Genomic DNA, 56,430 nt, shown 5'->3' with positions numbered 1-56,430 from the left:
TCTCAAGGCGATGCCGTTCGATGCCTGGGTGGTGGTCGCCATCCTCGGCCTGATGATGCTGATGTCATGGGCGATCATGATTGCCAAGAGCCGCCACTTCGGCCGCACCAGCAAGGCCAATGCGGTGTTCACCGAGAGTTTCGGCAAGCTGTCCGGCGTGCCGCTGCGCACCCTGTCGGACATGGATCGCCAGGGCAAGGCACCGACTGCGATGCACGATGGCTCGTTGTGGCGCATCTACCAGGTGGCCATCGATGAAATGCAGCAGCGCCACCAGCGCGACGGCAACAGTGGCTACCTGAGTGGCGCCACCATCGCCGCGATCCGTGCCTCGATGGATGCGGTGATGGTGCGCGAGCAGGAGGCGATGGCGCGGCGCATGAACTGGCTGTCGACCACCATCGAAGGTGCGCCCTACGTGGGCCTGTTCGGCACCGTGATCGGCATCATGCTGGTGTTCGTGGTGGCGGCGATGGCCGGCGCAGTGGACATCAACTCGGTGGCGCCCGGCATGGCCGCGGCGCTGCTGTGCACCGCTGCCGGCCTCGGCGTCGCCATCCCGGCACTGTTCGGCTACAACTACCTGGGGGCGCGTGCCGAAGCGATCGGCGCGGACATGGCGGTGTTCATCGACGAGTTCGCCGCGCGCCTGGCCGAAGAGCAGGACGGGCGCGGCCCGGCCGCGGTCCAGGGCTGAGGGGCGCGCCATGGGCCAGAAGGCGAAGTTCGGCATCAAGAAGCGCGAGAAGGGCATCAACGTAACGCCCTTCGTCGACGTGCTGCTGGTGGTGCTGGTGATCTTCATCCTGACCAGCAACGCCTCCATCCCCGGCATCGAGGTCAATCTGCCGAAGGCCAGCAACAGCGTGGCCCTGGAAAAGCCGAAGACCAAGGCGATCACCATCGACCCCAGTGGCCAGGTGTTCCTGGATGCCTACCCGGTGACGATGGCCGAGCTGGAAGACCGGCTGCGCACCGAACGCGCGACCACGCCGGATTTCCCGGTGATCGTGCGCGGTGACGCGCAGGTGCAGTACGCCCGCGTGGTCGAGGTGCTGGACCTGCTGCGGCGCCTGGAGCTGGCCCAGGTGGGCCTGGTCACCGGCAAGGCGCAGGGCTGAGGCATGACGGCCCATCAACCCCCTCGACCGGAGCCCGGCATGCGCGGTCGCGCATTGCTGGTGACCGTCGCGCTGGTGCTGGTCGCGTTGCTGGTGCTCGGCGTCGCACTGTGGTGGCTGCTGTTCAAGGACACCGCCAGCACCCGCCGGCCGGTGGTGCAACCGCCGATGCTGGCGCTGCCACCTCCTCCGCCGCCGCCCCCGCCGCCCCCGGAAAAACCACCGGAGCCGGAGACGCCGCCGGAAGAGACGATGCCCGAGCCGGAGCCGCTGGATCAGCCGACGCCGGCCGAAGAGCCGACGCCGACGCCGGATAACAGCGATCCGGTGACGATGAATGCCGACGCGCAGGCCGGTGGTGACAACTTCGGTATCCAGTCCGGCAGTGGTGGCGGTTCGTCCGGCGTTGGCCGTGGTGGCGCCGGCAACGCTACCTACGGCCGCTACCTGGGCTACCTGATGCAGCAGGCGATCTCGCGCGACGACAAGGTCAAGCGCCTGGCGTTCCAGCTGCAGGTGAATGTGTGGCTGGCCAACGACGGCCGCCTGGAAAAGGTCGAACTGGTACGCGGCAGTGGCAACGAGGAGGCCGACGCGGCCGTGCTCGATGCCCTGCGTCGCATCGGCAAGGTTGACCAGGCACCGCCGCCGTCACTCGATTTCCCCGCCCGCGTCCTGATCCAGGGCCGCCGGCCTGGGGCCTGACTCCGACTTCCGTGATTTCCCTTCTTTCGATGAGAACCGTGATGAACGACCACGTCCGCGCACGAACCGACTCCCGCCGCCCGCGGCCGGCCCGACGGGCGCTGCTGTGCTGCGCCGTGCTGCTCAGCCTGGCCGCCCCGGCCGGTGCGATGGCGGCCGAAACCACCATGGTCAAGCTGATCAAGGGCCTGATCGCCAGCGGTGCATTGAAACCCGAAGACGGCCAGGCACTGCTGGTACAGGCCGAAGCCGAAGCGGCGGCCGCACAGCGCACTGCAGCCACGGGCAGCACCGCGGCGAGCGGTGGCGTGGCCCTGGAGGCCGGTGACGTGCGCGTGCCGTACGTACCGCAGAGCGTGCGCGACGGTATCCGTGACGAAGTGCGCCAGGACGTGATGGCGCAGGCGAAGTCGGAAGGCTGGGCGGCACCCAACGAAGTGGCCGAGTGGACCAAGCGCATCAAGGTCACCGGTGACATGCGTGTGCGCAGCGAGTCGCGCTTCTACTCCGAGCGCAACAGCGACATCGTGAGCAACTGGTCGTCGATCAACGCCGGCAACGGCTTCGACACCAACACCAATACCAACCTGCAGCTGCCGCCGCTGCTGAACACCCGCCAGGACCGCCGCAACCTGTGGCGCATCCGTGCCCGCCTGGGCATCGAGGCAACCATTGGCCAGCACACCACGGCCGGCGTGCGCCTGGCCAGCGGCAGCAGCAATGGCCCGGTGTCGACCACCGAGCAGCTGGGCGGCGGCCTGAGCAAGAAGGACGTGTGGCTGGACCAGGCCTGGCTGGCCTACAGCCCGGCGGACTGGGTGACGGTGCGTGGCGGCCGCTTCGGCAACCCGTTCTGGACCAGCGACACGCTGTTCTCCAACGATCTCAACTTCGATGGCCTGGCCGCGAACATGAAGTATGACTTCGATGGTGGCGACCTCGACCTGTTCGGCAACCTCGCGGTGGTACCGCTGGAGTACACCTCCGACAGCTCGCCGAGCCAGAGCAAGGTCAAGACTCCGAACGAGAACAAGTGGCTGTCCGGTGCCCAGGTGGGCGTGAACTGGCGCTTCAACGATGACAACGCGCTGCGTGCTGCGCTGGGCTACTACGACTTCAAGAACATCAGCGGTCGCCTGTCCTCAACGTGCTCGCTGTATTCGGGTGCGGTGGGCTGCGACACCGACTGGTCGCGCCCGGCGTTCATGCAGAAGGGCAACACCCTGATGCTGATCCGCAACATCGCGCGCAATCCGGTGGATCCGGCCGGTACGCCGACCCCGCAGTATGTCGGCCTGGCCTCGGCCTTCCGCCTGGCCACGCTGAACCTGCGCTGGGATACACAGCTGGCGCAGGGCATCGGTCTGCGCCTGGATGGCGACTACATCCGCAACCTGGCCTACGACAAGCAGGCCATGTTCAGTCGTGCCCAGAACGGCATCGTCAACAACTACGGCGCAGGCGATACTGTCGGCATCGATACCTTCCGCAGCGGCGACACCGCCTGGATGCTGCAGGCCACCTTCGGTGCTACCGAGCTGAAGGAGAAGGGCCAGTGGCAGGCACTGTTGGGCTACAAGCACATTGAGGCCGACGCGCTGCCCGACGCCTACAACGATCCGAACTTCCACCTGGGCGGCACCAACGCCCGCGGTTACTACGTGGGCGGTGCCTACGCGCTGGACGCGCGCAGCTGGATCAGCGGCAAGTGGATGGCGGCCAAGGAAGTGTCCGGCGCGCCGCTGTCGATCGACGTGTTCCAGCTGGAGTTCAACACCGGGTTCTGAGTGGCGGGCGTGATGCGGATCACGTAGTGCGTGGCGGGGGCGCAGCGATGCGCCCGTCTAAGGAAAGGAGACCACGCGTTGTTCAAAAGGAGGAGTGGATGAGCCGTCGCAAGCTGTTCGAGAGTCCCGAACCGTCCAGCCAGATGCTGGGTGTTGGACCGGCCTATGTTTCAGTGGAGGGCCTGCGCCAGCACCTGGCCGAGTTCCTGCTGTATGCGGGCCGGCCGGTGGTGATCATGCGCGGGCGCAGCGAAGTGGGCTATTTCCTGCCGGCGCGCTGCTGGCGCCAGCGTGACGATGATCCGCTGGCGGCGGCTGCCGCCGACCAGCTGCTGGATGCGGCCGGTTTCCAGGCCGAGGACATCCAGCAGGTGGAGCAGGAGTTCAACGCCATGCGCCAGCGCACCGTGCTGCATTCGCGGCGCTGAGCCTTCCGTAGAGCCGAGCCCATGCTCGGCTTTTCGCGCGGTTGCACGCGACGTTGGCAACAGCCCCTGTCGTTGTCTTCGCCTCTACAGTAGATCCACGCCATGCGTGGATGGCACACACTCGGCCGCAGCTACAACGCCAGCACCTGTCCCGGTTCCAGCGCCTGCAGAAACGCGTCGTCATGCGACACCACCACCAAAGTGCCCGGGAACATCCGCAGCACCTGCAGCAGGTGCATCCGCAGCGTCATGTCCAGGTTGTTGGTTGGTTCGTCCAGAACCAGCAGCGCGGGGGGCTTGGCCGCCATCAATGCCAATGAAAGCCGCGCCCGTTCGCCACCGGACAATGCGGACACGTGCGTCTGCGCCGTGGCGTCGCCGCGGAACAGGAAGTCGGCCAGGTGCAGCCGGCACTGGGTCTGGCTCCAGTCCGGCATCTGGGCAGACAGCGCCTGGAGAGGCGTGGCCTGCATCGGCAGGTCCCGGTAGTGCTGGTCAAGCAGGGCGATCTGAGCAGCTGGCGGCAGCAACCAGTCACCATCACGGTGGATGCTTGGGTCGCCGCACAGCGCGCGGGCCAGCGTGGACTTGCCGCTGCCGTTGTCACCGGTGATCGCCAGGCGATCGCCGACATCCAGGCGCAGATGCAGTCCACCCAGCACCGTTTCCGTGGCATGCGCCACGCTGGCGTCGGTCAGCTGCACCACCACTCCCTCACGTCGCCAGCCGGCCGGCAACGCGAAGGCAGGCTCGATGATGGTCTCCCGCTGCAGGTCATTGCGACGAGCCACGATGTCTTCCTGCTGCTCACGGATCAGCAGTTGCTTGCTGCCGGCGGTGGTATTGCCACGGCCGAGCTTGGTGGCTGAACGCACGCCGCCCCACTTGCGCTGTTCCACCTTGCGCACACCGCGTTCCCGCGAGCTGGCAGCGCGCTGCTGTTCGCGCATCAACGCCTCATGGGCCTGGCCGCGCTCCTGATCCAGCTGGCGCAGCTGCCGGTCGCTGGCCTCGCGTCGCTGCTGCAGGTCCGCCTGATAGTCGCGGTAGCGACCGCCGAAGTGGCTCACGCGCCCGCCACGTATGTGCCAGAGCTCATTACAGAGCGCATCGATCAGGGCTTCATCGTGGGTGGCCACCAACAGTGCGCCGTGGAACTGGCGCAGGCGCGCGATCAGCGAGCGGCGTGCACTGCGGTCCAGGTGATTGCTGGGTTCATCGAGCAGCAGTACATCGGGGGCGGCATCGAGCGCGCGGGCGAGCGCATGGCGCATCTGCTCGCCGCCGCTGCGAGAGGAGTCATCCAGTACGTGCTGCGGCACGTAGGCGATGCGTGCGCCATCGCGGCGGATGATGGTCCCGCCACTGGGCACCAGAGTACCGGCCAACATCTGCAGCAGGCAGCTCTTGCCGCTGCCGTTGTCGCCGATCAGGGCGATGCGGGCACCTGAGGGCAGGTGCAGGTTGACGTCGGCCAGCAGGGCGCGGCCGTTGAAATCCAGATCCAAAGCATGGGCACGTAACATCGCGTGCGGTCCTCCTGTTGCTGCGCGCTCACTGCATCCGAACGCGGACGCGCAGCTTGGAACAGGGGCGAGGCCGGAACAAGCGAGGAACCGGCCAAGATCCGCCGCAGGTGGGCCAGACCTCCTTCAGCCGCGCTCGCTGGTGATCCGTGCACCTTCACGCATCACCAGCGTCACCGGGGTCTTCTCCACCACCTCCAGCAGGCGCTGCCATTGCGCATCGCTAAGCTCAGCGCTGGCGTGCAGCACGCGGTGCACATGGAGGCGTCCATCCGCATCGCGTTCCGAACGCAGCTCGGCATGGAACTCGCCCAGCTCCCAGCCCTTGCGTTGCGCATACATGCGCAGGGTGATGGCGGTGCAGGCGGCCAGCGAGGCCAGGTACAGATCGAAGGGCGCGAAGCCCTTGCCCTGGCCGCCCAGCGAGGCGGGCTCGTCAGCGTCTACATCAAAGCTTCCATTGCTGATGTGGTGCAGGTAGTTGTCGCCGGTCGAAACAATGCGCGCGTAGGCCATCACATTCTCCATCTGTCTCTAGCGTCGAGCCACGCTCGACCAAACCCACTGTAGCGTCGAGCCATGCTTGTATGTTCCTCCCGGCTCCTACGCGGTATGTAGGAGCCAGGGTGGAGGGACCGTCAAGCATGCATCTGCGGATACTAGCCGACAGACGAGTCGAGCGATCCCCATCCCGCACACGAACGTCGATAAAGGATCGTACGGCCCCCAAAGGGGATCGTCGATGTAGGCAAGCTAACGTCGGTGCGGTACCACCCCAGCCCCTTAAAGATAGCTGGGAGCCGTACAAATGTCTGATTCTCTCGATATTGGCGTGGACGTGGACTCCAAGGAGTTCGTACCGGCAGTGGCCGACCGCAAGGCCGGCGACAGGATCGCCAACACCCGGGCCGGCATAGCCCAGTGGCTCAACACCTTGCCCCAGCGATGCCGGATTGGCATGGAGGCGACGGGGCGGTACTACGAGTTGTTGGCTCGGATGGCTGGCCAGGCAGGCCACGTTGTCTATGTGATCAATCCACGTCTGATCAAGCACTACGGCCGGGCGACGGGCTCGCGTGGCAAGACGGACGCCATGGACGCCGAAGCGATCGCCCGGTACGTGAAGAAGGAGAACGATCGCCTGCGTGAATACGTACCGCGTACCGACGAGCAGCAGCAGATGCACGATTTGCTGCGCAAGCGGCAGACGCTGGTAAAGACACGCGCGCGCCTGGAGCAATCCTTCGGGGTAAGCAAAAGTGCCCCCGGGGAGCTGTCAGATCTGTTCTGCGCTCTGGCTGGGACGCTGTCCGAGCTGGAAAGCGAACTGCAGCGCTTGGGTCGCGATGGAGAGCATGGCACGCTCTACAAGCGCCTGTTGACCATCCCTGGTATCGGCCCCGCCGTCGCCGCTCACCTGATTTACTACATGACGCGCTGGCCGTTGGCCAACGCCAACGCGTGGATCGCCTGCACAGGCCTGGATCCCCGGCCTAACGAGTCTGGCGGAAGAACGGGACGGCGTCGGCTGTCCAAACAGGGCGCGCCAGTGCTGCGCCAGATGCTCTACATGGCCGCCATGGGGCTCAAGCGGTGTCGTCGGGGGCAACCGCTCTACGACGAGCTGTCAAAACGCGGTCACCCCAGCACCGCCGTCTTCAACATTCTGGCAAGGAAACTAGCCAAGATCGCCTGGGGCGTGTTCAAGAGCGGCCGGGACTTCGATCCGGCCATGCTGAAGGTGGGTCAAGCCTGCTTCCAGCAGGCTTGACCACGAACATAGGATCTCGACTGCTCCCAAAGGCGGCGCCAGCCAAGGCCAGCGCCGCCACCCATTCACTCGGTACGATCGTACGAGAACTGGATGCCTGCCGTACCACCGGTTTCAATGAAGAGGTTCATGAACGCCGGCACCGTTTCCGAGCGGGCCCAGTCGCGCTGCAGCTCGCAGAACAGCTGCGGCACGCTGATCAGCTGGCCACCGGCCTGTTCGATGCGGCGTAGTGCTGCGTCATGCGCCGCCAGCGAGGTACCGCCGACGGCGTCGACCACCACATACACTTCATAGCCTTCCTTCAACGCGTCCAGGGCCGGGAAAGTCAGGCAGGCCTCAGTCCACAGCGCAGTCATGATCAGCTTGCGACGGCCGGTCGCCTCCACCGCCTTGCGGAACTCGACGTCTTCCCAGGAATTGATGGTGGTGCGGTCGTAGGTGGGGTAGTCGCCCAGCACCTTGCGCAGCTGCGGAATCGGCGGCTTGTTCAGGCCGGTCTTGACGTTCACCGTCGAATGCACGATCGGCAGCCCGTAGGCCACTGCGGCCTTGGCGGTGCCGACGATGTTGTTGACCAGCAGCTGGCGGTCCATCGAGGCGATGGAGTTCACCTGCACCGGCTGGTAGTCGATGATGATGAAGGCGGAATTCTGCGGGGTCAGCAGGTGGTCGCTGGCCGGGTCGCGGATCGGTTCACTGGACATGGTGGGTCTCCGGTTGGGAGGGGCCGGCGGCTGGCCGGCACCCCGGGGGCAGCTCAGCTGCGCTGCGAATCCAGCTGCTCCTGGTTCTTCTGCACGTCCTGCGCCTTCAGGTAGCTTTCGATCAGCAGCTGGTAGTTCGGGAAGATCTTCGTGTAGACCTCGGCCCACTGCTGGGCATCGTCGCGGTTCCAGCTGCGCTGGATTTCCGAGGCCACCGCGGCGGTGTCCATCGGCACCACGCCGGCCTGCACCACGCGGGCCAGGGTGATCTCTTCGGCCATCTTCGAATAGGTGCCCGAGGCATCGATCACCGCGAACACCTGGTAGCCATCGGCCACGGCGGCGATCGACGGGAAGGCCATGCACACGCTGGTGATGGTGCCGGCGATGATCAGCTGCTTGCGGCCGGTGGCCTTCACTGCAGCAACGAATTCCGGGTTGTCCCAGGCGTTGATCTCACCCTTGCGCGCCACGTACTGGGCATGCGGGGCCGCGTCGTGGATCTCCGGGATCAGCGGGCCGTTCGGGCCCTGCGGGACCGAGGCGGTGGTGATCACCGGCATCTTTGCCAGCGTGGCCATCTTCGCCAGCGCAGTGGCGTGGGCGCGCACGCTGGTGAACGGCATGTCACCGATGGTCTGGAACAGGCCGCTCTGGTGGTCGATCAGCAGCATCGCGGCGTTGTCCGGGTCGATCACCGGGCGGGCACCGTTGAAGTTGGCGGGGGTACTCATGGTCGGTCTCCTGGGGAAAGTGGGCGATGGCCCATTGGCGCGGCGGGTCATCGCCCGCCGCGCGGAAGCGCTCAGTGCGCGATCTGGCCGAAACGGCCGCTGTTGAAGTCGTTGACCGCCTGTGCGATCTCGGCCTGGCTGTTCATCACGAACGGGCCATAGCCCACCACCGGCTCGTCGATCGGCTCACCGCTGAGCAGCAGCACAGTGGCGTCGCTGTCGGCGTCGACGAACACGTCCTCGCCGCTGCGGTCGAAGGTGACCAGCTGTGCTTCGCCGACCGGCTGGCCGCCGTTGATCCGGACCGTGCCCTTCAGCACCACCAGCGCCAGCGTGCGGCCATCGGCCACCGGCAGTTCGGCGTGGTGGCCCTGCTGCAGGCGGATGTCCCAGACATCCATCGGCGTGTGGGTACGTGCCGGACCGGCGTGGCCGTCGAAGCGGCCCGCGATGACACGCACGCGGCCGGCGCCCTCAGGCAGATCCACCGAGGGAATCTCTGCGTCAAGCAGGGTCTGGTAGCCCGGTGCGCCCATCTTGTCCCGCGCCGGCAGGTTGACCCACAGCTGCACCATGTCCAGCGTGCCGCCGCGCTTGCTGAATTCCGGTGTGTGGAATTCCTCGTGGAGGATGCCGGAGGCAGCCGTCATCCACTGCACGTCACCCGGGCCGATGGTGCCGCCGGCCCCGGTCGAATCGCGGTGGGCGACCTCGCCCTCATAGACGATGGTGACCGTCTCGAAACCGCGATGCGGATGCTGGCCGACGCCGCGCGGCGTTTCGCTGGGCGCGAAGCTGTAGGGGCCGGCGTAGTCCAGCAGCAGGAACGGGCTCAGGTGCTGGCCGTGGGTGTTGTAGGAAAACATCGAGCGGGCGGGGAATCCGTCGCCCACCCAGTGCGGGCGGGGGGCGCTGTAGGTACCGGTGACACGCTTCATGGCGATCTCCTGGCCGGGGCTGCCGGCCGCTGTTCTTCGTTGCAGGAGACGATATCGCCGCGACAATTGGGCCGGTAGACGCCAACATTTGCCGTCATAGTCCTATCTGGTGAACAATGGCGGCAGGCCGTGGGCCGCAGGAGATCGCCCCGTGTTCATCGCAGATATCCGCCGTTGTGACCTCAACGACCTGTTCTATTTCGCCATGGTGGTCGAGCACGGCGGCTTCTCGCAGGCCGGGCGGGCGCTGGCCATGCCGAAGTCGAAACTGAGCCGGCGCATCGCGCTGCTGGAGGAACGGTTGGGCGTGCGCCTGATCCAGCGCTCGACCCGGCGTTTCTCGGTCACCGAGGTCGGCCAGGACTACTACCGCCATTGCAAGGCAATGCTGGTCGAGGCCGAGGCGGCCGAAGAAGCCATAGCGATGTCACGCGCCGAGCCGCGCGGCACCATCCGCCTGGCGTGCCCGATCGCGATCCTGCACGCGCGCATCGGCCCGATGCTGGCCGACTTCCTGGCCCTGCACCCCCAGGTGACGGTGCAGTTGGACGCCACCAACCGCCGCGTGGACGTGGTGGGCGAGGGTGTGGACGTGGCGATCCGGGTACGGCCGCCGCCATTGGAAGACAGCGACCTGGTGGTGCGCGTGCTGGCACGCCGGGTCTGGTGCACCAGTGCCAGCCCGGCGCTGCTGCAACGGTTGGGCACGCCGCAGGTGCCGGCCGACCTGGCGATGATGCCGACCGTCGACCTGGCCTCGCCCAGCCAGCAGCATGTGTGGGAATACACCGGGCCGGACGACGTGCAGGCCAGCGTGCACCATCGCCCGCGGCTGGTCAGCGATGACATGATCGCGTTGCGCGCAGCCGCGGTGGCCGGGGTCGGGCTGTTGATGCTGCCGCGGATGATGATCACCGATGAGCTGGAGAGCGGGGCGCTGCTGCCGGTGCTCCCCGAGTGGGTGCCGAAGCACGGCATCGTGCATGCGGTGTTCCCTTCGCGGCGTGGGCTGCTGCCGGCGGTACGCGCGTTGATCGATTACCTCGCCGAGCGTTTCGAGGCGTTGGACGAACCGTAGGCTCCGCATCCACGCCATGTGTGGATGATCCTGGTGCCGCGCGACTGGCCTTCGCTTGCCGCCTGCGGCCGCGCAGCCCACAATCCATGTCCGGACCGTCGCCATCACGCCCATCATTCCCCGGTCCGGCCTTGGCACCTATGTCTCCCAATGCCCTGGCGCTGGTCGAGCTGCTGATCCGCGAGCGCCGTGCGTTGTCTCGCTTCATCGCGCGCTATCTCGACCCGGCCAGTACCGAGGACACCCTGCAGAACCTGTACCTGAAGGCCAGCAGCGTGCCCGGTGATCCACCGATCCTGGAGCCGCGCGGCTATCTGTACCGGATGGCCTATCACCATGCGCTCAACCGCAGCCAGGCCGACGCCCGCGAGCGGCGCGCGATGGCCGAGTACGCCGCCGACATGGCCGAGGCGGGCCACGACGGCGAGGCGCAGGCACTGGACCAGGCACAGCTGCGCGAGATCACCCAGACCATCCTCGCGCTGCCAGCGCAGGTGCGCGAGTGCTTCGTGCTCAACCGCTACCTGGGCCTGAGCGAGCGCGAGATCGCCACACGGCTGGGTATTTCCAAGAGCCTGGTCGGCAAGCATGTGCTGCGCGCGGCACTGTTGATCCAGCAGCACCAGCAGGGAATGCATCGATGAGCGGCGATTGCCGTGGGCAGATCGCGCCCGCCGTTGTCACAACAGGAAAGCGCACCCGTTCGTGGTGCGGCAGGCCACAACCATGACCACGTCCGAACCCTCGCCGCGTCAGGCCAGGCAGGCGTTGCGCTGGGTGATCCGGTGCAGTGCAGGCCCGCTGCCGGAACGCCAGCAACGAACCCTGCAGCGCTGGCTGCAGGCCGATCCACGCCATGCGCTGGCCTGGCGCCAGCAGCAGGCCTTCTGGCAGGGGTTGGATGCCGCCGGGCCCGACGTGCTGGCGGCGCTGCCGGAACTGACTGCCGACCGCCAGGGATTGCGACCGATCGCACCGCGTCGCCGCCTGTCTTGGCTGCTGGCCAGTGCAGCCGCAGTGGTGCTGATGGTTGCCGCTGCGCCGCACGCGCTGCTGCTGGCACGTAGTGACCTGCGCAGCAGCGATGCACCGCGCGTGGTGCAGTTGGAGGACGGCAGCACTGCCGTACTCGATGCGGGCACCGCATTGGCGGTCGAGTTCGATGGCCAGCAGCGGCACCTGCGCCTGCTGCGCGGCCAGGCCTGGTTCCAGGTGGCGCACGAAGCTCGCCCGTTCCAGGTCGAGGCCGCGGGCGGCCGGGTCCGTGATATCGGCACCGCCTTCAGTGTGTCGATGCAGGACGCCACGGTCACCACCCAGGTCAGCGAGGGTGTGGTCGACGTGCGTCCGGGCGATGGCAGAGTACAGCGCCTGCATGCGGGGCAGTCACGCGTGTTCCGTGACGGTCGCTGGCTGCAGCCGGTGCAGCTGGAAGATCCCGAGACCATGGCGCCGTGGCGGCGTGGTGAGGTCGCGATCGACAATCTGCCGGCCGCGCAGGCCATCGCCGATCTGGCCCGCTATCGGCGTGCACCGGTCTGGGTACTGGGTGGGCAGGGTGCAGGCGTACGGGTCAGTGGCCTGTTCCACCTGCAGCAGCCGGAGACGGCCATCGATGCGGTGGCCGCGCAGGCAGGACTGCGCGTGCAGCGCTTGCCCGGCGGCGCGCTGGTGGTGTGGTGAGGCCCGCGCAGCACCTGGATGAACGGGCCGCATGAAAAAAACATGAAAAAACCGTGGGCACCTGCAGTGTCCCGCTGTCTATAGAGGTATAGCCAGAGCGAAACACCGTTTTTCCTCAAGCCAGACACACCACCGGCACCGGATGTGCCCGTGGTCCAGCCACGCTTGAGGAGTTCCTGCCCATGCCGTCCACGGCATCCGCCTGTCATCGTCGCGCCACCGTTCTGGCCCTGGCCGTTTCCACCGCATTGCTGCCGCTGGCCTGGGTGCCGACCGTGCAGGCGCAACCGGCGGTCGTCGCGCCGCTGCGCCCGTACACCATTCCGGAACAACCCTTGGCCGACGCCGTGCGCGCCTTTGGCCGCCAGGCCGATGTGCAGGTGGTGTTCCGCAGCGACCTGGTGGAAGGCCGCCGCTCCAGTGCAGTGAAAGGTGAGTACAGCCAGATGCAGGCCCTGCAGCAGCTGCTGCGCGGCAGCGGCGTGCGCGCACAGCGTGGCATGGACGGTACCTGGAGCCTGCGGGCCGCAGCGGAGGCGGGTGAAGGGGAAGGGGTGCGGGTGACCGAAACACTGGACGTGGCCGGTCGCCTTCAGTCGGAAGGGGGTGAGGCGCGCGATCGGCGCGGCTACGATGATGTGTTCGCGCTGGACCTGACCACGGCGTATTCGGGGCGCGACCGGGTGGAGCGCTATCGCGGTTCCAATCCGGCCGACGTGGTCAAGGATCTGGTCGGCGTGTTCAGCGGCGATGCGCGCAACAGCGGCGCGCTGGACGTCAACATCCGTGGCATCCAGGGGCCCGGGCGGGTGCCGGTCAGCATCGACGGTGGCGAACAGGCGCTCACGGTCTGGCGCGGCTACAACGGCGTCAGCAACCGCAACTACATCGATCCCAACCTGATTGGTGGCATCCAGGTCATCAAGGGGCCAGGGCTGGTGCGCGATGTGCACAGCGGGATCGGCGGTGCGCTGGTGATCAAGACCATCGACGTTGACGACATTGTTGCTGCCGGCGAGCGCTTCGGCGGGGAGCTGAAGATCGAAGGCAGCAGCAATGCGGTGGCACCGCGCCTGCCGCGCCTGCACACCGGCGAGGATTACCGCACCGTGCCGGGGTTCCCGCAGGGCTCGCCGAACTCACCCTATGACGACCGCACCCTGGTGGTGCCGGTGAAGTCGCGCAGCGGCAACAACCCCTTCGATGGCGAAGACCAGGCCTGGCGGTTGGCACTGGGCGTACGCGGCGACAACGTCGACCTGATGGCCGCCTACGCCTGGCGCAAGCGCGGCAACTACTTCTCCGGCAGCAAGGGAAGCGCGTACTACGACCAGGACCGGCGCGAGCAGTACGAGTACCAGGGCATCGACTACATCACCACGCTGGCGCGCTATTTCAAGCCCGGCGATGAGGTGCCCAACACCTCCAGCGAACAGGAGTCCTGGCTGGTCAAGGGAACCTGGCAGATCAACGACGACCAGCAGCTGAAGGCCACCTGGCGGCGCACCTTGTCCCACTATGGCGAAATCATGCCGTCGCGCATTCTGTCCGCGCCCGACTACGGGCGCATCCAGTGGCCGCTCAGCCGGGTTGCGTCCGATGCCTGGAACCTGGAATACCGCTTCCAGCCGGCCGGCAGCCGCTGGCTGGATCTCTACGCCAACCTGTGGCGCACGGAGACGGACAGCGATACCTACAGTGCTGGCGGCTTCCCGAACTTCGCAGTGGGTAATCCGGCATGGAACCCGGACGCCAGCCCGATCCTGCGCAACACCGCGCTGGCCAACGCGCGCAACGACCGCACCGGCCTGATCCTGAGCAACCGCTTCGCCCTGCATTCGACCCTGGACCTGACCGTGGGCGGCAACTGGCAGTACGAGAAGCTTGGGTCGAGCGATCCGTACTTCGGTACCACCGATGGCTGGCGCATGTTCCCGCGTGCCGGGCGCCGACAGGAGGGCGAGGGCTACCTGACCCTGGAGTGGCGGCCGGTCGACTTCCTTACCCTCAATGCAGGCGTGCGCTACAGCCGCTACTGGGCCTTCGACGATTTCCTCGAGGCGCACCCCGAGCTGCTGACCAAGGGCGTAGGTGGCAAGGAAGCGCAGTACACCGTGAACGAGTTGCCGCCCCGTCCCGCCAATCTGCAGGCCCGCATCGACGCGTTGGAAGCACGCCGCGCCGTATGGGAAAAGCGTGGCATGGGCTGGTTCATCGATGACAGCATCCGTGCGTTGCTGGCGCCGTACGAGACGCCGCGTCCGGTCAGGTACACGCGGCCCTGGCTGCCCGATGCCGATGGCAACTACACCCGCGCCGGCAATCCCTGCCTCAATGGCGAAGTGGCGGCCATTCCCGGCGTGCAGCCGGTGTTCGCCGGCAGCGACCAGGTCTGCAACATCGGCAACAGCGTACAGTCGCAGCCGGTCGATGCACGCAACAGCCGCCGCCGCGACCATGCCTGGCTGCCGACCTTCTCGGCCACTGCACACCTGTCCCCGGCCGCCCGTGCCTACGTGCGTTACAGCGAAGCGGTGCGCTTCCCGAGCATGTTCGAAAGCACGATCGCCTTCTCCGGCAGCCTCAATCCGCTGCATGCGCTCAAGCCCGAGCACGCCTACAACTACGAAGTGGGCTACGTGCACAACCTGTCCGCCCTGTTCGGCAACACCGCCGATGCCGACGTCAAGCTGGCGTACTACGTGCACAAGACCCGTGACGTGATCGAGCGCGATGGCAACTTCCTGTTCGACAACATCGACAAGCAGACCATCCGTGGCATCGAACTGCAGGCCCGCTTCGACAACCGGCGCTTCTTCACCGATCTGGGCATCACCCGCACGTTGGAAAACGAGGTGTGTGACGAGAGCACGGCGGTGCTCCTGGATGCGAACCGCGGCCTGGTCCCGAACTGCGTGCAGGATGGTTTCGTCGGTGGCTACCTGCTGACCCAGGCCATTCCCAAGCTGTCGATCAACTGGTCGCTGGGCACGCGCCTGTTCGATGAGCGCCTGGAGCTTGGCAGCCGCATCGTGCACTACCAGCGCCACGAGAACCCTGATCTGCAGGCCTACCGTGACCGCCTGCTGAGCGGTGGCAGCGGCCTGCTCTGGCAGAACGTGCCGTTCACCTGGGGAAACATCACCACCGTCGATGCCTATGCGCGCTGGCGCTTCAACGAGCATGCCAGCGTCGAACTGGTCGGCAGCAACCTCGGCAACCGCTACTACGTCGATCCAGCCACGCGGTCCACGCTGCCGGCCCCGGGTCGCACCCTGAAGCTCGGCGTCACCGCACGCTTCTGATCTCCCACCTTCAAGCGTTGTACCCGTAGTTCCCTCAACCAAGGAGCAATACCATGAAAATGATCTCCCGTTCGGTTCTCGCCGTTGCCGCCTCGCTGGCTCTGGTCGGTGCCGCGCATGCTGCCGATATCGTTGGTGCCGCCAGTGCCAAGACCGATGCCGAGCTGTATGTGGCGGTTGGCGAATCGCAGGTCAATGGCGGCCCGCACCGCGCTGGCAAGGCCGGTATCGGTGTCGGCACCGTGTCCCAGGCCAAGCCGGTGGACTTCCAGGGCCTGAGCGCCTACTCGGCACCGACCACCGTCAATGGCGTGACGGTACGTACCCTGGCCATGCCGATCACCGGCGCACCGGGCAGCCACGCCGGCATGGGCCACTTCAACTTCGTCAAGGTCGGCAGTGGCGATGTCTGGTTCGGTGAGTGGTCCAAGGATGGCGCCGCCGGTGGCTTCAACAACCGCCAGGTCTACTTCGTTGGTGACCGCGCCGGCACCACGTTGCCCGCTGGCGTGGCGTCCTACACCGTTGCTGGCCTGAACAAGTTCAACGGCAGCAACCTGCTGAGCGGCACCTTCGACGCCGACTTCGGCGCCGGCACCCTGGATGGTGCGCTCTCGGGCAACGGCCTAAACCTGGCCATCGTTGCCAACATCAACAGTGCCGACGCATCGTTCGCGGGTTCGGCCACCGCCAACGGCAGCGTTGCCGGCACCACCCAGGGGCAGTTCTTCGGCGCCAACGCGGCCGCCCTGGCCGGTATCGCCACCTTCAGCGGCAACAGCCAGTACGACACCGCCTTCGGCGGCAGCAAGAACTGATTGCCACGCCCCTGACGGGGCAGGGCAGGGACAAGCCGCGATCCGCCAGTCCCTGCTTCGGCCCGCTGCATGCACCACCACGGATCGACCATGCGCCATCCCATCTTCCTTGTCGTACTGCTGCTGGCGGCCGCCGACGTGCGCGCCCAGCAGGACGATCTTCGCCGCGTGCTCGAACAGGGCACCGACCTGCGCCACCATCAGCAGGACCAGCAGCGCCTGCAGCAGGCCGAGTCGGAGCGACCGACCATCACCATCGACGGCCAGACCCTGCGCGTGGAGCGCACGGTCGATGATCTGGGCCAGGCGCTGTACCTGTCGCTGCAGCATCAGCAATGGGGCGCCGCGCAACGCTTCCTGGATGAATACATCGAACTGCCTGGCCACGACCCGTTGCTGCGCCACTATGCGCAGGGCGGCCTGGCGCGGGTGGCCGGCAATCACCATCGCGCGGCCAACGAGTACGAGGCGCTGCTGGAGGCACAGCCGGATTTCCTGCCGGCCCGCCTTGAACTTGCGCGCGTCTACGCCGAAGACCAGCGCGATCGCGATGCGGTGGCGTTGTTCACGGCGATCGCGGATGGCATCAGTGCCGATGACCCCGCCACCGCAGGTGTACGCGGACGGGTGGACGCCTATCTGGCTGCGCTGCAGGCGCGCCAGCGCTGGAAAGGCGCGCTGTCCGCCGGCCCGGCATGGAGCGACAACATCAACCGCAGTTCGGCCAGCCGCACCTGCCTGTTCGGGGTAGGCGACACCTGCATCATCCAGCGCAATCTTCCCGATGCCCAGCGCGCCATGGGCCTGGACTACGACGGTAACCTCGAACGTCGCTGGGCCTTGAAGGGCCACCATGGCGTGTACGTGCGTGGCCTCGCATTCGGCCAGGCATGGCGTGGGCACAGCGCCTACAACGAGCTCAATGCCAACGTGCAGGCGGGTTACAGCTGGCGTAGCGCACGGCATACCCTGCAGATCGCCCCCAGCTATGACTATCAGGGCCTCGGCAACCGGGCCCTGCAGGGCGGCAGCGGGCTGCATGGCGAATGGCAATATGCGCTGGACGCGCGCAGCCTGCTCAAGCTGGAGGCCGACTGGAAGCGCCAGCGCTATCGCCAGCGTGGCCTGGCCAGCAATTACGACGGTGAGCTGGCCGCGGTGTATGCCACATGGTTCCGTGCGCTCAACCCGCGCTGGACCCTCTTTGCCGGGCTGGACCTGAGTGACAGCAGCGCCGCCAACCCAGCCAACGGCTACCGCCAGCGCGGCGTGCGGCTGGGTGCAGCGCGGCAATGGAGTGGCACCACCGCCACCGTATTCGTCTCGTTGCGCGAGCGCGACTACGACGCGTGGAGTCCGCTGCTGGAGGCGCGGCGTGAGGACAGCGAACAGAACCTGATCGCCATCGTGCGTAGCGAGCGCCTTGCCGTGGCCGGGCTGGTACCCAGCCTGAGCCTGCGCTACGCGCGCATCGACAGCAACGTTGGCTGGCTGTACAGCCACGACCGCAGCCTGCTCAGCCTGAAGTGGGAGCGGGCCTTCTGAACACGCCGCTGCAATGCCGCGGTGAACGCGCCGTGGCCGCGATCTTCATCCATCATCACGCGCTCTTGTAGCCCGGTTCGCGCATCCTGCGGGCGTTGCGGCAGAGCTGGGCCGCGTGTATCGAGGAGCGCCGGTCGTGCTGGAAGCGGGCAACAAACCAGAGGGCCTGAAAGGGCTGCGTGTACTGGTGGCGGAGGATGAATTCGCCATCGCAATGTTCCTGGTCGACTATCTGGAGCTGAAAGGCGCACAGGTAGTGGGGCCGGCCGGTGACCTGCAGGCGCTGGGGCAGCTGGTCGATACCCATCCCATCGATGTGGCGCTGCTGGACATCAACCTGGGCGGTGAGCAGGTCTATCCGCTGGCTGATCGGCTGGCCGAGGCGGGTACGCCCTTTCTGCTGACCTCCGGTTACGACGACAACCTGCCCAGCCGCTTCGCCAGCGCGCCGCGCTGTACCAAGCCTTATCACATCGAAACCCTGGTCCAGCAGCTGGCCGGGCTGGTGGCGGCGCCGCAGGTCTCTGCGGGCATCGCCTGATTGCGCGGCATGTCGCGCCGTCCTGAAGGCATCCACGCCGCCAAGCTGCGTGGCTCGATGCCACCTGCGCCGCGCCTGCATGCGCGCCACGATGGCATGGCCGCGCGCATCGCTCGTCACGACTGGTCGTCCACGCCATTGGGTGCCTGTGAGCAGTGGCCGCCCCACCTGCGCGCCACTGTCGACCTGATGCTGGCCCATGGCTTCCCGATGATCGTGCTGTGGGGCGAGCAGCTGGTGCAGCTCTACAACGATGGTTATGCGGAGATCCTGGCCGACAAGCATCCCGGCGGGCTCGGCCAGCCGACCCGCGAGTGCTGGCCCGAGGTGTGGCACATCAACGGGCCGCTCTATACCCGGGTTTGGCAGGGCGAGACGCTCACCTTCGAAGACAAGCTGTACCCGCTGGTCCGGCGCGGCCGGCTGGAAGACATCTGGTTCACGATCACCTACAGCCCGATCCGCGGCGAGGAAGGGCGGATCAACGGCGTGCTGGTGACGATGTTGGAGACCACCGCCGCGCATCTTGCGCTGGCCGCGCGCGAGCGCGAGGAACTACGGCGGCGCGAGAGCGAGCGGCGCCTGGAGCTGGCCTTCAGGATGCTGCCGGTCGGCCTGTGCATTGTTGATCTGCAGGGCCGCATGCTGCTGTCCAACGATCAGATGCGCGCCTATCTGCCCACCGGCAAGGTGCCTTCCAGAGACGCCGACAACCAGCATCGCTGGCACGGCTGCCATCCCGATGGCACCCCCATTGCACCGGACGACTTCGCCATCGCCCGCGCAATGCGCGGCGAGACCGTGGTGCCGGGGCTGGAGTTCCAGTACCTGCATGATGATGGCCGCGCGCGCTGGACCCGGGTCGCTGCCGCGCCCCTGCGCGATGGCGACGGTGAGGTCAGCGGGGTATTTGCCATCGCGGTGGACATCGACGACCTCAAGCGTGCCACTGAGCGTCAATCGGTATTGCTGGCCGAACTGCAGCACCGGGTGCGCAACATCATGTCGACCATCCATGCCATTGCCTGGCGGACCCGCGAGTCGGTCAGCAGTGTGGATGAATACGCTGAACGGTTGTGCGGGCGACTGATGTCGCTGGCGCGCACGCAGAGCCTGCTGACCCGTGGTGCCAATGCCGGCGTCTGCCTGCGTGGCATGCTCGAAGAGGAGATCGCTGCGCAGACGCCGGCAGCGGCCGCCTACCGCCTGCAGGGCGAGGACGTGCTGCTGCCGCCGAAAGCAGCCGAAGTACTGTCCCTGGCGATCCACGAATTAGCGACCAACGCGCTGAGGCATGGCGCGCTCACCCATGAGGATGGCCGGATCGAGGTCACCTGGGATCTGCAGGTTCATGCCGGCCAGCCATGGCTGGGCCTGCACTGGTGCGAGCGTCATGCCGAGGTGGAGGACTGGGAGCTGCCACGCCAGCGCGGCCTGGGCCGGGCGCTGATCGAGCAGCGCGTGCCGTACGAGCTGGCTGGCAGCGGGGAGCTGCGCTTTGGCCCACAAGGCCTGGATGCCTGGATCCGCTTCCCGCTGCGGGAGCGCGACAGCCTGCTGCAGACCGATGCGCCGGGCGCGGCGGCGGAGGGTTCCGTCAGGTAATGGTCCATTTATCCCCAATTGGGCCAAATTGGGCATAATGGCCTCAACTATCCCCGTCTGGAGCCGTGCCATGACCCTGCCGCTGGATCTGCCTGGCCTCGAAAAGGCCCCGGCCTCGTCGGTGAAGACCCGTGGCTGGCCGAGCCTGATGCGCACCGTGCGCGAGAAGCAGGCGCTGGTCATCACCAACCATAATCATCCCGAAGCGGTGATCGTGGATATCCGCACGTATCAGGAGCTGCTGGCCAAGGCCGCCGGCGGTGACGCCGGTGAGCGCAGTGAAGAACTGCTGCGCCTGCGCGGTGAGTTCGACCAGACCCTGGCCAGCCTGCAGCGCGGTGAGGGGCTGGGCAAGGTGCTGGGCCAGCCGATCCGCCGTGGCCGCAAGGTCACCCTCGGCCGTCCGCTCTGAACGATGGGGCGGATCCTGGTGCTGGCCGGCGTCAATGGCGCCGGCAAAAGCTCGCTGCTGGGTACCTGGCTGGAAGCCGAAGGACTGAGCTGGTTCAACCCCGATTCGTTCACCCGCCGCCTGGTCGAGGCTGGCTGGCCGCTGCCCGAAGCCAATGCCGAGGCCTGGCAGGAAGGCACCCGCCGCCTGCGCCAGGCCATGGCTGATGGCACGGACTTCGCCTTCGAAACAACACTGGGTGGCAACACCATTCCGCGCCTGCTGCGCGAGGCCTGCGAGCACCATCACGTCGCGATCTGGTTCTGTGGCCTGGCCACGGTCGAGCTGCACATCGCCCGCGTGGCGGCGCGGGTAGAGGCCGGTGGCCACGATATTCCGGTGGAAAAGATCCACGCCCGCTTCGATTCGGCGCGCGAGAACCTGTTGGACCTGCTGCCGCACCTGGCTGAGCTGCATGTCTACGACAACAGCGCGCCGGCCGACGCAGAAGGCTGCGCCGCGCCCCTCCCGGTGCTGGCGATGGAGCGCGGCCAGCTGCAGTACCCGGTCTCGGTGGCCGAACTGCTGCACACGCCGGACTGGGCCAAACCGATCGTGATGCGTGCGATGGAGTTGGACACCCCGCAGTAGATCCACACCATGTGTGGATGTCTTTCACATCGCGCGAAGGCGCGTCGTGCACGACTGGGCGCCACCGGAGCTGCGGCTAGACTGACCGCACACTCATGGAGGACGACATGCACGGACCTGCGACGTTCCGCTCCACTTCGATCTGTCTGGTGCTTGCTGCGCTGGCGCTGTCCAGCCTGACGGCGACGGCCGCGCCTGCCGCGTCCAAGCGGGTGGCGCCGCCGCCCAGTCTGGTACAGGCCTACCGCGCCGCCGAAGCCAACCTGCGGCTGATTCCCGGCGACGACATTGAATCCGATTTCCGTCCGGTGTGGACCGCTGTTGCCGACCTCGATGGCGATGGCCGTGCCGAGGTCGTGTACTTCTATACGTCCACCTACACCGGCGGCAGCTTCGCGCAACGCAATGTGGTGGCGGTGATGACGGCGCTGACGGCAAACGATCCGCGCGGCCAGGAGAACCCGAACAGCCTGTCGCCGGTGGAAGCAGAGGACTATGCCGCCATCCGCCAGTATGGCTATGGTGACGACGCGGTTGAACAGATTCCAGGCGCCATCCGCGCGATCCGCATCCAGGGTGATCGCATCATTGTCGATTTCACCGTCAGTGCCGGGGCGACGGTCTGCGAATGGAAGAGCCCGAACCGCCACGTCTGTCCGCCGGACGGAAACTACACATGGACGCTGCGTTGGACGCCGGGGAAGCTGACCCGCATCAAGAAATAGCGCCAGGTAGCGCCGGGCGTATCCGCCCGGCGCCACAGGCCCCATGTAGATCCAGGCCATGCGTGTGGCATTTCGTGGCGAGCCTCAGGCCGGCTTCACCTGCTCGGGCTCAGCAACGTCCGGCAGCGGCGGCAGGCTCGGGTCCACCGTGACCGGCACATCGCTCTTCAACAGCGCCGCAGCTTCCCTGTCGCTGCCGACGGCCGGCGGTGAACCACGCAGCGGCAGGCCGGCGGTTTCCTTCACGAACAGCATCGTGATCAGGCCGACCACCGCCGCGCCCATCAGGTAGTAGGCCGGCACCAGCGGGTCGCCGGTACGTTCCACCAGCCACGCGGTCACCAGCGGCGTGGTGCCACCGAACAACGATACCGAGACGTTGAAGGCGATCGACAGCGCGCTGTAGCGCACCGGGGTATAGAACAGCGCCGGCAGCGTGGACGGCATCGAACTGGTGAAGCACACCAGCGCCAGGCCCAGCAGCATCAGGCCAAGGAAGATCATCCAGTCGTTGCCGCTGCCGACCAGCAGCAGGCATGGAATCGCCAGTACCAGCAGCGCGATGCAGGCACCGATGATCATCGGGCGGCGGCCCAGCCTGTCACTGAACAACCCGCCGACAATGTTCAGCGGCATCATCACCAGCATCACGATGATGATCAGCAGCAGGCCCTTGCTCTCGGCGTAGCCCATGGTGACGCTGAGGTAGCTGGGCATGTAGGTCAACAGCATGTAGTCGGTGACGTTGAACACCAGCACCAGGCCCATGCACACCAGCAGCTGGCGGCCGTGCACCTGGAACAGCGCGCCAAGCCCGGGCCGATCATGTTCGCGCTTCTCGGCTTCCTCGGCGAAGGCGCGGAATGCCGGGGTCTCTTCCAGCTTCATGCGCATGTACAGGCCGAGAAGGCCCAGCGGGCCGGCCACCAGGAATGGAATGCGCCAGCCCCAGTCCAGCATCTGTTCGCTGCTCAACAGCATGTGCAGCGCGGTCACGGTACCGGCGCCGGCTATATAGCCGCCCAGCGTACCGAACTCCAGCCAGCTGCCCATCAGGCCGCGGTTGCGGTCGGTGGAATACTCGGCGATGAAGGTGGCCGCACCGCCATACTCGCCGCCGGTGGAAAAGCCCTGCACCACACGCGCCAGCAGCAACAGCACCGGTGCCCAGATGCCGATCCGCTCGTAGGAAGGAATCAGGCCGATCGCAAAGGTACCCAGCGCCATCAGGATCATGGTGAACGCCAGCACCTTCTGGCGCCCATAGCGGTCGCCGAGCGGGCCGAACACCAGGCCGCCGAGTGGGCGCACCAGGAATGCCACGGTGAAGGTGGCGAACGCCGCGATCACCTGTGCGGTGGGATTGCTCGACGGGAAGAACACCTGGCCGATGGTGACGGCCAGATAGCCGTAGACACCGAAGTCGAACCACTCCATCGCGTTGCCAAGTGCAGCGGCACCGACGGCGCGCTTGAGCATGGGCTTGTCGACGACGGTGATCTCATCGACCTTCAGGTGGCGGCGGCGTTTGAACCAGCCGAAGTGGGCATGGGAATCGGGCGTGTCCTGCATGGGGGCTCCCTTGTAGCTATGGAATAGGGGAATGGGTGCTGTGGTGTGTCCCGGAAATCGGAAACGGCGATGCAGGCGCAAGTGGCGCAGGGGCATCGGAAGGCGGCGTGGGGGCCGGGGAATGTGTGCAGGCGCAACGCCACGCGCACGGCAAAGCACCGCCGCAAGGGCGGAAACGCGGCAACGGGATCACAACGGCCGCGCAGTTGGCAGCCGCGTGTCACATCAGCGTGTGGGGAAGGCAGGCCGTGGGCCTGCGGGCGTCATCCGCCGGGATCCAGCGCGAGGCGATGGAAATGCAGGGCGGGAGCAATCGTGGCAAGCGAAGCGCCGGTCGGCAGTGCTTCCCACGTAACAGGTGCGCCCGTCACGTAGTGGGTCGTGTCGATCATGTGTTCATCATAACGGCACCGGCGTGAGCGTGCAGCGAAGCGGGCTGATCTGCACGCTGTGTTCCACGTCGCCTGTTCAGAAGGCTCAGGCCGACTTCGCCAGCAAACCGAACACCGTGCAGGCCATCGCCAAGGCGCCCGGCAGTGCCAGTTTCCGCGTGACCAGTGCGGCGCCGATCATGGTAAGCACCGAGAGCATGATGGCCAGGGCGAAAAACGGTTGGCCCTGCAGGAACTGGTGGATGCATCCGGCGCAGCCGGCAATGGCCAGGCTGGTGGCGAAGCAGATGTGGAACAGTGAGCCAGCGTGCACAGAGGTTCCTCGCGATGATGGAGGCCATAGCGGCAGGCCTCCGGGTAAATTTAGGGCGGATTTCAGATTGCGATGACGGAATCACATCCTGTACGCGCTCTGGTGACATCGGCGTGCATAAGGTGGAGCGCACACCCACTTTTCAAGTTGATGGAGGATGCAATGGCGCGGACGATTCCCGAAGGAACGCTGATCGTGGTAGCCGACGGTGGTTCGGCACGGGTGTTCACCAACGTGGGCAGCAACCATCAGTTGACCCTGAAGCAGGAGGGCGAGCTGCGCCTGCAGGACATCAGTGAGCAGGGCGTGTCCGGGCAGGGGCCTGCGGGTGCAGTGCCGAAGGACATGTCGGTCTCGCAGCTCAACGAGGCTACGTTCGCCAAGCAGGTGGCCGAACAGCTCAACGAGGATGCCTTGAAGAACCGCTATGCGCACCTGGTGTTGATCGCCGACCCGACCACGCTGGGTCGCATTCGACCGCTGCTGCATAAAGAGGTCCAGGCGCGATTGCTCGGGGATATTGCCAAGGACCTGACCAACGCGCCGCTGGAAGATATCCAGAAGGCACTGGCGGCGTAGCGCTCATGCCGTTCATGCGTGATCACCTTCCGAACGAGCCCACCTCTGCGGGGGTGGCGGCGCAGGCTGGGTGGCAGGTGCTGGAGTTCGGTGCGCCCTGGTGCGGTCATTGCCAGGCCGCGCAGCCCGCGTTGCAGGCCTTCGTCGAAGCGAACGATCTGGCGCATTGGAAGATCGAGGATGGCAAGGGAAGGCCATTGGGGCGAGCGTTCAAGGTGAAGCTGTGGCCGACAGTGGTGCTGCTGCGCGATGGAGAAGAGGTCGCGCGGGTGGTGAGGCCGCTGGACAGTGCGGACCTCATGTCGTTGCAGAGCGCGCTTCCCGGTTGATGATTGAACCCGGCGCGGGACACCGGGCAGTCGCACTGCAGCATGCGGCGTGACAGGCCCAGTGCTAGCATCCGGCTACCACCTGAATCGATCCAAACGCCGATGCCCACGCTGGACCGTCGTCTCCTGATCGCTGTCGCCGCCACGGCAATGCTCGCTTCCGGCCTGGCGTCGGCCGCTCCCGCCAAAACCGCCGCCGACAAGGCCTACGCCTCGGTCGACCCGTTCATTGGTACTGGAGGTGAAGGCCACACCTACCCGGGTGCCACAGTGCCGTTCGGCATGGTCCAGCTCAGCCCGGACACACGCATCCAACCACGCGAAAAGGCCTATGGCTGGGCAGCCGGCTATCGCTACGACGACAGCAGCATCGTCGGCTTCTCGCACACGCATTTTTCCGGCACCGGTCATTCGGACCTCGGCGACATCCTGCTGATGCCGTTCACCGGCAATCCCGGCCTGGAGCGCGGTGATCCGGAAAAGCCACGCAGCGGCTACGCCTCGCGTTTCCGCCACGACGACGAGAAGGCCGAGCCGGGCTACTACGCAGTCACCCTGGATGACTACAAGGTGCGCGCGGAGCTGACCACCAGTGCGCGCGTGGGCGTGCACCGCTATGCCTTCCCCAAGGGCACCGATGCCAAGGTGCTGCTGGACATGCGCACCAGCATGTACGACTACCCGGGCAAGGTGCTGTGGTCGCGGGTGCGGGTGCGCGCAGATGGCACGGTGACCGGCTTCCGCGAAACCCGTGGTTGGGCGCCGGGCCGCCAGCTGTATTTCGCGATGCGTTTCTCGCGGCCGCTTTCCGGGCATGAGCTGCACAACACCGAGCAGGACATTGTCTACAAGGGCTTCCCGCCGCCGGGCGAGAAGGATCCGGCGCAGCGCGCACAGATCGAGGGGCGCCAGCTGGTCGGCACCTTCGCCTTCGGCAAGCTGGATGCACCGCTGGTGGTCAAGGTGGCGATCTCGCCTGTCAGCGAAGCCGGTGCCATCGCAAACCTCGACGCGGAAGTGGCCGGCTTCGATTTCGACCGCGTTCGCGCTCAGGCAAAGCAGGAATGGACGCAGGCGCTGTCGGTGCTCGATATCGATGCGCCGGAACATGCGCGACGCAGCGCCTATACCGCGCTGTACCACACGATGCTGGGGCCGACGTTGTTCATGGATGCCGATGGCCAGTACCGCGGTTCGGACAACGCGGTGCACCAGGCCAAGGGCTACACCAACTACTCCACGTTCTCGCTGTGGGATACCTACCGCGCGCTGCATCCGCTGCTGACGCTGGTGCAGCCGGAGAAGCGCAACAGCGACTTCGTCAATTCGATGCTGGCCCACCATGAGCACAGCCCGTACGGCATGCTGCCGGTGTGGTCATTCCATGGCCTGGAAGACTGGTGCATGATCGGCTACCACGCCGTGCCGGTGATCGCCGACGCCTACGTGAAGGGCATCCGCGGCTTCGACGCCGACAAGGCACTGAAGGCGATGGTCGAGACCGCCAACTACGGGCCCTACGACGGCATCGCGCAGTACCGCGAGCTGGGCTATGTGCCGATCGACGAGGAAGGCGAAGCGGCCAGCAAGACACTGGAGTACGCCTTCGACGACTGGACCATCGCGCGCATGGCACAGGCGATGGGCAAGACCGATGTTGCGGCCACCTTCGACAAGCGCGCCGGCAACTGGCGCAACGCCTTCGACAAAGACACCGGCTTCATGCGCGCACGCAAGCGCGATGGCAGCTTCCGCACGCCATTCGACCCCAGCGCCAGTGGATACGGCACCGACTACACCGAGGGCAATGCCTGGCAGTACTCCTGGTACGTGCCGCAGGATGTGGCCGGTCTGGCGGCAGCGCACGGTGGCAGTGACAAGCTGCTCGCGCGCCTGGACGAGGTGTTCAACGCCAAGGTCGATCCGTCCATCTTCGAGCACATGGAAGACATCACCGGGCTGATCGGCTGGTATGCGCACGGCAACGAGCCCAGCCACCACGTCGCCTACCTGTATTCGTATGCAGGCCAGCCGTGGCGCACGCAGGCGCGCCTGAAGCAGATCATGGACACCCAGTACGCCGACCGCCCCGATGGCCTGGCCGGCAATGATGACGTCGGCCAGATGTCGGCGTGGTACGTGTTCACCGCCTTGGGCTTCTACCCGGTGGCCCCGGGCTCGGGCGAGTACATCCTGGGTCGCCCGTTCCTGCCGAAGACCGCAATGCGCCTGCCGAACGGCAAGACGTTCACCATCGTGGCCGATGGGCTGGATGACAAGCACACCTATGTGGGCAATGTGAGCCTCAACGGCAAGCCATTGCAGCGCACCTTCCTGCGCCACGACGAGATCCTGGCAGGTGGCGAACTGCGCTTCAGCATGCAGGCCGAGCCGAACAGGGACTGGCCGGGGCAGGGCGCGCAGGCGCCGTATTCGATGAGCCGATGATGATGGGTAGGTGCCAACCAAGGTTGGCATCTACCGGGGTCCGCCGGCTGGGGTGCTTTTGGTAGGTGCCAACCTCGGTTGGCCCACGGGACGTCAACAGCGCCAACCAAGGTGGGCGTCTACCGGGATCCGCCGGAGGGGTGCCTTTGGTAGGTGCAAACTTGGTTGGCATGCGGAGCATCAACAGCGCCAACCAAGGTTGGCATCTACCGGGATCCGCCGGAGGGGTGCCTTTGGTAGGTGCCAACCTCGGTTGGCACGCGGGAGGTCAACGGCGCCCACCAAGGTGGGCGTCTACCGGAATCCGCCGGCTGGGGTGCTTTTGGTAGGTGCCAACCTTGGTCGGCATGCAGGACATCAACGGCGCCAACCAAGGTTGGCATCTACCGGGATCCGCCGGCTGGGGTGCTTTTGGTAGGTGCCAACCTTGGTTGGCATGCAGGACATCAACGGCGCCAACCAAGGTGGGCGTCTACCGGAATCCGCCGGCCGAGGTGCCTTTGGCAGGTGCCAACCTCGGTTGGCCCACGGGACGTCAACAGCGCCCACCAAGGCGGGCGACTACCGGATGGCGTGACCGGGTAGGTGCCAACCTTGGTTGGCACGCAGGACGTCAGCGGGATCGAAACCGCATCCCCACCCGCGCGCCACCGATCGGGGCGGTATCGATCACCAGCGCCGCATCATGCCGCTGCGCGATCTCGGCCACGATCGCCAATCCCAGTCCGCAGCCGTCGCCTTCTGTGCTGGCCCGGTAGAAGCGTTCCGTGACGCGCGTGCGCTCGGCTTCGGCAATGCCGGAGCCGTCATCGTCCACCCACACCTGCACGCCCTCGGCATCCTGCTGTAGTCCCAGGGTGATCACGCCTGGCACGGCACCGTAGCGCAGCGCGTTGTCCAGCAGGTTGCCCAACGCCTCGCGCAGCAGCTGCGGATCGCCCTGTACCTGCACGCCGTCGTCGGGCCCGTCATAACCCAGGTCCACGCCTGCAGCCAATGCACGGTCCGCATAGCGCTCCACCACGCCACGCGCCAACGCGGCCAGGTCCACTGGCTGCAGCGGCAGTGCGCTGCCATGTGGATCTTCGGAGCGGCTCAGCATCAGCAGCTGGTTGACCAGATGTTGCAAGCGGGCCAACCCGGCCAGCGTGCCGGACAGCGCCAGCTGCTGGCCCTGCGGATCATGCTGGCGCAATGAGCTCTCCAGCTCCACCTGCATGGCCGCCAACGGTGTGCGCAGTTGATGTGCGGCGTTGCTGACGAAGCGGCGTTGCGCCCCCTGCATCGCGTCCAGGCGCTGCAGCAAGGCGTTGTAGGCCTCCACCGCCGGCCAGAGTTCGCGGGGAGCTTCCTGCGCCGGGTCCAGCGGCGCCAATGGATCCGGCCGCGGGCTGGCCAGCTTCCGTGCGACCAGGTTGGCGTGGCGTGCGGCGGCGCCGGTGCCGGACCAGGCCAGCCACGCCGCCAGTGCCAGGATCGCGGCCTGGAACGGAACGCTGGTCAGCAGCAGCTTGCGTTCCAGCCGGTGGCGCTTGCGCAGCGTCTCGGCCACGCGCAACCGGATGTCATGGCCCGGCCCGGCGCTGACCACCACTTCGACCATGCGCACCGGCTGCCCACGCAGGCGGGCATCGTAGTAGACCGCGTCGTCATCCGCGGCAGCGCTCGCCGGGCGCGGCAATGCTTCGGGCAGGTCGCCATACAGGCGCCCGCCTGCCGCGTCGACCACCTCGCCATGCACTTCGTCGGCGGTGTCCCAGGTGAACATGCGCGATACGGCCGGGGTGATCTCGATCGAGGCGCGGCCATCCTGCACTGTCACCAGCTCGGACAACGACATCGCCGAGTCCAGCAGCCAGCGGTCGTAGACCTGGCCGGCGTAGAAGCGCGCCAGCGCGAACGAACCTACTGCGCTGCACAGCAGCAGCACCAGCAGCGGCAGCCACAGGCGTCGCAGCAGCAGGCCGCGCAGGCTGTGCACGCGCTCAGTCACCCACGGCCTCCAGCCGGTAGCCAAGGCCACGCAACATGCGGATGCCGACGCCGGCGCGCGCCTGTTCCAGCTTGCGGCGCAGGCGGCTGACATGCACCTCGATCACCGACAAGTTGGCCTCGTGGTCCCAGCTGTACAACGCATCGAACAACCGCTGCTTGGTGACGGTGCGGCCCGGATGCTGCATCAGCGCTTCGACCAGAGACAGCTCGCGTGCGGTCAGCTCGATGCGCTGGCCTTCCACCTGCACTTCGTTGCGGATGCTGTCGAAGCACAGCCGGCCCAATCGCTTCTGTGCCGGTGCGTCACTGCGGCGGCGCGACAACGCACGCAGGCGCGCTTCCAGCTCGCCCAGCGCGAATGGTTTTGCCAGGTAGTCATCACCACCGCGGTCGAGACCGAGGATGCGGTCCTCCACGCCATCGCGTGCAGTGAGAATCAGCACCGGCAGGGTGGCGCCATCGTTGCGCAGGCGCGAGAGCAGGTCGAGGCCATCCACGTCCGGCAATGAAAGGTCCAGCACCATCACGTCATAGGGTGCACTGGCCAGCGCCGCAGGTGCGTGCAGTCCGCGCGAGAGGTGGTCGCACAGATGGCCGGCACCCTGCAGGGCGCGGATCAGTCCATCGGCCAGGGCGGCATCGTCTTCGATCAGCAGGATTCGCATTGCAAGCTTCGTGCAAGGTTGGGGCAAGTTTGGCGCAAGTCCGTCACCTTACCGTGACGTGCATGAATTTCTCCCCTCGTCTTGCGGCCTTGCTTGCCGCCCTATTGTGCGCGCCTGCGGCTTCGGCGCTGTCCCTTGCAGAGGCGCAGCGCGCAATGGAAGCACACAACCCGGACCTGCGCGCGGCGGCACTGGAGCTGCGCGGTGTGCAGGGCGATGCGCAGACGGCGGCATTGCGCCCGGCCACCGAGCTGTCGATCGGCACCAGCAAGATCAGCTCCAAGCATGGCGTCGGCCCCGGGCGCTGGCAGGACAAGCGCGTGGACAGCACCGTGGGCCTGGGCTGGACCTGGGAACGTGGTGGCAAGCGTGCGTTGCGCATCCGCCAGGCCGACGCGCTGCTGGAAGTGGCAGGGCTGGAGATGCTCGATACCCGTCGTCGACAACAGGTGGCACTGCATGAAGCCTATTTCGGCCTGAAGGGCGCACAAGAGCGGGTGCAGATTGCCGACGCCAACCGGCAGAGCTCGGTCGAGCAGATGGCGGCTGCCGACAAGCTGGTCGCGACAGGGGCGATGGCACCGGTGGATCGCGCGCGGCTGGCGGTGGACGACCTGGCTGTGGCGGATGCGGCGCGCGAGGCAGCACTGAATCTGCGTGACGCGCGGAATGTGCTGGGGATGCTGCTGGGCAGCGATGACAGCCGCGACCTCAGTGCTGATGACCCCTGGCCGGATGCCAGCAGCGTGGCCGATGTACGCGCGTTCGACCCGCAGCAGCGCGCCGACCTGCGTGCCGCGCGTTCGCGCCTGGTCGCGGCCGACGCAGGCGTGGCCCTGGCGCGCAGCGAGCGCCATCGCGATATCCAGCTGGGCGTGGAGGCCGAACGAGAGCCGACCGACATCAGCGGTGTTACCTGGGGCGTGTCGTTGACCATTCCGCTGGGGGGGCCTTCGCGCGCGCGCGGCGCGATCCAGCGTGCCGAGGCCGACCGTGACAGCGCCGCGCTGGAGCTGCAGGTGCTGCAGCGCGAAGCACGCGCCGAGCTGGACCAGCTGCAGGCCAGCGCGCAGTCCGCCGCACAGCGCCGCAGCGACTATGAGGGACTGCAGTCCGACGCCGCACGCAAGGCGGTGCAGGGCATCGAACTGGCGTACCGGCGCGGTGCCGCCAATCTGACCGATCTGCTGGATGCGCGCCGCAGCTGGCGCGACTTCGAGGCCGCACTGATCGAGGCGCGCACCGACCATGCCATTGCACTGGCGCGCGGGGAAGCCGCCACATCCGTTGCCGAAGGAGAATCCCGATGAAGTCCACCGTCGCCTATCGCCCGCAGGCGCGATACGCCGTGCTGCCCGTCTTGCTGGCGCTGATCCTGCTGGGCGGCTGTGGTCGAGAGCCAGCTTCCTATCTTGAGGACGCACCTCGGGTCAGTGCCGGCCAGATTCAGTTTCCTTCCGACAGCCGCCAGCTGGACGTGCTGCGCAGCGAGACAGTGAGTGCCGGCGCCAGCGCCAGCCTGCAGCTGCCGGGCCGGGTGGTCTGGGATGAGACGCGCTCCAGCGCACTGCACACGCCGCTGCCGGGGCAGGTAGCGCGCATCGAGGCACAGCCGGGGCAGAAGGTGAAAGCCGGCCAGGTCATCGCCTGGATCACCTCGCCCGAGTTCGGCCAGGCTCAGGCTGAAGGTGCCCGTGGTCGCGCCGAGCTGCAGCAGGCACGCAAGGAACTGGACCGTACCCGCGAACTGCATGCGGCGGGAGTGGCGTCGGGTCGTGAACTGGACGAGGCCGAGGCAAACTTCGCTGGCAGTCAGGCTGATCATGCACGCGCGGCCGCCTTCGCCAAGGCCTATGGCAACGGCCAGCGCGTCGACCAGCGCCTGCCGCTGCGCGCGCCCATCGATGGCGTGCTGGTGGAGCGGCGGATGAGCCCGGGCATGTCGGTCAGCCCCGACAGTGAACAACCTTTGGCGGTGATCGGCGATCCGGACCGGCTGTGGTTGCTGCTGGACATCCCCGAAAGCCTGGCCGGACGGCTGAAGGCCGGCATGCCGGTCAGCGTGCCGGGCGCAGATGGCCAGCCGCTGCAGGCGACCCTGCAGCATGTGGACGATTTCGTCGACAGCGAGCGCCGCGTGGTGCAGGCACGCGCCGAGCTGGACAACCGCGCACGGGGCTTCAAGGCCGGGCAGTACGTGCGTGCCCAGGTAGCATTGCCGGCCGAGGGCGGCGTCTCGCTGCCCGATGCGGCGGTGCTGCTGATCGACGGCACGCAGGTGGTGTTCGTGGAAGAGGGCAAGGGCCGCTACGTGCGCCACGCCGTGCACGCCGAGGAGCTGGGTGACGGCCGACTGTGGGTGCGTGACGGTCTGGCGGCTGGCAGCAGGGTGGTGGTCGAAGGCGGCCTGCTGCTGCAGCAGCTGGTCGACAGCGCGCCAGCGGCCGCCAGCACCGGCGCGGGGCATGCCGCCCCATGATCGATCGCCTGATTGCCTATTGCCTGCGCCAGCCGCTGATGGTGATGCTGGCACTGCTGTTGTTCATCGGCGGCGGCATCGCCGCGTTCCGCGTGCTGCCGGTGGAGGCCTTCCCGGACGTCTCCGACACCCAGGTGACGGTGGTGTCGCTGCACCCGGGCCGCGCCGCCGAAGAGGTGGAACGCGAAGTGACGATGCCGCTGGAAGTGGCCTTGTCCGGCATTCCGCATTCGGTGCGGGTGTTCTCGCATACCCAGTTCGGCTTGTCGATGATCATCCTGACCTTCGACGACAAGGCCGACGACTATTTCGCGCGGCAGCAGGTGCTGGAGCGCCTGCAGGGCGTGGAGCTGCCGGAGGGCGTGACCCCGGAGCTGGAGGCGATGAGTTCGGCGGTGGGCGAGATCTACCGCTACGTACTCAAGGGCCCGCACATGACGCCGACCCAGCTGCGCACGGTGCAGGAATGGACGATGGAGCGCAGCCTGCGCACCGTGCCGGGCGTGGCCGATGTGATCAGCTTCGGCGGGTTCGCGCGCACCTTCCAGGTCAAGCCGGACCTGGACAAGCTGCGTGACCGCGGGATCAGCCTCGGTGAATTCGCCGAGGCGCTGGAGAAGGGCAGCTCCAATGCCGGCGGCGGCTACGTGGAGCGCGGCCAGCAGCAGTTCCTGATCCGCGGCGTGGGCCTGATGCGTTCGCCGGGTGACATCGGCAACGTGGTGGTGGCGCAGCGCGGCGGTACGCCGATCCTGGTGCGCGACCTGGCCAGCATCGCCGATACCGGCCTGCCACGGCAGGGTCTGGTCGGCCAGGACGACAATGACGATGCTGTGTTCGGCATGGTGCTGATGCGCAAGGGCGAGAATCCGTCCGACGTACTCGACGCCCTGCATGCGCGCATCGCCGAGATCGAAGCGAACCAGCTGCCGGCCGGGGTCAGCATCGAGCCGTTCTACGACCGCTCGTGGCTGGTGTCGACCACGCTGAAGACCGTCTTTCGCAACCTGCTGGAAGGTGCGGTGCTGGTGTTCCTGGTGCTGTGGCTGTTCCTGTACAACGCCCGCGCCGCACTGATCGTGGCGGCAATGATGCCGCTGGCGCTGCTCTCGACCTTCCTTGGCCTGCACCTGTGGGGCGTGCCGGCCAACCTGCTGTCCTTGGGTGCGATGGACTTCGGCATCATCATCGATGGCGCAGTGATCGTCACCGAGCACATCGTCTCGCGATTGTCGAAGCTGCCACCTACGGCCGATCGGAAGACGCGCTTCTCGACCATTCTTTCGGCCGCATCGGAAGTGGGCCGCCCAACGTTCTTCTCGATGCTGATCATCATCGCCGCGCACATCCCGATCTTCACCCTGCAGCGCCAGGAAGGCCGCATGTTCGCGCCGATGGCGTACTCGGTGACCTCCGCGCTGATTGGCGCGTTGATCCTGGCGCTGACCGTAGTACCGCTGTTCTGCTACTGGTGGCTGCGGCGCGACCGCATGCGCGACGGCAACCCGCTGATGGACCGCCTGACCGACTGGTACCGGCCGATCCTGGAGCGCGCACTGGCCCGGCCACGTGCGGTGGTGCTGACCGCAGTGGCGTTGCTGGTGGGTACGTTGGCACTGGGCACTCGCCTGGGCTCGGAGTTCCTGCCCGAGCTGGACGAAGGATCGATCTGGCTGACCGCCACACTCGACCCCAGCACCAGCCTGGCCGAAGCGCAGCAGCAGTCGCGGCGCATCCGTGAGCTGGTCGGCACCTTCCCGCAGGTGTCGACGGTGGTGGCCAAGCTGGGGCGCCCGGAAGACGGCTCCGATGCCAAGGGCGCCAACCAGATCGAGGCGCTGGTGGCGTTGAAGCCGGAGAAGGAATGGCCGAAGGGCGTGGACAAGCGGCAGCTGGTGAGCGACCTGCAGCGCACGCTGGAGCAACGCATTCCGGGGCCGGAGTTCTCGATCTCGCAGCCCGTGCGCGACAACATCCTGGAGAGCATTTCGCAGATCAAAGGCCAGGTGGTGATCAAGGTCAGTGGCTCGGATCTGGACGTACTGAACCGGCAGGCGCAGGCGATCCTGGGCCAGGTGCGTGGGGTGGAGGGCGTGGAGAGTGCCTTCATCGACCGCGATGGCTCCCTGCCGCAGCTGCAGATCGATATCGATCGCGACCGCGCAGCACGCTATGGCCTGAACGTGCGCGACATCGACGAAGTGATCGAGACCGCACTGGGCGGGCGCCAGGTCGGCGAGCTGTGGGAGGGCGACCGCAGGTTCCCGATCACGTTGCGCCTGGACGATGCCGATCGTGACCTGCAGCGGCTGCGTACGGTGCCGGTGGGCATCGGCGATGGCCACACGGTGACGTTGTCCGACGTGGCCGACTTCCGCATGGCCAGCGGCGCGATCAATATCTCGCGCGAGAACGCACAGCGGGTCAAGGCGGTCAGCATCTTCATCGCTGGTCGTGACATGGGCAGCGTGGTGGCCGACATGCGCAAACGCGTGGATGCCAGCCTGCAGCTGCCGGAAGGCTACCGGCTGGAGTGGTCCGGCGAGTTCGAGAACCAGCAGCGTGCGATGAAGCGGCTGGGCTGGGTGATTCCGCTGTCGGTGCTGCTCATCTTCGTACTGCTGTTCGATGCCTTCAAGGACATCAGCAGCGCCGCACTGATTCTGGCCAACGTGCCACTGGCGATGATCGGCGGCATCCTGGCGTTGTGGTTGACCGGCATTCCACTGTCAGTGTCGGCGGCGATCGGATTCATCGCGTTGTTCGGGCAGGCGGTGCTGAACGGTGTGGTGATGCTCAGTCGCTTCGCCCAGCTGCGCGAGCAGGGCATGGACCTGCTGCAGTCGGTGGTGCAGGGCTCGCTGCAGCGCCTGCGCACGGTGCTGATGACCGCACTGCTGGCGATGTTCGGCCTGCTGCCGATGGCGACCTCGCATGCGATCGGTGCAGAGACCCAGAAGCCGCTGGCGGTGGTGGTGATCGGTGGCCTGCTGTCGGCGATGCTGCTGACCCTGCTGGTGCTGCCGACGCTGTACTACTGGGTGCACCGGCGCCGCGAGGCCCGCGCCGGATGACGACGTGTAGAGCCGAGCCATGCTCGGCTGCGACCCGGCCGCCAGGCATGGCCCGGTAGGTGCCCACCTTGGTGGGCACGCGGCGACGCGCCCACCAAGGTGGGCGACTACCTACACCATCCCGCCATTGGCGCGCAGCACCTGGCCGTTGATCCACCCGCCATCGGCACCGGCCAGGAAGGCCACCGCACCGGCGATGTCCTCCGGCGTACCGAGCCGCTCCAGGGGATTCATCTTCGCCAACCGCTCGATCAGTTCCGGTGACTTGCCCTCCAGAAACAGGTCGGTGGCGGTCGGGCCGGGGGCCACCGTGTTCACCGTGATGTTGCGCCCACGCAGCTCCTTGCTGAGGATCGCTGCCATCGTTTCCACCGCCGCCTTGCTGGCCGCGTACACGCTGTAGTTCTCCAGCCTGATGCCGACCACGCTGGTGGACAGGCTGATCAGGCGGCCGCCGTCGCGCACCCGTCGTGCACTTTCGCGCAGCACGTTGAACGCGCCCTTGAGGTTGATGCCGATCACCCGCTCGAACAACGCGTCATCGCTGTCGGCCAGCGGTGCCAACTGCAGCACGCCGGCACTGTTGACCACCACGTCGATACCGCCGAAGCGCGCCTCGATGGCGTCGAACAGCTGGCGCACCGCCTGCGGGTCGGCCACATCGGCCTGCAGCGCGATGGCCTGCGCACCAGTGGCCATGAGTTCGGCGGCCAGTGCCTCGGCATCATCGCGGCGGCCGGCATAGTTGATCGCCACGGCATGGCCATCGGCGGCGAGCCGCCGGGAAATGGCGGCACCGATGCCGCGGGAACCACCGGTGACCAGGGCGATGCGGCGGGCGGAGGAGGTGGGCATGGTTGGTTCCAGCAGGGCGCGCCGGACTGGCGCAGTGCCATCTTCGCCATCTCATCAGTTCGGATAATCATGCATAATCCGCCAACATCATCCGGGTAGCCGAACAATGGACCGTTTCACGGCCATGCGTGCCTTCGTCCGTATCGTCGAGCGCCGCAGCTTCACCCGGGCCTGCGAGGACCTGGGCCTGCCGCGGGCCACGGTGACCGATGCAATCAAAGCACTGGAACAGCGGCTGGGCGTGCGCCTGCTGCACCGGACCACGCGGCTGGTGGTGCCCACCCTGGAGGGCGAGGCCTTCTATGGCCGTTGCCTGCGCCTGATCGCCGACATGGACGATGCCGAAGCCGCGTTCCGTGACGTGCCGCCGCGTGGCCCGCTGCGCATTGAAGTGCATGGCACGCTGGGCCGGCACCTGCTGTTTCCGCATCTACCGGACTTCCTGCAGCATTACCCCGAGATCGAACTGGAGGTCAGCGAAGGCGACCGCTATGTCGACTTGCTGCGCGAAGGCGTGGATGCGGCGTTGCGGGTGGGGACGCTGGCCGACAGCGATCTGGCGGCGCGCCGGTTGACCATGCTGCGGGAAGTTACGGTGGCCGCACCGGGTTATGTGCAGGCGCACGGTGTGCCCGAGACCATCGAATCACTGGAGCAAGGCCACCAGATGGTCGGCTATCGCTCCAGCGCCACCGGCCAGCTGATTCCGCTTGAGTTCCAGCAGGGCGCGCAGGTGCGCTACGTGCCGCTGCCCGCGCGGGTGAGGGTTTCCGGCGCGGACGCATTCCTTGGTGCCGCCTTGGCGGGTCTCGGCATCATCCAGGCACCGCGCTACCGGATGGACCCCTACATCGCGAGCGGGCAGCTGGTCGAGCTGTTGCCGGACGCGCCGCCGACACCGAGTCCACTGAGCCTGGTCTACCCCCGCAACCGCACACCGTCGCCGCGGCTGCGGGTGTTCATCGACTGGGTGGCCGGGGTGTTCGACCCGATGAGGTAGTGCCGGCCGCTGGCCGGCAACTGCAACACGCGTGATGTGCCAAGGTTGCCGGCCAGCGGCCGGCACTACCGGGCTGATGCGCTTGGCAGCACCAGCTCGAACACGGTGCCGGTTTCATCGGAGGTCACGCTTACCGTTCCGCCATGCGCCTGTGCAATCGCACGGGTGATCGCCAGGCCCAGTCCAGCACCTTCGTGGCGGCCACGCTCGCCGCGATAGAAGCGATCGAACAGGCGCGGCAGTGCTGCTTCGGCAATCGGCGGGCCGAGGTTGTGCACGCTGACCCTGCATACGCCATCGCCCTCGACCAGCTGCACCCGCACCTCGCTGCCCACGGCTGCGTGCTTCAACGCATTCGACAGCAGATTGGCGATCGCCCGGTGCAGCATCAGACGGTTGCCTTCCACGCTCGCCACGCCGTCGCGGCGCAGGGTCAATTGCCGGTCCTCGGCCAGCAGGTCATAGAACTCCAGCAGCGAATCCACCACCGCATCCAGCGCCACCGGCTCACGCGAGGGCAGTGCGCCCGGCGCTTCGGCCTGCGCCAGGTACAGCAGGTCGCCTACGGTCTGCGCCAGCTGCTGCAGCTCCTCGGCACACGACGCCAGCGTCTCGCGGTAGGCCTCGTTGCTGCGCGGGTGGGCCAGCACCACCTGCACCTGGGTCAGCATGTTGGTGATCGGCGTGCGCAACTCGTGGGCCAGATCACCGGAGAATTCGGTCAGGCGTGCGAAGTCCTGCTGCAGGCGCGCCAGCATGCCGTTGAGGGTCTGCGCCAGCTGTTCCAGCTCGGCCGGGGCGCTGCGTGCGCTCAGGCGCCGCTGCAGTCGGCCGGCGGTGATCTGCCGGGCTTCATCGGCCAACGTGCGCAGCGGCCGCAGCGTGCGTCGCACCACATAGCCGCCGAGCAGGCTGCTGGCCACGGCGGCGCCGATGATGGCGATCGCCAGAAGATGGCGGAAGCGTTGCAGGAAATCGGCATGGCGGTCGTCATCGATGGCCAGCAGGGTGACCAGCTGGCTGCCGTCGGCCAGGGTCTGCCGCAGGTGCAGGGCATGCATGCAGCGACCATCGTCGAGAATCCAGTCGTTCCGCCGTGGCGCGGCGTCGATGGGCTGGCTGCGCGCGTGCTCGCGCAGCAGTGCAGGTGCGGTCGAGAACAGCACGGCTCCGTGGCCATCGACAATGTGGAAGGCGATATCGGGATGATGGCTGAGCGCCTCTGCCAACCGCGGGCCGCGTGCGGCGGCGGGCCCATTGCCAGCAAGATCGCGGATCAACGCAACCTTGTTCTCCAGTTCGATGAAGTCCTGGGCAACAAGGTCATGGCGGGCACTGACATAGATCGCCACGCCCAATGCGGCCAGCACCAGCGTGGCCACGATGGCGAACAGCAGGGTCAGCCGCACCGCGATGGAACGGCGCAGGCTCATCCGTTGCTCACAGCGCCGTCGTCTGGTGCTTCGAGCACGTAGCCCATGCCGCGCACGGTAATGATCAGCTTGGCGTCGAAATCATCGTCGATCTTCGCGCGCAGGCGGCGGATCGCCACATCAATGACATTGGTGTCGCTGTCGAAGTTCATGTCCCACACCTGCGAGGCGATCAACGAGCGCGGCAGTACTTCGCCACGGCGGCGAGCCAGCAGCTCCAGCAGGGTGTACTCCTTCTGGCTGAGCGCGATGCGCTGGCCGCCGCGTTCCACCCGGCGGCGCAGGGTATCCACCACCAGGTCGGCAATGACGATGCGTTCGGCCTGCGGCAGTGCCTGGCCACGACGCAGCAGCGTGCGCACGCGCGCCAGCAGTTCGGCAAAGGCGAACGGCTTGCCCAGGTAATCATCGGCCCCAAGCTCCAGACCCTGCACACGGTCGGCGATGCTGCTGCGCGCGGTCAGGAACAGTACCGGTACCTGCCAGCCGGCCTCGCGCAGCCGCGACAGCACGTTCCAGCCATCCAGGCCGGGCAGCATCACATCGAGGATGACCAGCTGGTACTCGCCACTACCTGCCAGATGCAGCCCGTCGACGCCGTTGCAGGCGAGGTCGACCACGTAGCCGGCCTCGATCAGGCCCTGGCGCAGGTAGTTGCCGGTCTTGGGTTCGTCTTCGACGATCAGCAGTTTCATGGTGCGCCCATCATCGCAGCTTGGGCGTGGGCTGGCTGCGCAGTCTCATGCCAGCGGATCCAGCGTGCCGAGAATCGCGACACAGGCCAGCACCAGCACGGCCAGTACCGATTCGCAGGCCAGGCTGTGGCGCAGTGAATGCAGCGGCCTGGGCTGCCAGCCACCCCGGATGGAGACCGCCAGCGCCGGCACCAGCCGCCAGCGATGCAGCGCGGCCAGGCCCAGCATGCCACCCACCAGTGCCAGCTTTAGCAGCAGCCAGCGTCCATGCGCGGCGCCGGTCAGGGTCTGTATGGAACCGCCGAGATCGACATAGGTATAGGTGCCGGTCATCGCCAGCAGGGCGACGATGATCGTGCCGGGCACGGCGAAGCCGTGCGCGGCCTGCCATAGTTCGTGGGTGCGTTCGCGCAGGCGCAGGCCCTGGCGGCGCAGTGCCAGCTGCACGATGGCGGCGATCGCACCGATCCAGGCGCCGGCCGCCAGCAGGTGCACGATGCCGGCAGCAAGACGCAGCCTGCCAGCGATCCCGTCCCCAGAAGCGGCGTGGCCGTTCCAGGCGAGGCTGGCCAGGGTCACCGCCGAGAGTGCCAGCAGTGCAGGACGGCGCAGGCCCTGCACCGGGCGATTGACTGCCAGCAGCGGCAGCATCGCCAGCAGGGCCAGGATGCGCAGCAGTCCCGCCTCGCCCACCGGCGTACCGGTAAGAAACCAGCGCGCTGTCTCGCCATCGATGTCGACCGGTGATATGCCAAGCACGCCGGACAATCGGGTCACCGCATCGATGCCGACCAGCACCAGTGCCACAAAAGTGAGGCCCAGCGAGACGCTGCGCGGCAGTCCGGGGCGGACGAACAGCATCCGCCCGAACAGCAGCATCAGGGCCAGATACAGCGCCAGCCGCAGCGCATACGGCGAAAGCTCGGCCACAGCAGCGGCCTTACTTCACGGTGAAGCGGTAGGTGCCGGTGATCGGATGGCTGTCCTCGCCGACCGCGCGCCACTGCAGCGCGTAACTGCCGGCGGGCAGCGGCTTGGCAAAGCGCGCGCGCAGGGTGTGGCCGTCCTCGGAGATCTCCTGCGCCGTGGTTGGCATCGCCATCTTCATGCGGCCGTGGTCCATGCTCAGTTCGATGCGGGTGGCACGCGGCATCACCTTCTCACTGAACTGCAGCTCGATCTGGCTGGCCGGGGCCACGGTGGCATCGGCCGCTGGCGTCGAACGCACCAGGCTGGGATGGGCCAGCGCCAGCGGCGCGGCCGAAAGGCCGGACAGCAGCAGGGCGAGCGGGGCGACGCGGAACAGGGAGCGGGTCATATGCGGATCACCGATGGGGAAGTGGCCTGCAGGGTGGCGTCCACCGCCTTTCGAGGCCCTGACCTGGACATTACCGGTTTGTAATGTTGGCGGCCGGCACTACCGGGCCCGTGACTGCGCGATCCATGCTGACGGCGAACAACCGACCACACGCCGGAACGCCGCGCTGAACTTGCTGGGATTGGCATATCCGCTGCCCAGCGCAACGTCGGTGACACGCCGGCCCTGCGCGAGTTCGGCGCGCGCCCGCTGCATGCGGTGCTCGGTCAGGAACGCATAGGGCGGCAGGCCAGTGGCCGCACGCAGCGCGCGGCCGAACGTCGCGACCTCCATCTGCACTGCAGCGGCCAGCTGTGGAACGGTCAGCGCCTGGCCGTGTTGCGCGTCGATGTAGGCCTCCAGTTGCCGCAACCGTCGGGCCGACAGTGGGGACACCGTGCCACGCGCCTGGCGCGGCTGACCGGCAAGCTGACCCAGGCGGTGCAGCAGCACCTGCGTGCCATGCTCGAGGAAGCCGGGCAGGCAAACATCAGCCTGCGCGCTGCACCACAACGCCTGCAGCACCGAAGTAATCACCGGGTCGCGGTGCAGCCGCGCCGCCAGCGGCTGCAGGTGTTGCAACTGCTGCGGATCCTGCGGATGCAGGTGGGTATCGATGGCGATGCCGAGCAGATCGACCGCGGGGCTGGCATAGGTGCCGGTGTCTTCCGGCAGCACCAGATTGAACTGGCCGGGCCGCCACGGCGCCTGCAGAAGACCGCTGAGGGTGTGCTGCTGCAGCCGACCGCCGCCGCCCACGGCCAGGCCCAAGCGCAGTTGCTGCGGATGTCCCATCTCACCTTCGCTGGCATCGAAGCGATGGCGCAGCAGCACCACCGCACCATCGTCGCTGGCGTAGGCCGCAGGGGCCTGCGACCGGGTTTCCTGCAGCAGCTGGTCGGCGAGGGCGGGCATCACGGATCCGGGAATGGAGCGGCGCTGACGGAAATGGAGTGGCGGCAGGACGCTAATGTTACAGGATAACACTCTTGTCCTGCGCTGCCGCCGCCCGCGCTTCCGTCACTCCATCCGTCGAGGTTCCCGCTTTGAAGTCGTCCACGCCTGCTGCCGCGCTCATCGCAGCATCCCTGCTCGTTCCTGCCTTGCCCGCCCTTGCCCAGCAGGCCGACCCGGCCACGCTCGACGGTGTCCGCGTCACCGGTTCCAAGCGCGATACCCCTTACCTGAAAAGCGATCTGTCGGTGACGGTGCTCGATCGGCAGGCGCTGAAAGAAGCCGGCGTCACCGAGTTCCGTGACCTCGACAAGCTCGCGCCGAACGTCAAGTTCAATGCGATGGGCCAGCTCAGCAACATGTTCATCTCGATCCGCGGCATCGAGTCCAATCCATTCCTGGTCAATCGTGCCTCGGTCTACATCGATGGCATTCCGTTCCGCGAGCTGAGCAATGCCGTGCTCAACCAGGTCGAGTCGGTGGAGGTGCTGCGCGGCCCGCAGGGCACGCTGTACGGCGCCAACAGCGAATCCGGCCTGGTACTGGTGCGCACACGCGGCCCGGCTGATGCACGCGAGGGCGAGATCAATGTGCGCAGCACCTGGTTCGGCAACGGCAATGGCACCGCTCTCGATGGCTTCCTGGCAGGGCCGCTGAACAAGACGGGCAGCCTGTCCGGCTCGGTGGCGTTCATGGGCTCCGACGAGGACGCCTACCTGAAGAACCTCACACCTTCCGGTGCGCGCGGCAAGGTCGGCGAAGGCTACCTGCAGGGCAAGCTGCGCTGGCGGCCGAGCGACTACGTTTCGGTGAACGCGCTGGCCTATCACCTGCGCACCCGCGCGCCGGGCATGTTCGAGTATGAATACCTGCCGCTGGATACCGGCCTCTACAACCGCACCTACGGCACATCGCTCAATGGCGGCCGCCGTGCCGGTGACTTCACCTACATCAACGACGCGCCCAAGCGCACCGAAAAGGACGAAACGGTGGCCGGCCTCAGTGCGCAATGGCAGCTGCAGGCCGGCACGCTGGACGTGGCCGCTTCCTGGCGGGACGAGGAGGTGACCTCGGCCGGCTACGACTTCGACATGACCAACAGCCCGGCATTGGCCGGCCGTATCTACGACAGGAAGAAGGAATGGACGGCCGAGGCGCGCTTCAGCTCGCCCAGCGACCAGGCGCTGACCTGGATGGCCGGTGTGTCGACCTACCGCAACAGCAAGGATTCGATCCTGGGCACTTTCGTCGGACCGGCGCTGCATGGGCTGGACAGCTACAACCTGGCGCCGCGGCAGACCTCCAAGGGCGAGGACTACAGCGTCTTCGCCACCGCCAGCTATACCTTCCCGGCGGTGCCGAAGCTGACGGCCAGCGCCGGCCTGCGCCATGAGCAGGCACGGCGCTCCACCGAACAGCGTGCCGGTGCGCTGGATCTGGGCGCCGGTGGCCGCGTGCTGTACCGCGATGCCGCGCTGGCACATACCTTCTCGGCCACGCTGCCGCGGGTGTCGCTGCGCTACGACGCCACTGACGACCTGTCCTTCTACGCGGCCTCGGCCAAGGGCTACATTCCGGGTGGCTTCAATCTGGCTGCGGCGCAGAGCGATGTGGTCAACGACAAGGTGCTGCGCTACGAGTCCGAGCGCATGTGGAGCCATGAGCTGGGCTTCAAGATGAACCTGGCCGGCGGTCGTGGCCACATCGGCGGCGCGCTGTTCCACATCACCTCGGACAACTGGCAGGAGATCCAGGTGGCCACCGATGCCAACGGCCGCCCGATCTCGTCGGACTACGTGGGTTCGGATGCCTCGATCCGTTCGCGCGGTGCCGAGCTGGAGGGCGTGTTTGAAGTGCTGCCGGGTTTCACCCTGATGGCGAATGTGGGCTACGTCGATGCGAAGTACACCAAGCTGTGGGTCAGCGTGGACCAGAACCTGGATGGCAAGCGGGTCAAGCTGACCCCTCACTACACTGGCTATCTGGCGGCGCGCTATCAGTTCGACTCGGGCATCCATGCACGGCTGGAATCTCAGTTCACCGGCTCCAGTGCACTGGATGAACGTAACCGCGCGTTCCAGCCCGCAGTGGCCGTACTTGGTGCGCAGCTGGGCTATGAGACCGGGCCGTGGAGCGCGCGGGTGTTCGTGCAGAACCTGACCAACAAGCGCCGCATCAATGGCCTGATCTTCGACAACCTGGCCTTCGGGCGCGACGGAAACTACTACGGCCCGGTCGACAGCCCGCGGATCTTCGGCGCGGAAGTGGGGTACCGCTTCTGAGGAGGCGGGCCGCGCGCCGGCCAGCGGCCGGCGCTACCGGTCCAACGAAACGGTAGTGCCGGCCGCTGGCCGGCATCTTCGGAACGCTACCTGTGGCCGTACAATGCCCGCCGGTTGCCGATGTGCGCGCATGCCAGCAGCACGCCGCCGCAGGCGGTGGCCACACCATGCCAGAGCAGCGATTCCTTCAACGGCAGGTACAGCGACGCTGACACCAGCAGGATCGCGCCAACCACGGCCAGCCGCACCGGCAGCCAGCGCCCATGCCGGTGCAGCCCGGCCGTGGTACTGGCCAGCGCCAACGTTGAGGCCATCAATGCGAACAACCATTCCCAGCGCGACATCATCAACAGCAGCGTCATCACGCCGTGGCCGGGGTGCTGGAACGAGCGCAGCGCCATCATTGCCGCCGGTACGAAGGCCAGCAGCAGGGGCAGGGCGATGCAATGGGCGGCGCAGGCCAGTGACAGCCAGGCACCGGCCAGATCGAAACGGGGATGCCAGCGTGCCGAAGTTGGCGGCTGGGCCAGGGCCCTTGCGGGGGTCGGGGGGATGTGGTCCATTATGTTACATAGTAACAATTGGAGTCTCCCCCATGAAGCTTCCTGCTGCTCTTTTCCTGCTGCTGGCTGCCAACGCAGCCCAGGCACACGACGTCCGCCAGCACGCGCCACACGTGCACGGCCAGGCCACAGTTGATCTCGCACTCGACCAGGGAACGCTGGAGTTCGCCCTGCAGGCACCGGGTATCGGCATCCTTGATTTCGAGCGACCGCCCGCCAACGCGACCGAGCAGGCGGCACTGTCGCGCGCCACGGCATTGCTGAAGGGCGGCAGCTGGGTCACCCTGCCCACCGCGGCAGGCTGCCGTCTGGCCAGCGGTAAAGCCGATGCAGAGGGCTTCGACGCGACGGCCGCCGCGCCGCCGCCAGGGCAGCATCGGCACGCAGGTTTCAGCGCAACGCTGCAGTACCACTGTGCCAAACCTGCCGAGCTGCGCGCCATCGTCTTACGCCTTCCCGTGCTGTTCCCCGGCCTGCACGAAGTCATCGTCAACAGTGCAACCGCCAACGGCCAGGACCGCAGCGTGCTGAGTGCCGACAACCTGCGCGTGGTGCTGGCGCCGTGAGCACGCCAGCGGTGATCGCCCTGGAGGATGTGCAGTTCGGCTACGCAACACGTCTGGTGCTGGATATCCCGCAGCTGCTGATAGAGCAGGGCAGCAGCGTGCTGTTGCGTGGAGTGAGCGGTGGCGGCAAGAGCACCCTGCTCGGCCTGCTGGCCGGCGTCCTGCTGCCCGGCAGGGGGCGCGTCGAAGTAGCAGGTCACGCGCTGCAGATGATGCGGGGTGCTGCGCGTGATCGCTTCCGCGCCGATCACCTGGGCGTGATCTTCCAGCAGTTCAATCTGCTGCCGTTCCTCAGCGTGCGCGACAACATCGCGCTGGGGCTGCGCTTTTCTCCGGTGCGCAGCGAGCGCATCAGCGGGCCGCTGGACGATGAGATCCTGCGCCTGCTGGAAGCGCTGCAGCTGGATCCGGCGCTGTCCAAGCGTGCGGCCGGCACCCTGAGTGTCGGCCAGCAGCAACGCGTGGCCGCCGCACGCGCCCTGATCGGCCGCCCCGCAGTACTGCTGGCCGACGAGCCGACCTCGGCGCTGGATCGCCAAGCCGCGACCGCCTTCCTGCAGCTGATGTCCGCACAGTGCCGGGCTGCCGGTACCACGGTTCTGGCGGTCAGCCACGATGAAAGCCTGCAGCCGTTGTTCGACCGCACCATTTCACTTTCCGAGATCAACCACGCAGGTGGCACCCATGCTTGAGCTTGCCTGGGCCAGCCTGCGCAGCCGCGCATTGAGCGTCAGCCTCACCGTGCTGGTGATCACCCTCAGCGTGGTGCTGCTGCTCGGTGTCGAGCGCGTGCGCGCGCAGGCGCATGAAGGTTTCGCCAGCACCGTTTCAGGCACGGACCTGATCGTCGGTGCCCGCTCCGGCCCGGTGAACCTGCTGCTGTATTCGGTGTTCCACATCGGCGACCCGACCAACAACGTGTCCTGGCAGTCCTACCAGGAGCTGTCCTCGCTGCCGCAGGTGAAGTGGGCGGTGCCACTGTCGCTGGGCGATTCGTGGCGCGGCTACCGGGTGGTCGGCACCAGTGGCGGCTACTTCGAGCACTACCGCTACGGCGCGGGACATGCGCTGGCGTTTGCACAGGGGCGGCCGTTCGACGATCTGTACGACGCCGTGATCGGCGCAGAGGTGGCGCACGCGCAGAAGGTCGGCATCGGTGATGAGATCGTGCTGGCCCACGGCACCGGCGCGGTCACGTTGGCCACGCATGCCGACAAGCCGTTCCGTGTGGCTGGCATCCTGCAGCGCACCGGCACGCCGGTTGATTCCTCGGTGCTGGTCTCGCTGCCGGCCATCGAGGCGATCCATGTCGACTGGCGCTCCGGCGTGCAGCTGCGCAGCCAGAGTGTCAGCGCCGAGCAGGCGCGCCATCTGGACCTGACCCCGACCAGCATCACCGCCTTCATGCTCGGCCTGAATTCGCGCATCGCCACGTTCTCGGTACAGCGCAGGATCAACGAGTACCCGGACGAGGCGATGCTGGCGATCCTGCCCGGCGTGACGTTGCAGCAGCTGTGGCAGTCACTGGGCACCGCCGAGCGGGCACTGCAGCTGATCAGTGCAATGGTGGTGCTGCTGGGCATGGTCTCGCTGGTGGCGCTGCTGGTCTCGACACTGCAGGAGCGCCGGCGCGAGATGGCGGTGCTGCGTGCCATCGGTGCACGCCCTGGCTATATCGCCAGCCTGCTGGTGGTGGAGGCGGTGGCGACCAGCGCGCTTGCCTGCGTGCTCGCACTGGCCGCACTGGTGGTGGCCAGCCTGGCCGGGCGTGGCTGGGCGCTGGCCAGCTTCGGCCTGCCGATCACCCACATCTGGCCGGATGGCCGCGAACTGGCGTGGGTGGCGGGTGTGCTGGCGATCAGCGCGGTGGCCGGCCTGGTACCGGCGCTGCTGGCCTATCGGCGCACGCTGGCCGATGGCCTGTCACCCGGGGGCTGAGCATGCGCTGGTTGCCGCTGTTGCCAATCTTGCTGGTGCTGACCGCCTGCGAACGCCCGGTCGATACCGGCGTGCAGGCGCTGACACCGTCGCCGGTGATCGATCGCGATGCCCCGGCAGCTGCCGAGGAACAGGAACTGGACTGGTTGCAGATGATGCCGAAGGAAGAACTGGCGGCGCTGGAGCGCGGCGAGGGCCCGGAGGTGGAGCACAACGGCAACCGGCGCATGCCGCAGTTCGGTACGTTCCGCACCGTGGACACCGTATTGCAGCGGCCGGTGCGCTTGCCGGGTTACGTGGTGCCGCTGGCCAACGAGCAGGACGGGCGGCTGACCGAATTCCTGTTCGTGCCGTACTACGGTGCCTGCATCCATGTGCCGCCGCCACCGCCGAACCAGATCGTGCACGTGGTGCTGCCGCGCCCGATCGAGATGCCGGACATGTATTCGCCGTTCTTCCTGGCCGGTACCCTGCGCGCCGAACGGCTGGATGACGATCTGGCCGGTTCCGCCTACACCATGCGTGACGCTCAGCTGAGGCCGTATGAACCGTAGTGTCATGATCGGACTGACCTGCTGCCTGGGCCTGTTGGGGTGCGCGCAGGCGGGTGGGGACGCCATGGCCCCCAGCGCAGCACCAGACGCTGCGCGGCCGGCCACGACCGAGGCTCCCATCGATCGCTGGGACGCGCTGCGGCCCGATGAAGTGACCTACCAGCGCCCACCGCCGCAGATCGGCCTGTCACGCAATGGCATGGACGGGGTGGGCGGGCTGATCGACGACACCGGCTCGGGCACGCCACCGGGACAGGAGATCGACCATTCCAGCCCGGATCGCGCCAAGCAGTTCGGCTCTTCGCGCGTGGTCGACGCTGTCGACGGTCGCGCGGTGGATCTGGATGGCTACGTGGTGCCGCTGGGCACCAACGATTCCGGCCTGGTCGATGAACTGCTGTTCGTGCCGTTCTACGGGGCCTGCATCCACGTGCCGCCACCGCCGCCGAACCAGATCATCCATGTGACCCTGGCCACGCCGATCGCACTGGGAGACCTGTGGGACCCGTACCGGCTTGCCGGCCGCCTGCAGGTCAAGCGCTTCGATGCGGATATCGCCAGCGCGTCCTACGACGCGGCTGCGGCGACACTGACGGCGATCCACAATTGATGCGCACGCGTTGGATCATCGTTGCGGGCGTGTTGGTCACCAGCGTGGTGTTGCTGGTGTGGTGGCACCTGCGCGTCGACGTGACCGAGCCACCGGCGATCGCCTTCCCGGCACCCGCGACCGATGCCCGCCAGCGCATCGAACAGCGCCTGGGTGATGACCATGCCTTTCGCAACGACGTACTGTTCCTGCTCGCGGCCACCCTGCGCGACCGCTGCCAGCCGGCGCAGGCGGGGCTGCTGGCGCGCATGGCCAATCGTGCATCGTTGCCGGTGTTGGCGGCGGTCAGTGCGGTGACCCAGCAGGATCCAAAGCTGGACCGGCCGATCTACCAGTACATCCAGCATCGTGCCGACGCCACGCGCTGTGGCCAGCCGCTGCAGATGCCGTTGGCTGGCGGGCGCAGCATGCAGGTGGACATCGAACAGTACGCGCGCACCTTCCCGGACAGCTATTTCGATCCGCAGCGCAGCAGCGAACCGCGTGATTTCGGCGGCCTGTCGCTGCAGCAGCGGGCCGGTAACGCCTGCAACAGCGTGGTGTATTCGGTGTTGCCGCTGGGTGGCACCGATTGGCGATGCAGCAGCCTGCGCGCCAATGCGCGTGCGCGGGTGCGCGGGCTGTGCGAGGACGAACTGCGGCGCCAGCATGGGGGAACGGGCGGGGAACTGGACATGGCCGTGGGGCAGGGCATGCAGGGTGCGGTGGTGTCGGCGATTGCCGCGCTGCCGGAAGACTGCCGATAAGCGTTTACCAGTAGAGCCAGGCCATGCCTGGCTGGCGGTTCAGCCAAGCAGACTTGCCCCTACAGACCCTGAACCGGTGGATTCCGAAGATCATAACTATACAGGACATCCTGTATAGTTATGGCCGTACTCCATCCCACCAGGTTCTCCCATGGCTTTGTCCCAGCCCCTGGCCGGTGCTCCGGCCCTGTCGCGTGCCCGTCGCTGGGCGCTGCTGTTCACCGTCGCCGCCGGCCTGCTGCTGGTTACGCTCGACAACTCCGTGCTCTACACCGCACTACCCACCCTGACCGAGGAACTCTCGGCCAGTGCCGGCCAGGCACTGTGGATCATCAACGCCTATCCGCTGGTGATGGCCGGCCTGCTGCTGGGCGCGGGCACGCTGGGCGACCGCATCGGCCACCGCCGCATGTTCCTGATCGGCCTGGTGGTGTTCGGCATCGCCTCGCTGGCAGCGGCGTTCGCTGGTACAGCGGCGCAGCTGATCGCCGCCCGTGCATTCCTGGCGGTCGGTGCGGCGGCAATGATGCCGGCCACGCTGGCGCTGATCGGCCTGAGCTTCCACGAAGAGCGCGAGCGCAACATTGCCATCGCGATCTGGGGCTCGGTGGCCATCGTCGGTGCAGCGCTGGGTCCGATCATCGGCGGCTGGCTGCTGCAGCACTTCTGGTGGGGCTCGGTGTTCCTGATCAACGTGCCGGTGGTGGTGGTGGCCTTCGTCGCTACCCTGCTGCTGGCACCGGAAGGCCAGCGCGATACCTCGCGGCCGTGGGACCTGGTGTCTTCGTTGCTGGCATTGGCGGCGCTGTCCGGCCTGGTGCTGGCGATCAAGTCGCTGATCGCCACGCCGCCGTCGTATGCGCTGGGTGCCGGTGCGCTGCTGCTGGCCGTCATCAGCGGCGCGGCGTTTGCACGTCGCCAGCGGCAGTTGCCGTACCCTTTGCTGGACTTCGCGATCTTCCGCAATCCGGCGTTCCTGGCCGGCACGCTGTCGGCGGTATTCACCTTGTTCGCGATGGCTGGCCTGCAGCTGGTTACCACCCAGCGTTTCCAGCTGGTGGCGGGCTTCACGCCGCTGCAGGCAGGCCTGCTGGTATCGGTGGCGGCGCTGGGCAGCCTGCCGAGTGCACTGCTGGGCGGCAGCATCCTGCACCGCGTGGGCCTGCGTCCGCTGATCTGTGGTGGCCTGGCGGCTGGCGCCGTGGGTGTCGGTGTTGTGGCGTTCGGCTTCCCGCACGGCCTCGGCTGGGTGGTGGCGGGCATGGCGATCACCGGTTTCGGCATGGGCTCGGCCATCTCGGTGGCGTCCACTGCCATCCTCAACAACGTACCGGCGCACCGCGCGGGCATGGCCTCGTCGGTGGAAGAGGTGTCCTACGAGTTTGGTGGCCTGCTCGCGGTGGCGATGCTGGGCAGCCTGAGTGCGGCAATGTACGGTGCCTTCCTGCCGGTCTCGGCGGACATGCCCGAGCTTGCCCGAGAGGGCTTCACGCAGGCGCTGCATGCCGCACGCGAAAGCGGGCAGGGCGAGTGGTTCGCGCTGGCTGCGGCCGCATATGACCGTGGCTACCAGATCGTGCTGCTGGTGATCACGGTGGTGCTGGCAGTGGGTGCGGCGATCATCGCGCGCCTGCTGCGGGGGCGCGTCGGTGGCCGCGAGGGTGCGGCCGATCGCGTAAAATGACGCGATGAGAACCAGCAAGCGCGACCGCATCCTCGACGCCGCCGTCAACGTGATCAATCGTGACGGCGTGCGCGCGGTGACCTTCGAGTCGGTGGCGGCCGAGGCCAAGCTGACCCGCGGCGGCCTGCTGTACCACTTCCCGTCGCGCGAGGCGCTGCTGCGCGGCATCGACGAGCATCTGGTGCAGGCCTGGGAGACGTCGATGGAAACGCTGCTGGGCAAGCGTGCGGAGGAAGCATCGGCGCTGGAGCGCTACCAGACCTTCGTGCGCGTGTCGGCGCAGAGCGCCACCCGCGCCGAGCTGATGTTCATGCTCGAATCGGCCGACCCGGACGCCGACGAGCGTCCGTGGGGACCGGCTGTGCGGCGCTGGGCACCGTTGCCGCCGTCGGCCGGACAGAATGACCCGGCTGCGCTCGACAATTTCGTAGCGCGGCTGGCGGCCGATGGCCTGTGGATCTACGAAGCGATGTACGAAGGGCAGCTGGATGAAAGCGTGCGCGCCCAGGTGGCGGAGCGCATCGCCGGGCTGCTGGCGAAGTCTGATGGGACGTCCAGCTGAGCCGTCGACCGACGCGGGGACGCCGCTCTTGGTAGAGCCGACCGCTGGTCGGCTGCTCACGAAAACCCCGCGCTTCGCGCGATAGTCGACCAGCGGTCGACTCTACCCCTCATCCATTTACCCAGCCTGTGCTGCGGTCGCCGCCAACCACGCCCTGGGCGACGCCCCCAACCGCTTGCGGAACGCCTTCGACAACGACGCGGTATCGGCAAACCCCACCTCGATCGCCACCTGCTTGACCGCCACGCCCGCACGCAACTGCGCGCAGGCCAGGCTCAGCCGCCAATCCAGCAGATAACTGGCCGGCGTCGCCTGCATCACCTCCTTGAAGACCGCTGCGAACGCACTGCGCGACATGCCAGCGGTGGCGGCCATGCGCGGCAGCGTCCACTCGTCCTGTGGCGCCTGGTGCATTGCCACCAGCGTGCGTGCGAGCCGTGCGTCGGACAGCCCGCGCATCAGCCCGTGGCTGACCCCGGCCGCATCGGGATGATCCACCACCCAGCGCAGGATCTGGATCAGCGCCACTTCGAACAGCCGGTTGGTCAGCAGCCGCGAACCGCAGCGTTGGCGGTCGGCCTCGGTGAACAGCAGATGCAGGGTGTCGTCCAGTTCGCTGATCGCGGCCAGTGGCACCACCATCACCGGCGGTAGCGACTGCACGATGGGATTGCGCGCGCCGCCATCGAAGTCGAGTGTGGCGCAGGTGAAGTCCGGGCCATCCAGCGGCGCATTGAAGAACACATGATGCAGCGGCTGCGGGTACAGCAGCAGGCTGGGGGTGTCGATCTTCAACCGCGGCAGCGCGGTATCGCCGTCGGGATGACGGACCTCCATTTCACCCTGGCGCAGGATGTGCAGGAACGCCCGACCGGGCTGCGGCTCGAAGACATGGCGCCCGCACAGAGGTCCGCTGTGGAACAGCGCGGCCTGCACCCGGAAGCGTTCCAGCAGAGAGGAGAGGCGGTCGGGCGCGGTGGTGTCGAGGGAAGTGCTCATGGACGCATGGACAAAAGATGTGGCTGATATGGCCTGATTCGTCCAATGAGTCTACCTAGGATGAGCGGGTCGTCCAATCTGGGCGCTTTCCCAAGGAGATCCACCATGTCCCGTGTCCCCCTGATCGATGTCGCCAACACCACCGCCGACCGCCAGGCCCTGCTGGGCCAGGTCCACGCCGCGTTCGGCGCCACTCCGGCCATGTTCCGCGCGGTGGCCAATTCGCCGGCCGCCCTGCAGAGCATGTGGGGCTCGTTCGGCGCACTGGGCGGCGGTCGCCTGTCGCCGCTGCTGGGCGAGCAGATCGCCGTCGCCATCGCCAACCGCAATGCCTGCGAATACTGCCTGGCCGCGCACACGGCGCTGGGTCGCAAGGCCGGCGCCAGCAGCGAGCAGATGGCTGCCGCGCAGATCGGCCAGTCCAGCGATCCGGCCACTTCGGCGGCGCTCGACTTCGCGCTGAAGGTGGTCGAGCAACGTGCGCAGATCGCCGACAGTGATGTGCAGGCGTTGCGCGCAGCCGGCTTCGATGACGAGCAGATCGTCGAGATCCTTGCCCATGTGGCGCTCAACCTGTTCACCAACTACGTCAACGTGGCGTTCGACGTGCCGGTGGACTTCCCCAAGGTGGCGCTGCGCTGAGGTCCATCAGGCCGGGGGCGTCTTGCTCCCGGCCGTTCTCAGTTATCGTGGCTGGCGTCCGCCTGCAGCCGTTCGGGATGGGTATACACATTGAACCCGCTCTCCCGCGCGAACCCGACCAGGCACAGTCCGGCACTGCGGGCCAGGTCGATCGCCAGCGCGGTCGGCGCCGACACCGCTGCCAGCACGCTGGCACCCGCACGTATCGCCTTGCTGACCATCTCATAGCTGGCGCGGCTGGAAATCACCAGCAACCCGCCGTCGATGGCGTGCTCGTTGTGATGCAGGGCGCCGATCAGCTTGTCCAACGCATTGTGACGGCCCACATCCTCGCGCACCCAGCCAATCCGCCCGCTGGCATCGGCCCAGGCCGCGGCGTGCGTCGATCCACTCACCGCATTCATCGGCTGATGCTGCGCCAGCGTGGCCAGCGCCCGCTGCAACGCGGCATGAGGATAGGTGCGGCGCTCGCGGATCTGCGGCAGCGGGCGCAGCACATCCTCCAGCTGGCGCGTGCCGCACAGGCCGCAGCCACCGCGACCGGGCAGCAGGCGGCCATTGGCCGGATCCAGATCGGCACCGGGTGCGTCTTCGGAAACGGTCATCTGCAGTTCGATGCCCTCCAGCTGCGGGCGGACCTCGATCGACAGCAGTTGCGAGGGCGTATTGATCAGCCCCTCGCTGAGCGAGAAACCCAGCGCGAAGTCTTCCAGGTCGCAGGGCGTGGCCATCATCACTGCGAAGGCGGCGCCGTTGTAGCGCAGTGCAACCGGCACTTCCTCGGCCACCACGTCGACCTGCTGCTGGTGCCCCTCGCTGCGCCAGCGCTGCAACGGGCGCTGGGCCGTGCCGGCAGGCGGGGTGTGCGGCGGGGTCGAGTCAGGCATGCAGCGCGTCCGGGCAAGGGAAATACGCAGGTGGTGGACCACCCACGGCTTCGAGAATAGCGCAGTGGCCGGGCGCTGACGCGGGTGTAACCGTTGTCATGGCAGGCTGCGCTGAAAACAGCGTCTGCCTCTGGCGAAGCGGCCTTGTCCGTGCTTGACTGCGGGGCTGGCCGCGCTGCAGAAGCCGCATCCGGCCCATCCCGCGCCGTTGATTGTTGTGTTCCACCCGCCAGGTTCCCGAACATGTCCGAGCAGAAGCCGCCGCGTTACAAGCCCTACAACCAGCCAGCCGGTGGCTGGGGTGCCGCCGGTGCCACGGCCAAGGTGCTGTTGCAGCAGAGCGTGATCGGCAAGGGCTCGAAGGCGCTGCTGGCAATGAACCAGCCCGGTGGCTTCAAGTGCCCCAGCTGTGCGTTCCCCGATGCCGACGAGCGCAAGAAACTGGAATTCTGCGAGAACGGCGCCAAGGCACTGGCCTGGGAAGCCACGCAGTTCCGTGCCGGTCGTGAGCTGTTTGCCCAGCACACCGTCACCGAACTGATGGCGCAGACCGACTACTGGCTGGAGATGCAGGGCCGGCTGACCGAGCCGATGCGCTACGACGCGTCCACCGATCATTACGTGCCGTGCAGCTGGGACGAGGCGTTTGCCTTGATCGGCCATCATCTGCAGGCGCTGGACAGCCCGCACCAGGCCGAGTTCTACACCTCCGGCCGTACACCCAACGAAGCCGCGTTCCTGTACTCGATCTTCGTGCGCGAGTTCGGCACCAACAATTTCCCGGACTGCTCGAACATGTGCCACGAGCCGACCAGCCGTGGCCTGCCGCCGGCCATCGGTGTGGGCAAGGGCACCATCGTGCTGCAGGATTTCGAGCACGCCGAGGCGATCTTCGTGATCGGCCAGAACACCGGCACCAATTCGCCGCGGATGATGAGCAACCTGGTCGAGGCGCGCAAACGCGGCATCCCGATCGTGGCGGTCAACCCGATGCCCGAGCGCGCGCTGATCCGTTTCGCCGAACCGCAGGATGTGGTGCAGATGGCCACGTTCGGTTCGACCGAGATCACCAGCGAGTTCGTGCACATCCGCATCGGCGGCGACCTGGCCCTGATCAAGGGCATGATGAAGGTGATGTTCGAACGCGAGGCGCAGGGTGAGCGCGTGCTTGACCACGATTTCCTGGCCGAGCACACGGTAGGCCTGGACGCACTGCGCGCGGACGTGATGGCACAGGACTGGAGCGAGATCGTGGAGGTCTCCGGCATCACCCAGGCGCAGATCCGCCGCTGCGCCGAGATCTACATCCGCTCCAAGGCCACGGTGATCTGCTATGGCATGGGCCTGACCCAGCATCAGTATGGTTCGACCCTGCTGCAGCAGGTGGCCAACCTGCTGTTGCTGCGTGGCAACTTCGGCAAGCCCGGCGCCGGCATCGGGCCGATCCGTGGCCATTCCAACGTGCAGGGCGACCGAACCGTCGGCATCGACGAGAAACCCAAGCCGGCCTATCTGGATCGCGTGCAGCAGGTGTTCGGCTTCGATCCGCCGCGCGAGCACGGTCATCACGTGGTCGAATCGATCGAGGCGATGCTGGACGGCAGCGCCAAGGTGTTCATCGGTATGGGCGGCAACTTCATCCACGCCGTGCCCGATACGCCGCGCGCGTACGAGGCCATGCGCGGCCTGGAGCTGACGGTCGGCATCGCCACCAAGCTCAATCGCGGTCACCTGGTGCACGGCCGCGATGCCTTGATCCTGCCGGTGGTCGCGCGTTCGGAGCGCATCGTTACGCCTGCCGGCGAGCAGTTCGTCACCATCGAGGACGCGATGTCGAACGTGACCGCTTCGCGCGGCGTGCTCGAGCCGGTCAGCACGGACGTGCTCCCGGAGGTCGAGATCGTCTGCCGCATGGCGATGGCAACATTGCCGCACAGCAAGGTCGACTGGGCGGGGTGCATGCATGACTACGCTCCCATCCGGGAGCTGATCGCGGCGGTGTACCCGGAGGTCTACACCGGCTTCAACGAGCGCATCCAGCAGCCGCATGGCTTCCACCTGGACATTCCACCGCGCCGCCGGGTGTGGCCCACGCCCAACGGCAAGGCCAACATCCTGGTGATGCCAGGCCTGGACGTGGACGCGCCGGTGGACGATCCCGGGATGCTGCGGTTGGCCACGGTGCGCTCGCACGACCA

General features: G+C 67.0%; 54 protein-coding genes (2 of these 54 cut by a window edge). 35 read left to right on the top strand and 19 right to left on the bottom strand.

Annotated elements, in window-relative coordinates; translation table 11 throughout:
- The 5 genes from ACZK5G_RS12195 to ACZK5G_RS12175 all read left to right on the top strand — a co-directional run.
- Window positions 1–697 carry the final stretch of a DUF2341 domain-containing protein gene (locus ACZK5G_RS12195; RefSeq protein WP_478463495.1) on the top strand. Its footprint begins 1,088 nt before the window's first position, so only the last 697 of its 1,785 coding nucleotides appear in the window; its start codon lies beyond the left edge, outside the window; the stop codon is at window positions 695–697.
- A 10-nt stretch (window positions 698–707) separates the two neighbouring features.
- A complete protein-coding gene (locus tag ACZK5G_RS12190; protein ID WP_005409874.1) occupies window positions 708–1,121 on the top strand; it encodes an ExbD/TolR family protein in 414 nt (137 codons plus the stop codon).
- A 39-nt stretch (window positions 1,122–1,160) separates the two neighbouring features.
- The gene (gene tolA / locus ACZK5G_RS12185; protein WP_049422983.1) at window positions 1,161–1,826 is read left to right on the top strand and encodes a cell envelope integrity protein TolA; all 666 of its coding nucleotides are present in this window, start codon (window positions 1,161–1,163) and stop codon (window positions 1,824–1,826) included.
- A gap of 41 nt (window positions 1,827–1,867) precedes the next feature.
- Window positions 1,868–3,613, top strand: a complete 1,746-nt coding sequence (locus tag ACZK5G_RS12180) for a putative porin (RefSeq protein WP_478463494.1) — start codon at window positions 1,868–1,870, stop codon at window positions 3,611–3,613.
- Between the two features lie 98 nt (window positions 3,614–3,711).
- Window positions 3,712–4,041 (top strand): hypothetical protein, encoded by a 330-nt coding sequence (locus ACZK5G_RS12175; RefSeq protein WP_005409871.1) that lies wholly within the window; start codon window positions 3,712–3,714, stop codon window positions 4,039–4,041.
- Window positions 4,042–4,172: 131 nt separating this feature from the next.
- On the opposite strand, the gene ACZK5G_RS12170 is transcribed toward ACZK5G_RS12175, so the two are convergent.
- Window positions 4,173–5,567: an ABC-F family ATP-binding cassette domain-containing protein gene (locus ACZK5G_RS12170; protein ID WP_478463492.1), complete on the bottom strand. Its 1,395-nt coding sequence runs from the start codon at window positions 5,565–5,567 to the stop codon at window positions 4,173–4,175.
- A 126-nt stretch (window positions 5,568–5,693) separates the two neighbouring features.
- Window positions 5,694–6,083 (bottom strand): OsmC family protein, encoded by a 390-nt coding sequence (locus ACZK5G_RS12165; protein ID WP_012511238.1) that lies wholly within the window; start codon window positions 6,081–6,083, stop codon window positions 5,694–5,696.
- Window positions 6,084–6,375: 292 nt separating this feature from the next.
- Here ACZK5G_RS12165 and ACZK5G_RS12160 point away from each other — a divergent pair, with 292 nt between their 5' ends.
- Window positions 6,376–7,338, top strand: coding sequence for an IS110 family transposase (locus ACZK5G_RS12160; RefSeq protein ID WP_478450411.1), 963 nt, complete (start codon window positions 6,376–6,378; stop codon window positions 7,336–7,338).
- Window positions 7,339–7,403: 65 nt separating this feature from the next.
- On the opposite strand, the gene ACZK5G_RS12155 is transcribed toward ACZK5G_RS12160, so the two are convergent.
- The 3 genes from ACZK5G_RS12155 to ACZK5G_RS12145 all read right to left on the bottom strand — a co-directional run bounded on the left by ACZK5G_RS12155 (window position 7,404) and on the right by ACZK5G_RS12145 (window position 9,717).
- Entirely contained in the window at window positions 7,404–8,045 is a 642-nt protein-coding gene (locus ACZK5G_RS12155; protein ID WP_005409869.1) for a hydrolase, read from the bottom strand.
- A 53-nt stretch (window positions 8,046–8,098) separates the two neighbouring features.
- A complete protein-coding gene (locus ACZK5G_RS12150; protein ID WP_071227966.1) occupies window positions 8,099–8,779 on the bottom strand; it encodes a hydrolase in 681 nt (226 codons plus the stop codon).
- Between the two features lie 71 nt (window positions 8,780–8,850).
- Window positions 8,851–9,717, bottom strand: coding sequence for a pirin family protein (locus ACZK5G_RS12145; RefSeq protein WP_478463490.1), 867 nt, complete (start codon window positions 9,715–9,717; stop codon window positions 8,851–8,853).
- Between the two features lie 151 nt (window positions 9,718–9,868).
- On the opposite strand from ACZK5G_RS12145, the gene ACZK5G_RS12140 reads away from it, so the two are divergent.
- From ACZK5G_RS12140 to ACZK5G_RS12090, 11 genes are all read left to right on the top strand, one after another.
- Complete coding sequence (locus ACZK5G_RS12140) at window positions 9,869–10,795, top strand: LysR family transcriptional regulator (protein WP_180851221.1); 927 nt, start codon at window positions 9,869–9,871, stop codon at window positions 10,793–10,795.
- A 140-nt stretch (window positions 10,796–10,935) separates the two neighbouring features.
- The gene (locus ACZK5G_RS12135) at window positions 10,936–11,439 is read left to right on the top strand and encodes an RNA polymerase sigma factor (RefSeq protein ID WP_049462496.1); all 504 of its coding nucleotides are present in this window, start codon (window positions 10,936–10,938) and stop codon (window positions 11,437–11,439) included.
- A gap of 82 nt (window positions 11,440–11,521) precedes the next feature.
- On the top strand, window positions 11,522–12,478 hold the full coding sequence (locus ACZK5G_RS12130; protein ID WP_478463488.1) for a FecR family protein: 957 nt from the start codon (window positions 11,522–11,524) through the stop codon (window positions 12,476–12,478).
- 182 nt (window positions 12,479–12,660) lie between these two features.
- Complete coding sequence (locus ACZK5G_RS12125; RefSeq protein WP_478463487.1) at window positions 12,661–15,783, top strand: TonB-dependent receptor; 3,123 nt, start codon at window positions 12,661–12,663, stop codon at window positions 15,781–15,783.
- A gap of 53 nt (window positions 15,784–15,836) precedes the next feature.
- On the top strand, window positions 15,837–16,601 hold the full coding sequence (locus tag ACZK5G_RS12120) for a Slam-dependent surface lipoprotein (protein ID WP_032129432.1): 765 nt from the start codon (window positions 15,837–15,839) through the stop codon (window positions 16,599–16,601).
- Between the two features lie 90 nt (window positions 16,602–16,691).
- Window positions 16,692–18,146 carry a surface lipoprotein assembly modifier gene (locus tag ACZK5G_RS12115; RefSeq protein ID WP_478463485.1) on the top strand — a complete coding sequence of 485 codons (1,455 nt, stop codon included), beginning with the start codon at window positions 16,692–16,694 and terminating at the stop codon, window positions 18,144–18,146.
- A 136-nt stretch (window positions 18,147–18,282) separates the two neighbouring features.
- Entirely contained in the window at window positions 18,283–18,687 is a 405-nt protein-coding gene (locus ACZK5G_RS12110; protein ID WP_019337750.1) for a response regulator, read from the top strand.
- 9 nt (window positions 18,688–18,696) lie between these two features.
- On the top strand, window positions 18,697–20,292 hold the full coding sequence (locus ACZK5G_RS12105; protein ID WP_478463484.1) for a sensor histidine kinase: 1,596 nt from the start codon (window positions 18,697–18,699) through the stop codon (window positions 20,290–20,292).
- A 70-nt stretch (window positions 20,293–20,362) separates the two neighbouring features.
- Entirely contained in the window at window positions 20,363–20,704 is a 342-nt protein-coding gene (locus tag ACZK5G_RS12100) for a type II toxin-antitoxin system prevent-host-death family antitoxin (protein ID WP_005413623.1), read from the top strand.
- Between the two features lie 3 nt (window positions 20,705–20,707).
- Window positions 20,708–21,334: an ATPase gene (locus ACZK5G_RS12095; protein WP_132810239.1), complete on the top strand. Its 627-nt coding sequence runs from the start codon at window positions 20,708–20,710 to the stop codon at window positions 21,332–21,334.
- A 107-nt stretch (window positions 21,335–21,441) separates the two neighbouring features.
- Window positions 21,442–22,059 (top strand): hypothetical protein, encoded by a 618-nt coding sequence (locus tag ACZK5G_RS12090; protein WP_478463482.1) that lies wholly within the window; start codon window positions 21,442–21,444, stop codon window positions 22,057–22,059.
- 84 nt (window positions 22,060–22,143) lie between these two features.
- Here the strand turns inward: ACZK5G_RS12090 and proP are convergent, their stop codons facing one another.
- The 3 genes from proP to ACZK5G_RS12075 form a co-directional block, all read right to left on the bottom strand.
- Window positions 22,144–23,631 (bottom strand): glycine betaine/L-proline transporter ProP, encoded by a 1,488-nt coding sequence (gene proP, locus ACZK5G_RS12085; RefSeq protein ID WP_049399749.1) that lies wholly within the window; start codon window positions 23,629–23,631, stop codon window positions 22,144–22,146.
- Between the two features lie 263 nt (window positions 23,632–23,894).
- Window positions 23,895–24,023, bottom strand: coding sequence for a hypothetical protein (locus ACZK5G_RS12080; protein ID WP_256200907.1), 129 nt, complete (start codon window positions 24,021–24,023; stop codon window positions 23,895–23,897).
- Between the two features lie 85 nt (window positions 24,024–24,108).
- Window positions 24,109–24,336 carry a hypothetical protein gene (locus ACZK5G_RS12075; protein WP_032129439.1) on the bottom strand — a complete coding sequence of 76 codons (228 nt, stop codon included), beginning with the start codon at window positions 24,334–24,336 and terminating at the stop codon, window positions 24,109–24,111.
- A 162-nt stretch (window positions 24,337–24,498) separates the two neighbouring features.
- Between ACZK5G_RS12075 and ACZK5G_RS12070 the strand changes: the two genes are divergently transcribed.
- From ACZK5G_RS12070 to ACZK5G_RS12060, 3 genes are all read left to right on the top strand, one after another.
- Window positions 24,499–24,915: a baeRF12 domain-containing protein gene (locus ACZK5G_RS12070; protein WP_019337746.1), complete on the top strand. Its 417-nt coding sequence runs from the start codon at window positions 24,499–24,501 to the stop codon at window positions 24,913–24,915.
- 5 nt (window positions 24,916–24,920) lie between these two features.
- Window positions 24,921–25,244 carry a thioredoxin family protein gene (locus ACZK5G_RS12065; protein WP_478463479.1) on the top strand — a complete coding sequence of 108 codons (324 nt, stop codon included), beginning with the start codon at window positions 24,921–24,923 and terminating at the stop codon, window positions 25,242–25,244.
- Between the two features lie 102 nt (window positions 25,245–25,346).
- Complete coding sequence (locus ACZK5G_RS12060; protein ID WP_317216730.1) at window positions 25,347–27,692, top strand: GH92 family glycosyl hydrolase; 2,346 nt, start codon at window positions 25,347–25,349, stop codon at window positions 27,690–27,692.
- A 613-nt stretch (window positions 27,693–28,305) separates the two neighbouring features.
- On the opposite strand, the gene ACZK5G_RS12055 is transcribed toward ACZK5G_RS12060, so the two are convergent.
- Together ACZK5G_RS12055 and ACZK5G_RS12050 are read right to left on the bottom strand one after the other, a co-directional pair.
- Window positions 28,306–29,685, bottom strand: a complete 1,380-nt coding sequence (locus ACZK5G_RS12055; protein ID WP_478463478.1) for a sensor histidine kinase — start codon at window positions 29,683–29,685, stop codon at window positions 28,306–28,308.
- A complete protein-coding gene (locus tag ACZK5G_RS12050; protein WP_005413615.1) occupies window positions 29,678–30,352 on the bottom strand; it encodes a response regulator in 675 nt (224 codons plus the stop codon). The genes ACZK5G_RS12055 and ACZK5G_RS12050 overlap by 8 nt, the downstream gene beginning before the upstream one ends.
- A gap of 62 nt (window positions 30,353–30,414) precedes the next feature.
- On the opposite strand from ACZK5G_RS12050, the gene ACZK5G_RS12045 reads away from it, so the two are divergent.
- The 3 genes from ACZK5G_RS12045 to ACZK5G_RS12035 are packed head-to-tail and all read left to right on the top strand — an operon-like array spanning window position 30,415 to window position 35,905.
- Window positions 30,415–31,662, top strand: coding sequence for a TolC family protein (locus ACZK5G_RS12045; protein WP_478463477.1), 1,248 nt, complete (start codon window positions 30,415–30,417; stop codon window positions 31,660–31,662).
- Window positions 31,659–32,831 (top strand): efflux RND transporter periplasmic adaptor subunit, encoded by a 1,173-nt coding sequence (locus ACZK5G_RS12040; protein ID WP_478463475.1) that lies wholly within the window; start codon window positions 31,659–31,661, stop codon window positions 32,829–32,831. The genes ACZK5G_RS12045 and ACZK5G_RS12040 overlap by 4 nt, the downstream gene beginning before the upstream one ends.
- Complete coding sequence (locus ACZK5G_RS12035; protein WP_478463473.1) at window positions 32,828–35,905, top strand: efflux RND transporter permease subunit; 3,078 nt, start codon at window positions 32,828–32,830, stop codon at window positions 35,903–35,905. The genes ACZK5G_RS12040 and ACZK5G_RS12035 overlap by 4 nt, the downstream gene beginning before the upstream one ends.
- Before the next feature lie 111 nt (window positions 35,906–36,016).
- Here the strand turns inward: ACZK5G_RS12035 and ACZK5G_RS12030 are convergent, their stop codons facing one another.
- On the bottom strand, window positions 36,017–36,760 hold the full coding sequence (locus ACZK5G_RS12030; protein WP_279943066.1) for an SDR family oxidoreductase: 744 nt from the start codon (window positions 36,758–36,760) through the stop codon (window positions 36,017–36,019).
- 106 nt (window positions 36,761–36,866) lie between these two features.
- Between ACZK5G_RS12030 and ACZK5G_RS12025 the strand changes: the two genes are divergently transcribed.
- Complete coding sequence (locus ACZK5G_RS12025; RefSeq protein WP_478463471.1) at window positions 36,867–37,760, top strand: LysR family transcriptional regulator; 894 nt, start codon at window positions 36,867–36,869, stop codon at window positions 37,758–37,760.
- 65 nt (window positions 37,761–37,825) lie between these two features.
- On the opposite strand, the gene ACZK5G_RS12020 is transcribed toward ACZK5G_RS12025, so the two are convergent.
- The 5 genes from ACZK5G_RS12020 to ACZK5G_RS12000 form a co-directional block, all read right to left on the bottom strand.
- On the bottom strand, window positions 37,826–39,193 hold the full coding sequence (locus ACZK5G_RS12020; protein WP_478463470.1) for a heavy metal sensor histidine kinase: 1,368 nt from the start codon (window positions 39,191–39,193) through the stop codon (window positions 37,826–37,828).
- A complete protein-coding gene (locus tag ACZK5G_RS12015; RefSeq protein WP_478463468.1) occupies window positions 39,190–39,888 on the bottom strand; it encodes a heavy metal response regulator transcription factor in 699 nt (232 codons plus the stop codon). The genes ACZK5G_RS12020 and ACZK5G_RS12015 overlap by 4 nt, the downstream gene beginning before the upstream one ends.
- A gap of 45 nt (window positions 39,889–39,933) precedes the next feature.
- On the bottom strand, window positions 39,934–40,818 hold the full coding sequence (gene copD, locus ACZK5G_RS12010; protein ID WP_478463466.1) for a copper homeostasis membrane protein CopD: 885 nt from the start codon (window positions 40,816–40,818) through the stop codon (window positions 39,934–39,936).
- 10 nt (window positions 40,819–40,828) lie between these two features.
- Window positions 40,829–41,206, bottom strand: coding sequence for a copper homeostasis periplasmic binding protein CopC (gene copC, locus ACZK5G_RS12005; protein WP_329809991.1), 378 nt, complete (start codon window positions 41,204–41,206; stop codon window positions 40,829–40,831).
- Window positions 41,207–41,305: 99 nt separating this feature from the next.
- A complete protein-coding gene (locus ACZK5G_RS12000; RefSeq protein WP_478463465.1) occupies window positions 41,306–42,160 on the bottom strand; it encodes a helix-turn-helix domain-containing protein in 855 nt (284 codons plus the stop codon).
- A 188-nt stretch (window positions 42,161–42,348) separates the two neighbouring features.
- Between ACZK5G_RS12000 and ACZK5G_RS11995 the strand changes: the two genes are divergently transcribed.
- Window positions 42,349–44,481 carry a TonB-dependent receptor gene (locus ACZK5G_RS11995; RefSeq protein ID WP_277778331.1) on the top strand — a complete coding sequence of 711 codons (2,133 nt, stop codon included), beginning with the start codon at window positions 42,349–42,351 and terminating at the stop codon, window positions 44,479–44,481.
- An 86-nt stretch (window positions 44,482–44,567) separates the two neighbouring features.
- Here ACZK5G_RS11995 and ACZK5G_RS11990 read toward each other — a convergent pair whose 3' ends face one another.
- Window positions 44,568–45,044: a MerC domain-containing protein gene (locus ACZK5G_RS11990; protein WP_478463463.1), complete on the bottom strand. Its 477-nt coding sequence runs from the start codon at window positions 45,042–45,044 to the stop codon at window positions 44,568–44,570.
- Between the two features lie 32 nt (window positions 45,045–45,076).
- Between ACZK5G_RS11990 and ACZK5G_RS11985 the strand changes: the two genes are divergently transcribed.
- The 8 genes from ACZK5G_RS11985 to ACZK5G_RS11950 all read left to right on the top strand — a co-directional run bounded on the left by ACZK5G_RS11985 (window position 45,077) and on the right by ACZK5G_RS11950 (window position 51,704).
- Entirely contained in the window at window positions 45,077–45,610 is a 534-nt protein-coding gene (locus ACZK5G_RS11985) for a ZrgA family zinc uptake protein (protein ID WP_197612628.1), read from the top strand.
- Window positions 45,607–46,302 (top strand): ATP-binding cassette domain-containing protein, encoded by a 696-nt coding sequence (locus tag ACZK5G_RS11980; protein WP_478463461.1) that lies wholly within the window; start codon window positions 45,607–45,609, stop codon window positions 46,300–46,302. The genes ACZK5G_RS11985 and ACZK5G_RS11980 overlap by 4 nt, the downstream gene beginning before the upstream one ends.
- On the top strand, window positions 46,295–47,548 hold the full coding sequence (locus tag ACZK5G_RS11975) for an ABC transporter permease (RefSeq protein ID WP_478463459.1): 1,254 nt from the start codon (window positions 46,295–46,297) through the stop codon (window positions 47,546–47,548). The genes ACZK5G_RS11980 and ACZK5G_RS11975 overlap by 8 nt, the downstream gene beginning before the upstream one ends.
- Window positions 47,549–47,550: 2 nt before the next feature.
- Window positions 47,551–48,102 carry a DUF3299 domain-containing protein gene (locus tag ACZK5G_RS11970; RefSeq protein ID WP_478463457.1) on the top strand — a complete coding sequence of 184 codons (552 nt, stop codon included), beginning with the start codon at window positions 47,551–47,553 and terminating at the stop codon, window positions 48,100–48,102.
- A complete protein-coding gene (locus tag ACZK5G_RS11965) occupies window positions 48,092–48,712 on the top strand; it encodes a DUF3299 domain-containing protein (protein WP_478463455.1) in 621 nt (206 codons plus the stop codon). Before ACZK5G_RS11970 ends, ACZK5G_RS11965 begins: the two co-directional genes overlap by 11 nt.
- Entirely contained in the window at window positions 48,712–49,458 is a 747-nt protein-coding gene (locus ACZK5G_RS11960) for a hypothetical protein (protein ID WP_478463454.1), read from the top strand. Before ACZK5G_RS11965 ends, ACZK5G_RS11960 begins: the two co-directional genes overlap by 1 nt.
- A gap of 151 nt (window positions 49,459–49,609) precedes the next feature.
- Entirely contained in the window at window positions 49,610–51,142 is a 1,533-nt protein-coding gene (locus tag ACZK5G_RS11955; protein ID WP_121503404.1) for an MFS transporter, read from the top strand.
- A gap of 4 nt (window positions 51,143–51,146) precedes the next feature.
- Window positions 51,147–51,704, top strand: a complete 558-nt coding sequence (locus ACZK5G_RS11950; protein ID WP_049422177.1) for a TetR/AcrR family transcriptional regulator — start codon at window positions 51,147–51,149, stop codon at window positions 51,702–51,704.
- 117 nt (window positions 51,705–51,821) lie between these two features.
- Here ACZK5G_RS11950 and ACZK5G_RS11945 read toward each other — a convergent pair whose 3' ends face one another.
- A complete protein-coding gene (locus tag ACZK5G_RS11945) occupies window positions 51,822–52,703 on the bottom strand; it encodes an AraC family transcriptional regulator (RefSeq protein ID WP_478463451.1) in 882 nt (293 codons plus the stop codon).
- 105 nt (window positions 52,704–52,808) lie between these two features.
- Between ACZK5G_RS11945 and ACZK5G_RS11940 the strand changes: the two genes are divergently transcribed.
- Complete coding sequence (locus ACZK5G_RS11940) at window positions 52,809–53,345, top strand: carboxymuconolactone decarboxylase family protein (protein ID WP_478463449.1); 537 nt, start codon at window positions 52,809–52,811, stop codon at window positions 53,343–53,345.
- A gap of 38 nt (window positions 53,346–53,383) precedes the next feature.
- Here the strand turns inward: ACZK5G_RS11940 and fdhD are convergent, their stop codons facing one another.
- Window positions 53,384–54,232, bottom strand: coding sequence for a formate dehydrogenase accessory sulfurtransferase FdhD (gene fdhD / locus ACZK5G_RS11935; protein WP_478463448.1), 849 nt, complete (start codon window positions 54,230–54,232; stop codon window positions 53,384–53,386).
- A 243-nt stretch (window positions 54,233–54,475) separates the two neighbouring features.
- Between fdhD and ACZK5G_RS11930 the strand changes: the two genes are divergently transcribed.
- Window positions 54,476–56,430: the 5' portion of an FdhF/YdeP family oxidoreductase gene (locus tag ACZK5G_RS11930; protein WP_478463446.1), read on the top strand. The gene runs 331 nt beyond the window's last position; only the first 1,955 of its 2,286 coding nucleotides appear in the window; its start codon is at window positions 54,476–54,478; the stop codon falls past the right edge of the window.

The sequence above is a fragment of the Stenotrophomonas sp. 62841_Sma genome (genome assembly GCF_056482945.1).
This window is presented reverse-complemented; position numbering and strand designations above follow the sequence as displayed.

Coding starts and splice junctions, on each gene's coding strand:
- ACZK5G_RS12115 (WP_478463485.1), top strand. CDS start 16,692: ATGCGCCATCCCATCTTCCTTGTCGTACTGCTGCTGGCGGCCGCCGAC.
- ACZK5G_RS12120 (WP_032129432.1), top strand. CDS start 15,837: ATGAAAATGATCTCCCGTTCGGTTCTCGCCGTTGCCGCCTCGCTGGCT.
- ACZK5G_RS12000 (WP_478463465.1), bottom strand. CDS start 42,160: ATGCCCGCCCTCGCCGACCAGCTGCTGCAGGAAACCCGGTCGCAGGCC.
- ACZK5G_RS12035 (WP_478463473.1), top strand. CDS start 32,828: ATGATCGATCGCCTGATTGCCTATTGCCTGCGCCAGCCGCTGATGGTG.
- ACZK5G_RS11990 (WP_478463463.1), bottom strand. CDS start 45,044: ATGGACCACATCCCCCCGACCCCCGCAAGGGCCCTGGCCCAGCCGCCA.
- ACZK5G_RS12175 (WP_005409871.1), top strand. CDS start 3,712: ATGAGCCGTCGCAAGCTGTTCGAGAGTCCCGAACCGTCCAGCCAGATG.
- proP (WP_049399749.1), bottom strand. CDS start 23,631: ATGCAGGACACGCCCGATTCCCATGCCCACTTCGGCTGGTTCAAACGC.
- ACZK5G_RS12045 (WP_478463477.1), top strand. CDS start 30,415: ATGAATTTCTCCCCTCGTCTTGCGGCCTTGCTTGCCGCCCTATTGTGC.
- ACZK5G_RS11960 (WP_478463454.1), top strand. CDS start 48,712: ATGCGCACGCGTTGGATCATCGTTGCGGGCGTGTTGGTCACCAGCGTG.
- ACZK5G_RS12160 (WP_478450411.1), top strand. CDS start 6,376: ATGTCTGATTCTCTCGATATTGGCGTGGACGTGGACTCCAAGGAGTTC.
- ACZK5G_RS12105 (WP_478463484.1), top strand. CDS start 18,697: ATGTCGCGCCGTCCTGAAGGCATCCACGCCGCCAAGCTGCGTGGCTCG.
- ACZK5G_RS12170 (WP_478463492.1), bottom strand. CDS start 5,567: ATGTTACGTGCCCATGCTTTGGATCTGGATTTCAACGGCCGCGCCCTG.
- ACZK5G_RS11965 (WP_478463455.1), top strand. CDS start 48,092: ATGAACCGTAGTGTCATGATCGGACTGACCTGCTGCCTGGGCCTGTTG.
- ACZK5G_RS12150 (WP_071227966.1), bottom strand. CDS start 8,779: ATGAGTACCCCCGCCAACTTCAACGGTGCCCGCCCGGTGATCGACCCG.
- ACZK5G_RS12135 (WP_049462496.1), top strand. CDS start 10,936: ATGTCTCCCAATGCCCTGGCGCTGGTCGAGCTGCTGATCCGCGAGCGC.
- ACZK5G_RS12065 (WP_478463479.1), top strand. CDS start 24,921: ATGCCGTTCATGCGTGATCACCTTCCGAACGAGCCCACCTCTGCGGGG.
- ACZK5G_RS12050 (WP_005413615.1), bottom strand. CDS start 30,352: ATGCGAATCCTGCTGATCGAAGACGATGCCGCCCTGGCCGATGGACTG.
- ACZK5G_RS12125 (WP_478463487.1), top strand. CDS start 12,661: ATGCCGTCCACGGCATCCGCCTGTCATCGTCGCGCCACCGTTCTGGCC.
- ACZK5G_RS12090 (WP_478463482.1), top strand. CDS start 21,442: ATGCACGGACCTGCGACGTTCCGCTCCACTTCGATCTGTCTGGTGCTT.
- ACZK5G_RS12080 (WP_256200907.1), bottom strand. CDS start 24,023: ATGATCGACACGACCCACTACGTGACGGGCGCACCTGTTACGTGGGAA.
- ACZK5G_RS12100 (WP_005413623.1), top strand. CDS start 20,363: ATGACCCTGCCGCTGGATCTGCCTGGCCTCGAAAAGGCCCCGGCCTCG.
- ACZK5G_RS11955 (WP_121503404.1), top strand. CDS start 49,610: ATGGCTTTGTCCCAGCCCCTGGCCGGTGCTCCGGCCCTGTCGCGTGCC.
- ACZK5G_RS12030 (WP_279943066.1), bottom strand. CDS start 36,760: ATGCCCACCTCCTCCGCCCGCCGCATCGCCCTGGTCACCGGTGGTTCC.
- ACZK5G_RS12070 (WP_019337746.1), top strand. CDS start 24,499: ATGGCGCGGACGATTCCCGAAGGAACGCTGATCGTGGTAGCCGACGGT.
- ACZK5G_RS12190 (WP_005409874.1), top strand. CDS start 708: ATGGGCCAGAAGGCGAAGTTCGGCATCAAGAAGCGCGAGAAGGGCATC.
- ACZK5G_RS11950 (WP_049422177.1), top strand. CDS start 51,147: ATGAGAACCAGCAAGCGCGACCGCATCCTCGACGCCGCCGTCAACGTG.
- ACZK5G_RS12025 (WP_478463471.1), top strand. CDS start 36,867: ATGGACCGTTTCACGGCCATGCGTGCCTTCGTCCGTATCGTCGAGCGC.
- ACZK5G_RS11940 (WP_478463449.1), top strand. CDS start 52,809: ATGTCCCGTGTCCCCCTGATCGATGTCGCCAACACCACCGCCGACCGC.
- tolA (WP_049422983.1), top strand. CDS start 1,161: ATGCGCGGTCGCGCATTGCTGGTGACCGTCGCGCTGGTGCTGGTCGCG.
- ACZK5G_RS12145 (WP_478463490.1), bottom strand. CDS start 9,717: ATGAAGCGTGTCACCGGTACCTACAGCGCCCCCCGCCCGCACTGGGTG.
- ACZK5G_RS12155 (WP_005409869.1), bottom strand. CDS start 8,045: ATGTCCAGTGAACCGATCCGCGACCCGGCCAGCGACCACCTGCTGACC.
- ACZK5G_RS12020 (WP_478463470.1), bottom strand. CDS start 39,193: ATGAGCCTGCGCCGTTCCATCGCGGTGCGGCTGACCCTGCTGTTCGCC.
- ACZK5G_RS11985 (WP_197612628.1), top strand. CDS start 45,077: ATGAAGCTTCCTGCTGCTCTTTTCCTGCTGCTGGCTGCCAACGCAGCC.
- ACZK5G_RS12130 (WP_478463488.1), top strand. CDS start 11,522: ATGACCACGTCCGAACCCTCGCCGCGTCAGGCCAGGCAGGCGTTGCGC.
- ACZK5G_RS11975 (WP_478463459.1), top strand. CDS start 46,295: ATGCTTGAGCTTGCCTGGGCCAGCCTGCGCAGCCGCGCATTGAGCGTC.
- ACZK5G_RS12180 (WP_478463494.1), top strand. CDS start 1,868: ATGAACGACCACGTCCGCGCACGAACCGACTCCCGCCGCCCGCGGCCG.
- ACZK5G_RS12040 (WP_478463475.1), top strand. CDS start 31,659: ATGAAGTCCACCGTCGCCTATCGCCCGCAGGCGCGATACGCCGTGCTG.
- ACZK5G_RS11945 (WP_478463451.1), bottom strand. CDS start 52,703: ATGAGCACTTCCCTCGACACCACCGCGCCCGACCGCCTCTCCTCTCTG.
- copC (WP_329809991.1), bottom strand. CDS start 41,206: ATGACCCGCTCCCTGTTCCGCGTCGCCCCGCTCGCCCTGCTGCTGTCC.
- ACZK5G_RS12095 (WP_132810239.1), top strand. CDS start 20,708: ATGGGGCGGATCCTGGTGCTGGCCGGCGTCAATGGCGCCGGCAAAAGC.
- ACZK5G_RS12015 (WP_478463468.1), bottom strand. CDS start 39,888: ATGAAACTGCTGATCGTCGAAGACGAACCCAAGACCGGCAACTACCTG.
- ACZK5G_RS12060 (WP_317216730.1), top strand. CDS start 25,347: ATGCCCACGCTGGACCGTCGTCTCCTGATCGCTGTCGCCGCCACGGCA.
- ACZK5G_RS11970 (WP_478463457.1), top strand. CDS start 47,551: ATGCGCTGGTTGCCGCTGTTGCCAATCTTGCTGGTGCTGACCGCCTGC.
- ACZK5G_RS12165 (WP_012511238.1), bottom strand. CDS start 6,083: ATGGCCTACGCGCGCATTGTTTCGACCGGCGACAACTACCTGCACCAC.
- fdhD (WP_478463448.1), bottom strand. CDS start 54,232: ATGCCTGACTCGACCCCGCCGCACACCCCGCCTGCCGGCACGGCCCAG.